This is a genomic window from Pseudomonas rhodesiae (assembly GCF_013285305.1).
In the GTDB taxonomy this organism is placed as follows: domain Bacteria; phylum Pseudomonadota; class Gammaproteobacteria; order Pseudomonadales; family Pseudomonadaceae; genus Aquipseudomonas; species Aquipseudomonas rhodesiae.
The window spans coordinates 747,664-805,334 of record NZ_CP054205.1; the positions used below are offsets into that span (position 1 = coordinate 747,664).

A 57,671-nucleotide genomic window follows, 5' to 3' on the forward strand; every position below is an offset into this window, starting at 1 on the left:
TGATCGACCCGCCGTTCGAAAAGCTCGACGAGATGCAACGCTGCGCGGCATCCCTCAAGGAGGCGGTCGGCCGCATGCGCCAGACCGTGGCGGCGATCTGGTACCCGGTCAAGGACCAGCGCATGTTGCGTCGCTTCTATCAGGACCTGGCCGGCACGGGGGCGCCGAAACTGCTGCGCGTGGAACTGCTGGTGCATCCCTTGGACACGCCCAACACCCTGACCGGCTCGGGCCTGGCGATTGCCAACCCGCCATGGGGCTTGGAGGAAGAACTGCGTGAGCTGTTGCCGTGGCTGTCCAAGCAGCTGGGCCAGACCCAGGGCGGGTGGCAGATGGATTGGCTTATAGCTGAGTAGCTGTGAGTTGCAAGCTTGAAGCTGCAAGCTGCAAGTGAGAGCAGAAAACACCACTTGCAGCTTGCCGCTTCTAGCTTGCAGCTCCGAACGTCAGATCGGGCAAACCACGCCTGTTCCGCCAATGCCGCAATAGCCCTGGGGGTTTTTCGCCAGGTACTGCTGGTGATACGCCTCGGCGAAATACACCGTCGGCGCCTGGTCGATTTCGGTGGTGATCTGGCCCAGGCCGGCCTTGTTCAGTTCGGCCTGATACGCCTCGGCACTGGCCTTTGCAGCCTCCAGCTGTTCCGGTGTGGTCGCGTAGATCACCGAACGGTATTGGCTGCCGATGTCGTTGCCCTGGCGCATGCCCTGGGTGGGGTTGTGCAATTCCCAGAACATCTTCAGCAGGTCTTCGTACTTGACCTTGGCTTGGTCATAGACCACCAGCACCACTTCGCTGTGGCCGGTCAGGCCGGAGCACACTTCTTCGTAGGTCGGGTTGGGCGTGAAGCCGCCGGCATAACCCACCACGGTGCTGACCACGCCGTCGCGCTGCCAGAATTTGCGTTCCGCGCCCCAGAAGCAACCCAGGCCGAAGATCGCAAAGCCTACGTCATCGAGGAATGGGCCCAGCAGCGGGTTGCCATTGACGAAGTGCGTCTCTGGCAGGCTCATCGGGGTGTCACGACCAGGCAATGCTTGTTCTTGAGTAGGCAGCACGTTTTTGTTCACCAGAATTTCCGAGCGCAAGACCATGATCAGTCCTCTCGTCAGGTTGAGTGATGGTAAAAATTCAGACAGTCAGTGTGCCCGAGTGTTACAGCGATGTCAGGCGATTGGGCCGCGCGGGTAGCGTTTAAGCATCGCCGGCAGCTCTGCCCCGGGGATCGGCCGATCGAACAGGTACCCCTGGCCCACATCGCAGCGGTGCCGCCGCAGAAAGGCCAGTTGCTCGGCGGTCTCGATGCCTTCGGCGACCACCTTGAGCTTGAGGTTGTGCGCCATGGCGATCACGGCGGAGGTGATTTCCATGTCGTCCTGGTTGTCCGGGATCTCATGGATAAAGCTGCGATCGATCTTGATGATGTCGATGGGGAATTTTTTCAGGTAACTGAGGGACGAGTAACCAGTGCCGAAGTCGTCCATGGCCAGGGTCAGGCCAAGACTCTTCAACTGGTCCAGTTGCAGGCGCGTGTCTTCGGTGGCTTCCAGCAGCAGGCCTTCGGTCAGTTCCAGCTCCAACAGGTTGGCCGGCAACGCTTCTTCCTTGAGGATCGTGGCGATCGAGGCCACCAGGTCCGGGTCGGAGAACTGCTTGGGCGACAAGTTGATCGCCACCTGCAAATTGCCCAGGCCGGCAGCGCTCAACTGCTTGCTCATGCGGCAGGCCTGACGGGCGATCCATTTGCCGATGGGGATGATCAGGCCGGTCTCTTCGGCCACGCTGATGAACTGGTCCGGACGGATCATGCCCTTTTCCGGATGGTTCCAGCGCAGCAACGCCTCCATGCCCAGCAAGCGACCGCTGCGCAGGCACAGCTTGGGCTGATAGAACACGTCCAGCTCGTTCTGCGTCAGGGCGCGGCGCAGGTTGTTTTCGACGAACAGTTTGTAACTGGCTTCGGCATTGAGGGCCTCGGTGAACACCTGCACCTGATGCTTGCCGTTGGCTTTGGCCTTGTGCAAAGCCAAGCCGGCGTTACGCATAAGGGTCTGCGGGTCGCGGCCATGCAGCGGCGCGCAAGCCAGGCCCACGGAGCCGGTGACACTGATCAACTGGTTGTCGACGAACATCGGTTTGTCGAGGGTCGCCAGTAACTGGCTGGCCACTTGTTGTCCGGTTTCCAGGTCGGTTTCATCCAGCAGCACCGCGAACTCGTTACTGGCAAAGCGTGCCAGGCTGCCACTGCTGCTCAGACTGTTGCGCAGGCGCCGGGCCAGGCTGATCAGCAACTTGTCGCCGGTCTGGTGGCCGAGGCTGTCATTGATGCGCTTGAAGTTGTCGATGTCCACCAGCAGCAGGCAGATCGGGCTGTCGCTGTCGCGGGCGAAACGTTCATCGAGGTTGCGGATGAACGCCGGACGGTTGCCCAGGTTGGTCAGGTTATCGGTGTACGCCAGACGCTCAATGCGCTGCTGGGCCAACTTGGTCTGGGTGATGTCTTCGTAGATACCGATGTAGTGCGTCAGCTCACGGTTGTCGCCATACACCTTGGAGATCGACAACTGCCCCCAGTAGGGCTCCAGGTTCTTGCGACGGCTCTTGAACTCGCCCTGCCAACTGTTGCTCTTGGCCAGACTCGATGGTGCATCGAACAGCAATTCGCTGAGGTTCTCCAGTGCGGGTAACTGCGCCAGGCGGTGGCCGTGGACTTCTTCGGCGCTGTATTGGGTGATCGCGGTGAAGCTGGGGTTGACGTACTCCACTACGCCGTCGCAATTGACCAGCAGGAAGGCGTTGGCGCTTTGCTCCACTGCGCGCTGGAACAGGTGCAGGGCGCTGGTGGCGGTACGGCGGTTATGGTTGTTGATCACTTGTGCAAACTGGTCTGCCAGCTCGCCGGCAAACGCGATTTCGTCGGCCTGCCAGGCGCGGGAACTGCCGCCCTGTTCGAGGCACAGTACGCCGACCACCTGGCCATCGACGCGGATACTGGCGTCGAGCATGGCGTGTATATCTTTGGCGCGCAGGTTTTCGGCCATTTCACGGGTGCGCGGGTCGCGCATGGCGTTGGTGGCATCGATGGCGCGGCTGGTGTGCAAGGCTTCCAGATAATCCGGGAAGCAACTGGCGTCGATAGGGTCGGGCAAATGGTGCTGCTGGTCGGCGCGGTGATAGGCCGAAATCGGCACCAGGCGCTGGCCTTCAAGGTTCCAGATACTGGCGCAGTCGAGCTGATAGATTTCGCAGGCGCTGCGGGTGATCAGCTCGGCGGCTTCCTGCAGCGAATTGTTAGCGGTGTAGCGTTGGCGGGCCAGCAGCAGGATCAGCTCCTGCTGGGCGCGCACCCGTTCCAGGTGCTGCAATTGTTCCTGCTGGGCCCGCTGGTTGAGTTCCAGGGCGATCTGCAGGCGGCTGTTCTGGCTCTCCAGGTCATCCGAGGAGGGCAGCGGCGAAGGCACTTCACTGAACAGACCGTCGACCACCATCAGGTAGCCGCGCAACAAGTGACGATTGTGTTGTTTGTAGGCTTCGCCCATTTCCAGCAGGCTTAGAGGGCCGTCGTTGGTGTGCAGGGTGTAGCGCACCAGATAGTGAGGGCTCAGGGTCAACTGCTGCTGGATGTTGTCGTGCAATTGATAGCGGGCCTGGGGCTCCATCAGGCTGGCGTAGGGGGTGCCGATCAGGGCACACAATTCGACCGCCGGCAGACCGAATTGGCGCTCGCAGTTGGGGTCGAGGTAGAGCAGGGCCCAGCTTGCCTCATTAAGCCGCTCGAAACGCAGCATACCGAGGCGCGAAGGCACCGGTAATTGCGTGACTACCTCGGCCGCCGTACGGGCGACATCGGGTTGGCTTTTCATGGGGGAAACTCACTTGAAATAACGCGCACGGCGCCGGGCTCACGCCCTCTTTTCTGTTGCCTGCGGCAAGGTTGCATCATGCGGCGCGGGCTGACAAGAGAGGATGAAGGCTAAGTGCTATATGGGTGTTATCGGCCGCGTGGGCGATTTCTACAGTCGCGCTGACAGAAGGTGTACAAACCTGTTCTCTCTGTCCAATTTTTGCCGTTGGCCGCGCAAAAAAAGCCCCGCCAAGTGGCGGGGTTGAGGTACGAGCGTGGCGCTCGGAAATCGATGCAAACGGGCCTTCCGAGTAAAAGAAGGCCCGTTGCGGCTTACAGCAGAATGGTGCGGATGTCGTTCAGCAATTGGCTCAGACGCTGCGTGAAACGTGCAGCGGCGGCGCCGTTGATCACACGGTGATCGTAGGACAGCGACAATGGCAGCATCAGCTTCGGCTGGAACGCTTTACCGTCCCAGACCGGCTGGATAGTGGCCTTGGATACACCCAGGATCGCCACTTCCGGCGCGTTGACGATTGGCGTGAAGCCAGTACCGCCAATGTGCCCGAGGCTGGAGATGGTGAAGCAGGCGCCCTGCATATCGTCCGGGGTGAGCTTCTTGTCGCGGGCCTTGGCGGCCAGGGCAGCCGCTTCGGCAGCCAGTTGCAGCAGGCTCTTTTGGTCGACGTTCTTGATGACCGGCACCAGCAGGCCATCAGGCGTGTCGACGGCAAAGCCGATGTGCACGTACTTCTTGCGAATGATCGCCTTGCCGCTTGGTGCCAACGAACTGTTGAAGTCCGGCAGCTCCTTGAGCAAGTGTGCACAGGCTTTGAGCAGCAGCGGCAGTACGGTCAGCTTGACGCCAGCCTTTTCGGCCACGGCTTTCTGCGCAACGCGGAATGCTTCCAGGTCGGTGATGTCGGCCTGGTCGAACTGAGTGACGTGAGGGATGTTCAGCCAGCTGGCGTGCAGACCTGCCGCACCGATTTGCATCAGGCGGGTCATCGGCACTTCTTCGGTTTCGCCGAAGCGGCTGAAGTCCACGGTACGGATCGGCGGGATGCCCGAACCACCGGTCGCGCCGCCGGCAGCTGGCGCTTCCTTGGCCTTTTGCATCATGGCTTTGACGTAAGCCTGCACGTCTTCCTTCAGCACGCGACCGTGAGGGCCGGTGGCCGCGACGGCACTCAGCTCAACGCCGAATTCACGGGCCAGCTGACGCACGGCTGGGCCGGCGTGAACCTTGGCACCACTTGGCGCAGGCGCGGCGGCTGGGGCTGGGGCGGCCTCGGCTTTGGCAGCCGGTGCGGGTGCAGCAGCCGGAGCCGGCGCGGCTTCAGCTTTGGCGGCCGGAGCGGCGGCCGGTGCAGCAGCAGCGGCAGGCGCGGCGCCTTGTACCTTGAGCTTGAGGATGAAGTCACCGGTGCCGACTTCGTCTTCCAACTTGACCGCGATGCTTTCCACCACGCCGGCAGCCGGCGATGGGATCTCCATGGAGGCCTTGTCGGACTCCAGGGTGATCAGCGACTGATCGGCTTCGACGGTGTCGCCGACCTTGACCAGCAGCTCGATGATCTTGGCTTTGCCCGACGAGCCGATGTCCGGAACGTGAATGTCCTGAACGCTGGCGGCAGCCGGTGCAGCGGCCGGGGCCGGTGCTGCTGGGGCCTCGGCGGCAGCGGCAGGCTTTTCGGCCGGCGCGGGTGCGGCAGCGGCAGGGGCCGCCGCAGGCGCCGCATCGGCGGCACCTTCGATTTCCAGCTCCAGCAATTCGTCGCCTTCTTTCAGGCGGTCGCCCAGCTTGACCTTCAGGCTCTTGACCACACCGGCCTTGGGAGCAGGAATTTCCATGCTCGCCTTGTCCGATTCCAGGGTCAGGATGCTCTGGTCGGCTTCGACGGTGTCGCCGACCTTCACAAACAGCTCGATTACTTCACCTTCACCGCTGCCGATGTCAGGTACGCGAATGAGTTCGCTCACAAAAAGTCTCCTCAGCAGTCCAGTGGGTTGCGTTTTTCCGGGTTGATCCCGAACTTGACGATGGCGTCAGCCACCACCTTGGGTTCGATCTCACCGCGGTCAGCCAAGGCTTCCAGGGCTGCCAACACCACGAAGTGACGGTCGACTTCGAAGAAGTGACGCAGCTTCTTACGGCTGTCACTGCGGCCGAAACCGTCGGTGCCCAGGACTTTGAATTCCTTGGAAGGGACCCACTGGCGAATTTGTTCGGCAAACAGCTTCATGTAGTCGGTAGAGGCGATGACCGGGCCCTTGCGGCCGGCCAGGCATTCTTCGACGTAGCTCTTCGCTGGTTTCTGACCCGGATGCAGGCGGTTGCTGCGCTCTACGGCCAGGCCGTCGCGGCGCAGTTCGTTGAAGCTGGTAACGCTCCACACGTCGGCGCCGACGTTGAATTCGTCACGCAGGATCTTCGCCGCTTCACGCACTTCGCGCAGGATGGTGCCGGAGCCCATCAGTTGCACGTGGTGCGCCGCTTCCTTGGTGTCTTCTTCGAGCAGGTACATGCCCTTGATGATGCCGTCCTCGACACCGGCCGGCATGGCTGGCTGCTGGTAGGACTCGTTCATCACGGTGATGTAGTAGAAAACGTCCTGCTGCTCTTCGGTCATCTTCTTCATGCCGTCCTGGATGATCACCGCCAGCTCGTAGCCGTAGGTTGGATCAAAGGTGCGGCAGTTCGGGATGGTGGCAGCCAGGATGTGGCTGTGACCGTCTTCGTGTTGCAGGCCTTCGCCGTTGAGCGTGGTACGGCCGGCGGTGCCGCCGATCAGGAAACCACGGGTACGGCTGTCGCCCGCTGCCCAGGCCAGGTCGCCAATGCGCTGGAAGCCGAACATCGAGTAGAAGATGTAGAACGGCAGCATCGGTTGGTTATGGCTGGAGTACGAAGTACCGGCCGCAATGAAGGAGCTCATGGCGCCCGCTTCGTTGATGCCTTCTTCGAGGATCTGGCCCTTCTTGTCTTCCTTGTAGAACATCACCTGGTCTTTATCGACTGGCTCGTAGAGCTGGCCGACGGAGGAGTAGATGCCCAGTTGACGGAACATGCCTTCCATACCGAAGGTACGGGCTTCGTCCGGGATGATCGGGACGATGCGCGGGCCGATGTCCTTGTCCTTGACCAGCTGCGCAAGAATCCGCACGAAGGCCATGGTAGTGGAGATTTCACGGTCGCCCGAACCGTCAAGGATGGCCTTGAGGGTGCTGAGGTCCGGCGTTGGCACGCTGAAGCTGTTGGCGCGGCGCTGTGGCACGAAACCGCCCAGTGCGGAGCGGCGCTCGCTCAGGTAGCGGGCTTCGGCGCTGTTCGGCTCCGGCTTGAAGAACGGCAGGTTCTCCAGTTCTTCATCCTTGACCGGGATGTCGAAACGGTCGCGGAACAACTTCAGGCTGTCGACATCGACTTTCTTGGTGTTGTGCGCGGTGTTTTTCGCTTCGCCGGCACCGGTGCCATAACCCTTGATGGTCTTGGCCAGGATGACGGTCGGTTGTTCTTTGTGGTTGACCGCTTCGTGGTATGCCGCATAGACCTTGTACGGGTCGTGGCCGCCACGGTTGAGCTTCCAGATCTCGTCGTCGGACAGGTCGGCAACCATCGCCTTGAGTTCAGGCGTGTTGAAGAAGTGTTCACGCACGAACGCGCCGTCTTTGGCTTTGTAGTTCTGGTACTCGCCGTCGATGACTTCGTCCATGCGACGTTGCAGGATGCCGTCGACGTCCTTGGCCAGCAGTGGGTCCCAGAAACGGCCCCAGATGACTTTGGTCACGTTCCACTGCGCACCGCGGAACACGCCTTCGAGTTCCTGGATGATCTTGCCGTTGCCGCGAACCGGGCCGTCGAGGCGCTGCAAGTTGCAGTTGATGACGAAGATCAGGTTGTCCAGTTTTTCGCGGCCGGCCAGGGAGATGGCGCCCAGGGATTCCGGCTCGTCACACTCGCCGTCGCCCAGGAAACACCAGACCTTCTGCTTGCCTTCAGGGATGAAACCGCGGGCTTCCAGATACTTCATGAAGCGCGCCTGGTAGATCGCCTGGATCGGGCCCAGACCCATGGATACGGTCGGGAACTGCCAGAAGTCCGGCATCAGCCAAGGGTGCGGGTAGGACGACAGGCCCTGACCGTCGACTTCCTGGCGGAAGTTGTTCATTTGTTCTTCGCTGATGCGGCCTTCCATGAACGCACGGGCGTAAACGCCTGGGGAGGTGTGGCCCTGGAAGTAGATCAGGTCGCCGCCATGTTCGTCGGTCGGGGCCTGGAAGAAGTAGTTGAAGCCGATGTCATACAGGGTTGCGCTGGAAGCGAAGCTGGAGATGTGACCGCCCAGGTCCGAATCTTTCAAGTTCGTGCGCATTACCATCGCCATGGCGTTCCAACGTACCAGCGAGCGAATGCGGCGTTCCATGAACAGGTCGCCAGGCATGCGTGCTTCGTGGGTAACGGGGATGGTGTTGCGGTATGGCGTGGTGATGGCGTAAGGCAGTTGCGAGCCGCTGCGGGTCGCGAGTTCGCCCATACGGGTCATCAGGTAGTGAGCACGGTCTTCGCCTTCTTTGTCGAGAACCGATTCCAGGGCGTCCAGCCATTCCTGGGTTTCGACGGGATCGAGGTCTTGCATGGCTTGCTCCAGGGCGGAAAGGCTACCAGAATCGGTTGCCTGAAGTTTGCGACTGGCCTTGTGGGCAGACGACATAAATTCTTGGATGGCCGAAGGTTGCTTCGGCGTCCTGTAGTTTTACTACAAATCGTCGGCCATTTCAGCCTTTCGAATGTATATACGAGTAGTAAAACTACACAAGACTGAGCGTATGGCTCGGTCTGGCTGGTGAGCATAATCGTTATTGTTGATCTTTTGCGAACAAGAAAAGGTAGAAGTTTAATGTTGCCTGCCAAAATTAAAGTGTTTTCAGCTATTTCTAACTTTTGTTCGACAGTCCTTCATTCAGCGTGGTGCCTGCACGTCTCGCTACAAGCCTTTTACGCGCCGACCAAGGATAGACCATGAGCCTTCCAACGCTGGCCGAATTGCCGGCCATTCTGCTCCCAGCTGCCCAGCGGGCCGAGCAGTCATTTCGTGACGCAGTGGCCGCGCTGGATGACGATCATGGCCTTTCTGAATGGACGCCGCAACGCTGGGCCGACTTCGCCCGGGTGTGCGCCGCCAGTGATTTCGTTATTGAACAGAGCCTTCGTGACCCTTTGATGTTGCTCGAACTGGCCGCCTGGGGCGAGCTGGACCGTGGTTTCGCACCTGGCGAGCTATGCGGGCAAATTGCTGGCGCGGTGCAACAAGCCGAAACAGAAGATGAGCTGGGCCGTGTGCTGCGTCGCCAGCGTACCCGCCAGCAAGTGCGCATTATCTGGCGTGACCTGACGCGCCAGGCCGATCTGGTGCAAACCTGCCGCGACCTGTCCGATATGGCCGACGCCAGCATCGACCAGGCCTACCAGTGGCTGTACCAGCGCCACTGTGTGCAATTCGGCACGCCCACCGGGCGCCGCAGCGGCGAGGCCCAGCACATGGTGATCCTCGGCATGGGCAAGCTCGGTGCGGTTGAGCTGAACCTCTCGTCGGACATCGACCTGATCTTCGCCTACCCCGAAGGCGGCGAAACCGTGGGGGTGAAGCGTGCGCTGGATAATCAGGAATTTTTCATCCGTCTTGGTCAAAAATTGATCAAGGCGCTCGACCCGATGACGGTCGACGGCTTTGTCTTCCGCGTGGATATGCGCTTGCGCCCATACGGTTCGGCCGGTGCGCTGGTGCTGAGCTTCAATGCGCTGGAACAGTATTACCAGGACCAGGGCCGCGACTGGGAGCGCTACGCCATGATCAAGGCGCGGGTGGTGGCTGGCGATCAGGTGGCGGGCGCGCAATTGCTCGACATGCTGCGGCCGTTCGTCTACCGGCGTTACCTGGATTTTTCCGCCATCGAAGCACTGCGCACGATGAAGCAACTGATCCAGCAGGAAGTGCGGCGCAAAGGCATGGCCGACAACATCAAGCTGGGCTCGGGCGGCATTCGCGAAGTGGAGTTTATCGCCCAGGCGTTCCAGCTGATCCACGGCGGCCGCGACTTGAGCTTGCAGCAGCGCCCATTGCTTAAAGTGCTCGGCACTCTGGAGGGCCAGGGCTACCTGCCGCCGGCGGTGATCGCCGAGTTGCGCAACGGTTATGAGTTCCTGCGTTACACCGAGCATGCGATCCAAGCGATTGCCGATCGCCAGACCCAGATGCTCCCCGACAGTCCGCAGGATCAGGCGCGCATTGCCTTTATGTTGGGTTTTGCCGACTGGGCCGCGTTCCATGAACGCCTGATGTACTGGCGTGGCCGGATTGACTGGCACTTCCGCCAAGTCATCGCCGATCCGGATGAGGATGAAGGCGAAGAAAGCGAGCTGGTGGTAGGCGGTGAGTGGTTGCCGCTGTGGGAAGAGTCCCAGGACGAAGACGCCGCCTGCCGGCAGTTGGCCGAAGGCGGTTTCACCGATGCACCCAAGGCACTCAAAGCCCTGGCCAGCCTGCGCGGCAGCCCGCAACTGCGCGCCATGCAGCGCCTGGGCCGTGAACGGTTGGATGCGTTTATTCCGCGCCTGCTGGCCCAGGCCGTCGAGCATGCCAACCCGGACCTGGTGCTGGAACGCGTGTTGCCGCTGGTCGAAGCCGTCGCGCGGCGTTCGGCATATCTGGTGCTGCTCACCGAAAACCCTGACGCCCTGCGTCGCCTGTTGACCCTGTGCGCCGCCAGCCCCTGGATCGCCGAGCAGATCACGCGTTTCCCGCTGTTGCTGGATGAATTGCTCAATGAAGGGCGCCTGTTCAAGCCGCCGTTGGCGCCGGAACTGGCCGCCGAACTGCGCGAACGCCTTACACGCATTCCCGAAGATGACCTTGAACAGCAGATGGAAGCCCTGCGCCATTTCAAGTTGGCGCATCGCCTGCGTGTGGCCGCCTCGGAAATCGCCGGCAGCCTGCCGTTGATGAAAGTCAGCGATTACCTGACCTGGCTCGCCGAGGCGATCCTCGAACAGGTCCTCGCCCTGGCTTGGCGCCAGACCGTGGCGCGCCACGGCTCGCCGCAACGGCTGGACGGCACCTTGTGCGATCCTGGATTCATCATTGTCGGCTACGGGAAAGTCGGCGGCATCGAGCTGGGGCATGGTTCCGACTTGGACCTGGTGTTTATCCACGACGGCGACCCGCATGCCGAAACCGATGGCGCCAAGCCGATCGACGGTGCGCAGTTCTTTACGCGCCTGGGTCAGCGCATCATTCATTTGCTGACGACCCAGACCAACTCCGGCCAATTATATGAAGTGGACATGCGCCTGCGCCCGTCTGGCGCATCCGGGCTGTTGGTGAGTTCGTTGGGGGCGTTCGACCGCTATCAACAAAATGAAGCCTGGACCTGGGAACATCAGGCGTTGGTCCGCGCCCGCGTGCTGGTCGGTAGCCAGGACGTTGGCCAGGCGTTCGAGCAAGTGCGTGCCAGGGTGCTGGGGCGCGAGCGTGACCTGGCGACGCTGCGCCAGGAGGTCAGCGAGATGCGCGCCAAGATGCGCGACAACCTGGGCACCAAGAGCACTGCGGCCGGCAAGGGCGCCAATGCCTTCGAAGCCTCGGCGTTGTTCGACCTCAAGCAGGACGCCGGAGGTATCGTCGATATTGAATTTATGGTGCAATACGCGGCTTTGGCGTGGTCTGCGCAACATCCATCGTTGCTGCGCTACACCGACAATATCCGCATTCTGGAAGGCCTGGAGCAGGTGGGGTTGATGCCCGCCGCCGATGCCCATCTGCTGCGTGAGGTGTATAAAGCCTACCGTTCCGCCGCGCATCGTCAGGCCTTGCAGAACGAGGCCGGTACGGTGGCCGGGGATCAGTTCGTCGAGGAGCGGCGCCAGGTGATGCGAATCTGGCAGGAACTGGGATTGAGCTGAAGACACTATTAGGGCGGGGAGGCATAAGCCTCCCCGCATCGTTTGTGGAAACTACATGAATATTCTGATCGTTGGGCCCAGTTGGGTCGGTGACATGGTGATGGCACAGACACTGTTCCAGTGCCTGCGCGCTCGCCATCCAGATTGCCAGATCGACGTGCTCGCCCCTGAGTGGAGCCGGCCGATCCTTGAGCGCATGCCCGAAGTGCGCAAGGCTTTGAGCTTTCCGCTCGGCCACGGCGCCCTGGAACTGGCGACCCGTCGTCGCATCGGCAAATCCATGGCCGGCGAGTACGACCAGGCGATCCTGCTGCCCAATTCGCTCAAGTCGGCGCTGGTGCCGTACTTTGCCGGCATCCCCAAGCGCACCGGCTGGCGCGGCGAATTTCGCTATGTGCTGCTCAACGACGTGCGCACGTTGGACAAAACCCGCTATCCGCTGATGATCGAACGCTTTATGGCCCTGGCCTACGCGCCGGGTGCCGAGTTGCCCAAACCCTATCCGCGCCCGAGCCTGCGGATCGACCCGGTCACCCGCGACGCGGCGCTGGCCAAGTTCGGCCTCAGCCTGGATCGCCCGGTGCTGGCGCTGTGCCCCGGCGCCGAGTTCGGCGAGTCCAAGCGCTGGCCTTCGGAGCATTACGCCAAGGTCGCTGAGATGAAGATCCGCGAAGGCTGGCAAGTATGGTTGTTCGGCTCGAAGAACGACCACTCGGTGGGCGAAGACATCCGCCAGCGTCTGATCCCGGGCCTGCGCGAAGAAGCGGTAAATCTGAGCGGCGACACCTCGCTGGCCGAAGCGATCGACCTGCTGTCCTGCGCCGATGCGGTGGTGTCCAACGATTCCGGCCTGATGCACGTGGCCGCGGCGCTGAACCGCCCGTTGGTGGCGGTGTATGGGTCCACCTCGCCGGGCTTCACCCCGCCGTTGGCCGACAAAGTGGAAGTGGTGCGCCTGGGGCTTGATTGCAGCCCGTGTTTCGAACGCACCTGCCGTTTCGGCCACTACAATTGCCTGCGCCAGTTGCTGCCGCAGTCGGTCAGCGAAGCCTTGCAGCGGTTGCAGGGCGACGTGGTTGAGGTTCACTGAGTTGCGGGTACTGGTAGTCAAGACCTCATCCCTGGGCGACGTGATCCACGCCTTGCCGGCACTGACCGACGCGGCGCGGGCGATCCCCGGCATTCAATTCGACTGGGTCGTGGAAGAGGGCTTTGCCGAAATCCCCACCTGGCACCCAGCGGTAGACAAGGTGATCCCGGTGGCGATCCGCCGCTGGCGCAAGAACCTCTGGCAAACCTTCAAGAGCGGTGAATGGCGGCGCTTCAAGCAGCGCATCCAGGCGACCAAGTATGACTTGGTGATTGACGCTCAGGGCCTGTTCAAAAGCGCCTGGCTGACCCGTTACGTACGGGCGCCGGTGGCCGGCTTTGATAAAAACTCCGCCCGTGAGCCCATCGCGGCGCGTTTTTACTCCCGACGTCTGGCCGTGGCTCGTGGGCAGCACGCGGTGGAACGCTTGCGTCAGTTGTTCGCCGTAGCCCTGGGTTATGACTTGCCCAAAGGCTTGGGCGACTACGGCCTGAGCGTCGACAAGTTGCTCGGCCTGCCACCGAAAAAGCCCTTCGTGCTACTGCTGCATGGCACCACTTGGGACACCAAGCACTGGCCGGAAGCCTACTGGCGCGAGCTGGCCGAACGCATGGGGCGCCTGGGCGTGGACGTGAAGCTGCCCTGGGGCAACGCCACGGAAAAAGCCCGCGCCGAACGCCTGGCTCAAGGGCTGGCGAACGCCGAAGTATTGCCCAAGTTGAACCTGGCCGGCGTGGCTCGGGTATTGGCCGGCGCCCGCGCTTGCGTGGCGGTGGATACCGGCCTGGGGCACTTGGCGGCGGCGCTGGATGTGCCGACCATCTCCCTGTTCGGCCCCACCAATCCGGGCCTGACCGGCGCCTACGGCAAGGCGCAGATTCACCTGGCCAGCGATTGGTCCTGCGCGCCGTGCCTGCAAAAACACTGTACCTATCAACCGACGGCCGACGACCTGCGTCGGTTCGACATCGCGCGCGAATCGCCCCTGTGCTTCACGCGCCTGAACCCTGAGCGTGTGGCAAGCCGACTGAGCACGTTGTTACTGGCTGAGGAACTGCACTGATGCAACTGGCTTTTGTTCTGTACAAATACTTCCCCTTCGGCGGCCTGCAGCGTGACTTCATGCGCATCGCCCTGGAGTGCCAGCGGCGCGGCCATCAGATTCGCGTCTACACGCTGATCTGGGAGGGCGATATTCCGCCCGGCTTTGAAGTGCTGGTGGCGCCGGTCAAAGCGTTCTTCAACCATCGGCGCAACGAAAAACTCAGTGCCTGGATGGAGGCCGACCTGGCCAAGCGCCCGGTGGACCGTTTGATCGGGTTCAACAAGATGCCAGGCCTGGACGTGTACTACGCTGCCGACGGTTGTTTTGAAGACAAAGCACAGAACCTGCGCCATTCGCTGTACCGCAGTTTTGGTCGTTACCGCCACTTCGCCGAATACGAACGTGCAGTGTTCGCCAAGGACGCCAAGACCGAAATCCTGATGATTTCCGAAGTGCAGCAGCCGCTGTTCATCAAGCACTACGACACCCCGGTGGAGCGCTTTCACCTGCTGCCGCCGGGCATCGCCCAGGACCGTCGCGCACCGCCGGACGCCGCCGCAATCCGCGCAGGGTTCCGCAAGGAATTCAACCTGGGCGAGGATGACCTGCTGTTGGTGCAGATCGGCTCCGGCTTCAAAACCAAGGGCGTCGACCGCAGCCTCAAGGCGCTGGCCGCGTTGCCCTCGGAGCTGAAAAAACGCACGCGTCTGTTTGTAATCGGCCAGGACGACCCCAAAGTATTCCAATTGCAAAGCGCCACATTGGGGCTGGGCGATAACGTGCAGTTTCTTAAAGGGCGCAGCGATATCCCGCGTTTCCTGCTGGGCGCCGACCTGTTGATCCACCCGGCGTATAACGAAAACACCGGCACCGTGCTGCTTGAGGCGCTGGTGGCCGGGTTGCCGGTACTGGTCTCGGCGGTGTGTGGTTATGCCCATTACATCGCCGAGGCCGACAGCGGTCTGGTGCTGAATGAGCCGTTCGAACAGGCTCAGTTGAACGAGTACCTGGCGCGCATGTTGACCGATTCTGCACAGCGCGCGGCCTGGAGCCGCAACGGGTTGGCTTTCGCTGAGACGGCCGACCTCTACAGCATGCCGCAGCGCGCTGCGGATGTGATTCTGGCGGAGCCAAAGCCATGAAGTTGATGCTTGCCGAACCCTTCAAGAGCCTCTGGGCCGGACGCGATGCGTTCGCCGAAGTAGAGCGGCTGGAAGGCGAGGTGTACCGCGAACTGGAAGCCCGACGCACCTTGCGCACCGAGGTGGACGGCCGTGGCTACTTTGTGAAGATCCACCGGGGCATCGGCTGGGGTGAGATCGTCAAGAACCTGGTCACCGCCAAGCTGCCGGTACTCGGCGCCGGGCAGGAATGGCTGGCGATCCAGCGCCTGCAGGAAATCGGTGTGCCGACCATGACTGCCGTGGCCTACGGCGAGCGCGGCAGCAACCCGGCGGACCAGCATTCGTTCATCATCACCGAAGAGCTGGCGCCCACGGTCAGCCTGGAAGACTTCAGCATTGATTGGGTCAAGCAGCCACCGCAGCCGCGCCTCAAGCGCGCGCTGATCGCCGAAGTGGCGCGCATGACCGGCATGATGCATCGCGGCGGGGTCAACCATCGTGACTGCTACATCTGCCACTTCCTGCTGCACACCGACACGCCGGTCACGCCTGATCGCTTCAAGTTGTCGGTAATCGACCTGCACCGTGCCCAGACCCGGCCGAAAATCAGCCTGCGCTGGCGCAACAAAGACCTGGCCGCGCTGTACTTCTCGGCGCTGGACATCGGCCTGACCCGTCGCGACAAGCTGCGGTTCCTCAAGGGTTACTTCCAGCAGCCACTGCGCCAGATCCTGGCCGAAGAAAGCGCTTTGTTGCAGTGGCTGCAAGGCAAGGCCGACAAGCTCTACGCGCGTAAACAGCGATACGGGGATGCGCTCTGATGGCGGGCTGGAACCTGGAACCGGCCTACGCCGGCCTGGCGGAAGACTTTGGCAGCCTCGACGCGGTGTTCGCCCTGCAAGGAGAGCGGCTGACCCGCGATCCGTTGTCCGAAGTGATCCGAGTGGAGCGCGCGGGGGTCAATTATTACGTCAAGCGCTACGTTGGCGCCGGCAAGGGCTTGCGTCGCTACCTGGGCAAGCCGCGGGTCAAGTCCGAATGGCAGAACCTCAAGCGCTTTGCCAAATGGGGCATTCCCACCGCCGATGTGGTGGCCTGGGGCTTGGAGCGTAAAGGCCTGGCCTATGATCGCGGCGCGATGATCACCCGTGAATTGCCCAAGACCGAAGACCTGTCGGCGCTGGCCGATCGCAACGACCCCCGTCTGCGCGATCCGCGCTGGGTCGATGGGGTCAGCCGCCAGCTCGCCGAATACACCCGCACCATGCACGATCACCGCTTTACTCATAACGATTTGAAGTGGCGCAACCTGCTGATCGACGACCAGCAGACCCTGTATCTGATCGATTGCCCCAACGGCGATTTCTGGCGCGGGTTCTGGCTCAAGTACCGCATTACCAAAGACCTGGCCTGCCTGGACAAGGTGGCCAAGTATCACCTGTCGGCCACCCAGCGCCTGCGCTTCTATCTGCAATACCGTCAGCGCCAGCACCTGAGTGCATCGGACAAACAGCGTATTCGCCATGTGGTGAAGTTTTTTGAGGGGCGCGAATGAGTGATTTTGTGGCGGCTGAAGACCGGGCTTTGTTGGAGCGCAACGGTCTGGCTACGTTCGACGCCTTGTGGGCCAAACAGCTCGACGCAGTGGACGAACCGAATACCAGTCGCGGTGGCTGGAGTAGCGTGTTTCGCCTGGAGCTGGAGGGGCAGGGGTATTACCTCAAGCGTCAGAGCAACTACCTGACCCGCAGCCTTCATCGCCCATGGGGCGAGCCGAGCTTCTCCCGCGAGTTTCGTAATATCAGCCGTTATCGCACGCTGGGTATCCCGGCCTTGCAGGCGGCGTTCTACGGTGAACGCAAGGTGGCCGGCGAGTACCGCGCGATGCTGCTGACCCGTGCCCTCGACGGCTGGAACGACTTGGATTCGCTGCTGGAGGAGTGGCCTTCGCTCAGCGATGCCCAGCACCGCGCCATCCTGCGGGCATGCGGCGAACTGGCGCGCCGGCTGCATGGCGTCGGCCAGGTGCATGGCTGTTTCTACCCCAAGCATATTTTCCTGCAGGCCACCGGCGAAGGTTATGCCGCGCAGTTGATCGACCTGGAGAAAACCCGCCCGTTGTTGTTTGGCTGGCGGGATCGGGTCAAGGACCTGGAGCCGTTGCTGCGCCGTTCCCCGCAATGGTCCGACGCACAGGTGCGCCAGTTGCTGGCGGCCTACCTGGACCAACCTGAAGACAGCGCAGAGGTCGCCACTTGGCTGCAACGCCTGACGACCCGGCGCGGCCACAAGGAGAAGCGCTGATGCGCCTGTCGGAGCTGAAAAACGCCGGCCGCACCCCAAGCCTGCCCCTGACCTTGGACCTGGCGGACGCCGCCGGCCCCGGTCAACTGCAGCTGTTGAGCCTGTTGCGCGTGTTGCCGGGCGAGCGCTATGTCGGCGCGGCCGTCTGGCGCGGGCGCGTAGTGCTGGCCAAGTTGCTGGTAGGCAGTAAGGCGGCGCGGCATTTTCAGCGTGAGCTCAGCGGTGTTCGCCTGTTGGCCGAACAGGGCCTGATCACGCCTTTGCTGCTGGCCGACGGTTTGCAGCAAGGCGAGGGTGGCTGGTTGCTGTTCGAATTTATCGAGGGTGCCGAAAGCCTGGCCGATGCCTGGCAGGCGGTCCAAGGTTTGCCGCCCTTGGCTGATGAGCAAACGGCGGTGCTCGCCGAAGCACTGGGCGCGATTGCGCAAATGCACGCCAAAGGCTTGTGGCAGGAAGACCTGCACCTGGACAACCTGCTGCGCAAGGACGGCAAGCTGTACCTGATCGATGGCGCCGGAATTCGCGTCGAAGAAGCCGGCAAGCCGCTGTCGCGCAACCGGGTGCTGGAAAACCTCGGGGTGTTTTTTGCGCAATTGCCGAAGAATCTTGAGCCGTTTACCGAAGAGTTGCTGGTGTATTACCTGCTGAGCAACAGCGAACATGCCTTGCCCCTGGAAGCCCTGGAAAAACAAGTACGCAAGGTCAGTGCCTGGCGTTTGAAGGACTTTCTGGAAAAGGTCGGCCGCGAATGCACGCTGTTCAGTGTCGTGCGCGGTGCTTTTGCCTTGCGCGCGATCAGGCGCGAGGAAGTGCCCGCAATGCTGCCGGTGCTGGAGCAGGCCGATGTGTTGCTGGACCAGGGCCATTTGTACAAGACCGGCGGTGCGGCCAGTGTGGCCAAAGTCGAGGTGGCCGGTCGGCCGCTGGTGATCAAGCGTTACAACATCAAGGGCTTCGCCCATTGGCTCAAGCGTTTTTGGCGCCCGAGCCGCGCCTGGCATTCCTGGCGCGAAGGCAATCGCTTGGCCTTCCTCGGCATCGCCACGCCCAAGCCGTTGGCGGTATTGGAGAAGCGTTTTCTCTGGCTGCGCAGCCGTGCGTACCTGATCACCGAATACCTGCCGGGCCCAGACATCATCGAGCGTTTCGCGCCCTACGTTGAACACGGCGACGCGCCGGAAAACGAGCTGCAGGCGCTGGATCATTTATTCGCCGAGCTGATCCGCGAGCGCATCAGCCACGGGGATTTCAAGGGCCATAACCTGTTTTGGCACGAAGACCGTTGGGCCCTGATCGATCTCGATGCGATGTGCCAGCACCGCAGTCTCGCCAGCTTCGCCCCGGCCTACGCCAAGGACCGCGCGCGGTTTATGCGCAACTGGCCGCAGGACAGTGCGTTATATCAACTGATCGACCAGCGGTTGCCCAAGCAACCCACCTGATCGCTCTGACCATCAGAATGGAGGCTCGGCGTCGGCAGTCGCGCCGGTTTTTGCTCAACCCGTCGCTGCCCGCCAGGGTGGCAGCGCCAGGGTTAAGCGGGTGAGGCCGCTCATCGAACAGTCGTAAATCAGTGGCGTTTTGGAAGTGAGCGCACAAAGGGGCGCGACTTTAGTGAACCGGGCGATTTCTTTCATTCGGGAATCTTCCTACGCGGCTAATCGACGCGTCCGTACTGGGACTTCATGGCGGGCGGTGCTAGCGTGGCCGTTCCTGAGTAAATGGACCAAAGGAGCGGACATGCGGCATTTATCGAGGGTCATCTGGCTGGTTGGGATACTGGCATTGGTCGGTTGCGGCACGATCAACACCGTGTTTCGCCCGGACGCCGTGACCAGCCAGAATCTCAAGGACTCGCGCAGCCATTGCGAAAACGTGCCGCGCATCTACAGCGGCGTGCTGTACGGGTTTTGTACGCTCAACGGTGAACCCAAGCCTGAAAGAAGCCTGAACGATCCAAGCCTGTCGAACAGTACCGGCAACGCTCTACCGATCATCGCCATCGAATTCCTGGGGTCCGGCGTGCTGGATACCCTGGTCCTGCCTTATACGATCTACCGCCAGAACAAAGACGGCAGCATCGAGATCTACCGCTAGGCCCACTTGCCGCTTGCCGCTAACAGCTTCCCACTGCTTTTAAGCTATAATCCCGCCCTTTAGCTGTTTCCCGCCCGCGCGGGAGGCACACTTTTTTCAGGCGCGACCCGCCTGCATGCAGACTAAAAGAGGCTAGACCCCTGTGGCATTGACGATTCTTGGCCTGTCCGGCGCCCTTAGCCATGATCCTTCCGCAGCCCTGTATATCGACGGCAAGCTGATTGCGGCCGCCGAAGAAGAGCGCTTCGTACGCGACAAACATGCAAAGAACCGCATGCCCTACGAATCGGCGAAGTTCTGCCTGGAACAGGCCGGCATCAAGCCTTCCGACGTTGACGTGGTGGCGATCCCATTCGCCCCGATCAGCCTGTTCGGCGAGGCGCGCTGGCACTACGCCAAGCGTTACTGGTACGCCCCGGACCGCGCCCTCGACGCGATCCTGATGGGCAACCGCCGCTACAAGCGCTACCGCAACAAGATCGTGTGGTGCCTGGAGCAACTGGGCTTCGATCCGAAGAAGATCAAGATCGAGCCGGTTGAGCACCACCTGGCCCACGCCTCCAGTGCCTACCACTGCTCGGGCTTCCAGGAAAAAACCGCGATCCTTGGCATCGACGGCAAGGGTGAGTACGCCACCACGTTCTTCGGCTACGGCGAGAACGGCAAGATCCACAAAATCAAAGAATTCTACGACCCGGATTCCCTCGGCGGCCTGTACGGCGCGATCACCGAGTTTCTCGGTTTCGAGATGCTCGACGGCGAGTTCAAGGTCATGGGCATGGCGCCCTATGGCGATGCCAGCAAATACGATTTCTCGCGTTTGGCTTCCTTTGAAAACGGCGAGCTGGTGATCAACACCGATTACGCCAACGTCATCGGCCTGCGTCGCTACAAAGAGAAGGGCAAGGGCTTCTACTTCTCGCCGAAACTGATCGAGTGGCTGGGCCCCAAGCGCGAAGGCGACATCGCCGACGAGCCGTACATCCACTACGCCGCCAGCATGCAGGCGCTGTTCGAGAAGCTGGCCCTGCAGATGATCGACCATTACCTGGGCGACATCCTCAAGGACACCGGCAAGCTGGCCTTCGCCGGCGGTTGCGCGCTGAACGTCAAACTGAACCAGAAAATCATCGCCCGTGACGACGTGAAAGAGCTGTTCGTGCAGCCTGCGTCCGGCGATGCCGGTACCGCCGTCGGTGCGGCCGCCTATGTATCCCACGCTCGTGGTGTGCCGGTGGAGAAGATGGAACACGTCTACCTCGGCCCGTCCTACAGCAACGAAGATGTGATTGCCGCGTGCGCCAAGCACGAGAGCAAGCCGAACTGGCGCAAGATCGAAAACATGCCGCAGCGCATCGCCAAGATCATGGTCGACGGCAACCCGGTGGCCTGGTTCCAGGGCCGCATGGAGTTTGGCCCGCGTGCGCTGGGCGGTCGTTCGATCATCGGTTGCCCGAGCGCCACCGGCGTGGCCGACCGCATCAACCACCAGATCAAATTCCGCGAGCGTTGGAGGCCTTTCTGCCCGTCGATGCTCGACACCGTGGCCCCGCAAATGATCAAGGTCGATCACCCGGCGCCGTTCATGACCTTCACCTTCGAAGTGGCTGAAGAGTGGAAGACCCGCGTGCCGGAAGTAGTCCATGAAGATGGCACCTCCCGCGCCCAGGTGCTCAAGCGCGAATACAACCCGCGCTACTACGACATGATGAAAGAGCTGGAAGTACTGACCGGCAACGGCGTGTCCCTGAACACCTCGCTCAACCGCCGTGGCGAAGCGATGATCTGCTCGCCGACCGACGCGCTGAACATGTTCTTCGGCTCCGACCTGCAATACCTGATCATGGAAGACATCCTCGTGGTCAAGGACGGTGTGGACCCTTATGACGCGCTCGGCTGATCGCCACGTCCTACAGTTCTGCCATGGCTATGACGGGCCTTTCCTCGATTGTGCGCGACAGTACGCCAGTTTGTTTGCAGGCTCCGGCTATAAGGTGACCACGGTGTTTCTCACCGGGGTCCCCGACCCTGCCGTGGCCGCGGCGTGTGCCAGCGATGAAGTGCTGTTCATGGCGTTCAGTTCCAAGGCTATCCGTGGCCTGAAGCTGTCGGCCATCGCGCAGTTGCGCAAAATTGCCGCGTCGCGCCATTTCAGTTTTTGTATCGCCCACCGATTCAAGCCGATCTATATCGCCTTGCTGGGCAGCCGTTTGCCCGTGATCGGTGTGCATCACGCCTTCGGCGACTACCAGCGCCGCAGCCGCAAGCTGTTCGCCGGGATTTTCCGTAAACGCCTGAGTTTGCTGGGTGTGTCCGATGCGGTGCGCGACGATATGCGGCGTTGCCTGCCCGACTGGCCCAGCGAGCGTATCCAGACCTTGTACAACCGCGTTGATGTCGACGCGTTGCAGGCCAGCCAGGTCTCGGTAGGCGAGGCGCGCGATGCCTTGGGGCTGTCGCCGGATGCGTGGGTGGTCGGCAATGTCGGCCGCCTGCACCCGGACAAGGACCAGGCCACGCTCCTCAAGGGCTTCGCCCTCGCGTTGCCGCACCTGCCGGCCGCAAGCCGTCTGGCGATTCTTGGCAAAGGGCGCCTGGAGCAAAGCCTCAAGCACCTGGCACAGGAGTTGGGTATTGCCGACCAAGTGTTGTTCCTCGGTCAGGTGCCGGATGCGCGTCGATATTTCCGTGCGTTCGATGCCTTTGCCCTGAGTTCCGATCACGAACCCTTCGGCATGGTGCTGCTCGAAGCGATGGCGGCGGGCGTGCCGCTGCTGGCTACGGCGTGCGGCGGGGCGCGGGAAGTGGTCGAAGGCGTGGGCGTCCTGTTTCCCTTCGGCGATGCCGAACATCTCGCTCAGGGGCTGCGGCACTTGGCTGCGATGGATCAGCAACAGCAGCGGCAGTGTGCCCAAATGATGCTGGAGCGCCTGCGCACGCGTTTCTCGGATCGGGCGGTACGCGATACTTTCTGGCAATTGCCGCACGTTATTGAACTGACCGCGGGGGCTTGATGCTCAATCGATTCCAAGGCTGGCGCGAGCGCGGCTGGTCCGTCGTCGACGCCCCTGTCTACAGCGAGGCCTGGGGGCGTTTTGGTGGCAGTGTCGCCACTCATCCGCAAATCGTTGAGCGCCTGGCGGGGCTGGCGGATATCCCGGTGCGTTATCTGGCATGGGAGCAAGGCGGTGAGCTGCAAGCTTGCATCGCGACCTGGGGGCGGGATTTGGCACTGTCCAAAGACGTCCTCAAGCAGCGGGGTAAAAAGGGGCTGTTCGACCTGGGCAACGCTGAATTGATCCTACCGGCCTGCGCCCAGGCACAGGCACCGTTAAGGCACCGGGCGCGCTACCTTTCAGCCCTCAATGAAGGTCGTTTCAGCGGTCTCAAGCTACAGGCCGAACAACTGGCCATGGCACGGCCCCCGGAAGAGCTATCGAAAAAATTCCGCTACAACCAGCGCCGCGAACTGCGTCTGCTGGAGGAAGCTGGTGGCTCGGTACGGCCGGTGAGTGAGTTTTCCAGCACCGAACTTGGCGCGATGTACTGCGATTTATTTTTACGCCGCTGGGGCTTTGTCGCTACGGGCGCCGAGCGCATGGCCGAGGTGATCGAGTTACTGCGCGAGTGGTTGATCGGCTCGGTGATTTTTCTCAACGATGCTCCTGTTGCCATCCAGTTGGTATACCGGGTCGAGTCACCCGAGTGGATCAGTGTGGAATACGTCAACGGTGGCGTCGATCCCGAAACCCGGGCATTCAGCCCAGGCAGCGTGCTCAGTTTCCTCAACACTCAAAGTGCTTGGGAGCAGGCTCGTGAGGTCGGCAAACCCTTGCGTTTTTCCTTTGGGCGTGCGGATCGGGAGTACAAGGATCGCTGGTGCAATCCCGTGCCGGTGTACACCGTATGAGCCAATCCCAGAACCGTAAGCAGGCACTGCTCAAGCGTCATCGCCGTAATAAGCGGCTGGGGCTGGTGGTTGCGTTGTTGCTGTTGGTCGTGGTGGGAGTAACGGTGGCGTGGTGGCTGCCGCTTTTATTAGCGGTCTTGGCGTGGGTTGCCCATGAGGCCTGGTTTGCCGACCATCTCTTCTACTCGCCCAAGGACGACTATCGGTATCAGTTCGCAGCCGATGCCGAGCAGCCCTCCGTCATTCTGGACAAGGGGCGGCTGATGCTCTGCGAGCCGCTGGCGTTGTCGGGGGATGAGACCCTGATCCTGGCGCTGCGCATCAAAAGCAGCCTGGCAGGGCGTTTTATCGACCCCTTCATTGCTCTGTCGACGGATGATCGCCAAACGTTCGAGCGGGGCGTGGACGGCCTGCGTTATCTGAACCTCACGGGTCAGGCGCACGCGTTGCTTGAGGGCGGTCTGGCGCTAAAAGGGCGATGGTGCCGGGTACTGGGTGAGCCTGTGCTTTCGGTATGGCGCCAGCCTGATGTGCGACAGCAGCGAGTAATGGTCATTGCGCCCCATGCCGACGATGCCGAACTTGCCGCGTTTGGTTTGTACAGCCAGGCGACCCAGCCGTGGATCGTCACATTGACCGCTGGCGAGATCGAAGCCGAGCATTATCAGCGAATGGGCCTGACCACACGGGATGCAGCACGGCTCAAGGGCCGCTTGCGTGCCTGGGACAGCGTTGCCGTACCTCGTTGGGCAGGTGTGCCCCAGGAAAACTGCGTGCAGCTTGGGTATTTCTGCCTGCAATTGGCGGCAATGCAGGCCGAGCCTGATCTGGCAGTGGGCTCCCGGGAGGCAGAATTGAGTGATATCCGCCCGTTTCGCCAGTTCAACCCCTTCCCGCTACCGGCTGATGGGGATGGGCGGCCAACCTGGAACAATCTGTTGGCCGACTTACGCGCGGTGTTGTTGAAGGCGCGTCCTGAGGTCATCGTGCTGCCCCATCCGGTGCTCGATCCCCATCCTGACCACGTCTGCGCGCAGGAGGCGGTTTTGCAAGCTTTGCAGGGACTGGAGTGGCAACCCACCACATTGCTGGGCTATGCCAATCACCTGCACGACAACGATCGCTGGCCGATGGGGGACTCTGGAAATGGTGTCGCTTTGCCACCATCCTTTGATCCGGCTTACACTCTGCGGCCCTACTGCTTGTCGCTACCCGCAGAGATTCAACGTGACAAGGCTATGTCGCTGGGGATGATGCATGACCTGCAGCCGAAGATGCCGTTGAAACGGCGCGTGCGACGCGTCATACAGTGTTTGTTGGCCGGTAGGAAGGTGTCTCCCTGGGGGGAAAACGAGTTTTTCCGCAAAGCCGTTCGGCGCCATGAACTCTTCTGGGTCATAAAACCCAAGTAACGTTACGCAACGTGAGGGGCGCAGAGTGCCCCCGTTAATATGACAGTGAGTCCGTTTTGAATAATCCGTGCCCCAGCATTCTCTTTCTTATTCCGTATTTTGGCCGCTGGCCATTCTGGATGCCTTTCTTTCTGGAAAGCTGTCGGCGCAACCCGGATATTGACTGGCTATTATTCAGCGACTGCCCTATTCCGGAAAACGTCCCGGAGAATGTCAGGATCGAAAGCACGACATTTGACGAATACTGCGCGTTGGTATCCCAACGCTTGAGCATCCGCTTCGGGCCTCAGGCGCCTTACAAACTGTGCGACATCAAACCCGCGCTGGGGTACATCCATGCGGATCGCCTCACGGGTTATGATTTTTGGGCATTTGGTGACCTGGACCTTATCTACGGCAACCTGCGTCGCTATTTCACTGCCGAGCGGTTGGCCGGCTATGACCTGTTCTCTACCCATGAACGGCGGGTCGCTGGCCATTTGTGCCTGATTCGCAACACCGCTGAGATGCAGCGTGTTTTTATGCGGATCAAGGATTGGGAGGCGCGCTTTGCTGATGAAGCGCATCATGCGCTGGATGAAGGTGCCTTCAGCCGAATTTTTCTGTGGCGTAAGAATTTCCCGAAGCCGCTGTTTGAGTTGGTGGGAAAGTTCAACCCCTGGCGTCGACGTAGCGATTTCACTGAAGCGTTCAGCACACCGGGTGGCGTGATCAAGTGGCACGACGGCAGTGATCGCTTTCCCCATCAGTGGTTCTGGAAGGACGGTCGCTTGACCAACGACAGGGACGGCGAGCAGGAATTTCCCTATTTCCATTTCGTGTGTTGGAAACGAAATCAGTGGCCGTTGTTGCCAGAGTCGAGCGCGGAGTACATCCAGGCGCTGGCTGCTGAGCCATCCTGGGTCGTTGATGCCACCGGTTTCCATCGAGGAGAGTTATGAGTCGGCGTTTCAAGGTCCTGCAATTACAGCCTGACTACAATGTCAAATCCCATGATTTTGCCGACCTGGCTGAGCAGATCGTCAAGGCATTGCCCGCAGAGCGCTATACAGTCACGGCGGCATTCCTGCGCGGCCGTCCTGGGCCGACGGACCCGGTCAGTCGCGCCGAAACGTCCGTTTATTTCGAGTTTTCCGACAAGTCCCTTAAAGGGATGAGGCTGCGCGCGATGTGGCGGCTCTATCAATTCTGCCGCAAGGAAAAGTTTGATGCCGTCGTGTGCAACCGCTTCAAGCCGGTCAACATGATGTTGCAGTTGAACCGCTGGTTGAAAATTCCTCTGTGTATCGGCATTTCCCACGGCTTTGGTGAATATGATCGTCTGTACCGGCGCAAGCAGGCCTCGCGCTGGATCGACGAACACTGGCGGTTTGTCGGAGTTTCGCCTGCGGTCAAACAGTACCTGCTGGATTGCCAGTGCGGATTTACCGACCAGAACACCTACGCCATTACCAATGCTATCGATATCGAACAGGCCGAAGCCTTGCAGCATCCGCGGGAGCGCGCGCGTCAGTTGTTGGGCATCGACCCTTCGGTGCGCTTGATCGGTGCCTTGGGGCGTCTGGTCCCCGTGAAGGGCCATACCTATTTGTTGCAGGCATTCGCGGCGCTTAAAGATAAATACCCTAATGCGCAGCTCGCCATTATTGGTGCGGGACGTGAGCAGTCCAACCTCGCGGCCCAAATCCAGAGCCTTGGCCTGGCAGGCCGAGTCCATTTGCTGGGATTCAAGGAGAACGCACTGCAATATGTGCGGGCCTTCGATATCTGGGCAATGCCCTCGCTGGCAGAAGGTCTCGGACTGGCCTTGCTGGAAGGCATGAGCGGCCGCTTGCCGGTGATCGCCTCCAGCGTGCCGGCCATGCTTCCGCTGATCGAAGGCGCGGGTGGCCTGGCGGTGGAACCGGCCAATGTGCCCGACCTGACACAGGCGCTGGATACCTACTTGGCGTTGCCCGATGAAGCCCTCGCTCAAAAAGGCGAGCAGGCTTACCAGTACCTCCAAGCGCAACACGATATTGAAGTGTTTCGCCAGCAATACCTGAAGTTGATTGATTCAGGCTTGGCTCAAGTAGACAGGAACAACGTATGAACCAGAGTCAGCCCTTGGTCACTGTGATCATTGCGTCTTACAACCACGCTCCCTATATCGAGCAGAGCATTCTCAGCGTCCTGAATCAGACCTACTCCAATATCGAGTTGCTGGTGATTGATGACGGTTCGACCGACGACAGCGTAGAGCGTATTCGTCGCTTGCAGGAGCGTTACTCGTTCGACTTTCGTGTCCAACAGAATCAAGGTCTTACCAACACGCTCAATGGCGCTGTGGCACGGTCCCAGGGGCCGTTGGTTGTGCCGTTCGGTTCTGATGACATCATGTTGCCGGAGCGCATAGCCACCCAAGTCGCCTATATGGACGGTAAGCCCGAAGTCGGTATCTGTGCCGGCAATATAGAGCTGATCGATTCGAACGGCGAACTGTTCCCAGAGAAACGCCAGCGCCGGGATGTACCCTTCCGGCGGCTTGATTTCGATGACATGTTTCTGGAGCGCAAACCTTATCCGCCAGCGCCCACGCTGATGATTCGGCGCGAGGCGCTGGAAAAGGTCGGCGGGTTCGACCCCGAGATCCGTCTGGAAGATTTGTTGATCGAGCTGAAGATCACCCGCGCCGGGTACTTCATCGATGGCCTGAATGTGCTGATGGCTCGCTACCGCAAACACGCCACTAACTCATACAAGAATCATCGATTCATGATCGACAACATCCTGCGCTCATACGCGCTGTTCAGCGATCATCCTCGCTATGACGAGGTGCGTTACAAGTTTCTCAGCTCGATGTTCCTCAAAACCGCCAACCGCGATCGCACATTGGCGCGTGAGCTGCTCGCGCAGATTCCGTTCCGCGCGTGGAACAAGAAAACCTGGCGTGGTTTGAGCCGGCTGTATCTTTCTCCATTGGAAAAAGACTGACATCGCTGCCCGGCGCCCCAGCTTCGAGGCGCCTCTTGCTAGGGCCTCAAGTCGCGGGGCGAGTGAGCGTCAGCACCTGTTCGCGGATTTTGCCAGTGGCGTGTGCCGATGCAACCGATGCGTAGCCGCTGACCAATGGTTCGAAGTGCGTGTCGAATAGCCAGTTACGGTCCTGCGGATAGCGTTGCATGTGCTTCAAGTTACGCTGTCGCAGGGCGCTGCGAAGCGCTGACGGGTAGATGCGCATGTCGGCCAGGTCTATAAGCCCGAACTCACCGTCCTCCAAGAGCAATACATTGCCCAAATGCAGGGAGCGGAAATAAACGCCGCGCTCATGCAACACGGCCATGAATCGGCCTAGTCGCTCCACCAGCGCTTCTCGAACGCCGCTGTCGAGGCTTTGCAGGGCCTGGCGTACCGTCAAGCCGGTCAGGGGCTGATAGCGCACAGCACTGCTGCCATCGCGCAAGCTATACACATCGAGAATGCGTGGCGCAGCAATGCCCAGTTGCTGCAGATGTTGGCTGTTGGTGGCGAAGCGCTGGGAGTAGGGGTTGAACCCGCCGGAGGTATACCAGCGCCGAGCCCTGAACAGTTTGAGGAAACTGCCGTCCTCCAGGCGCAATACTTTGGGGCCGAGACCGTCCTCTTCTATCACCTGCGCGCCTTTGGATAGCGCTTCGAACGCCTGTGGGGCAGGTGTCTGCACCGCCATACCCAGCAGACTGCGACGGCGCTGTGCAATGCTCAGGCCGGCGATCAGCGCCAGGGGGATCCACAGCAGGAACCAGTGTTCCTTAGGGCGCGACAGGATGCCGCCACCTTCGGTCAAGCCGGCGCCGATGCCGTACGCCAATAGGGCCGATGTCAGCAGGAACAGCGGTTGTGCGCGTTCCTTGAAGCCTATGTACAGCCCCCAGCCCAGCATGAAGATCCATGGGATGAACCCGATGATGCCGACGTAATAGAGCACGCCGAGGGCAAAACTGTGAGGTTCGTACAGCTCGTAAGCGTCCACGACCAGCGACAGATCCGAGTTGAAACTGTGGCCGATCCACGGGTGTTCCGCGATGCGGTGTAGCGTCATGCTCCACAATTCAAGACGGTACGAACTGCCTCGTTCGGTAATCGCCTCGGGATAAAACAGCAAAAGCGCCGCAGCGCCCAGTACCAGCGTGGCGATCATCATTGCCGAACGGCGATTACGTCGCACGAAGGCGATCCAGAAGGCTGCCAATGTCAGGGCAACCAGCGGGGTGCGTGAGCCGGTCGCCAATACCGCGAGCGTCATCACCGCCAGCGCGGGAGCGCTGAACCACAGTACTCGCAACCGCTGGGCGGTTATGCAGATGTACAGCCAGTAGATGCAGAAGAAGCCGAATACGTGGGAGCTGAGCAGCGGGTTATCGAGGGCGCCGCGACCGCCGATCATGCGCATGCTCGGCTCGAAGCCTTTGGCGAACGCAATCAGGTTGGCCAGGCAGACGATCAGCGCAATTACCGCCGCACTGAAGAAGATCGGTTTGAACATGTCGTTGCGGTAATGCAGCAGCAGCCCACAGCCGGCAAACAGCATGAATGTGTGCAGCGGTCGCTTGAACAGGTCGGAATCCACCGTGGGTTGCGGGCTCCAGAGCAGCGTGGTCAACGCCCACGCACAAAACACCAGAAACGCGATCACCAGCGGCTCGCGCAACAGCTCCTTGATTTCCCTGGGGCGCAGGCACAGCAACAGCAAGGTCGGCGCGCTGAAAAGTCCGTAGTAGAACTTGTGCAGCACATTGCGGTTGGTCACGAAGAACAGCGAACTTAAAAGCAGTAATAAACCTATGGGTAGAATCCATAGAACCAGGAAGTCGAAAACGCGATTTGCGCCATAGCTGAGGCGGTTGGAGTGCATACAGAAAGCCATTCCAGAAAGAGAAAGCCGACCATCTTAAAGTAGTGGCTATATAATGTCGCCGATTGAGGCCGGCCGGGTGTTGGGTCATGCCGGGTGCAAGTACAACAGAGAAGCTGTGCTAAAGTCAGCCTCCTTTTTTAAAACGCCGCGTGATATGACCGACTCCAGTCCGAGCGCAAGCCCTTCGAGCTTGAAAATATATTTCCGCCTGCTCAGTTACGTGAGGCCCTACGCGGGCTTGTTCGCGTTGAGTATCGTCGGATTTCTGATTTTCGCGTCGACCCAGCCGATGCTGGGTTACATCCTTAAATATTTTGTCGACGGCCTCTCCAACCCAGAAGCGGTGCTGTTCCCAACAGTGCCATACCTGCGTGACCTGCAATTGCTGCAGGCTGTGCCGCTGTTGATCATTTTGATCGCGGCCTGGCAGGGCCTGGGGTCTTTCCTGGGTAACTACCTGTTGGCCAAGGTCTCTCTGGGGCTGGTTCACGACCTGCGGGTGCAGTTGTTCAACAACCTGTTGACGCTGCCCAACCGCTACTTCGACAACCACAACTCCGGGCACCTGATCTCTCGCATCACCTTTAACGTGACCATGGTCACCGGTGCGGCGACAGACGCGATCAAGGTGGTAATCCGCGAAGGCATGACAGTGATCTTCCTGTTCGCCTCCCTGCTGTTCATGAACTGGCGCCTGACATTGGTGATGATCGCCATCCTGCCGTTGATCGCGGTGATGGTCAGCACGGCCAGCAAGAAATTCCGCAAGCAGAGCAAGAAGATCCAAGTCGCCATGGGCGATGTGACCCATGTGGCTTCGGAGACCATCCAGGGCTATCGCGTCGTGCGCAGCTTCGGCGGCGAAGTCTACGAGGAGAAGCGTTTCCTCAAGGCCAGCCAGAGCAATACCGACAAGCAACTGCGCATGACCCGCACCGGAGCCATCTATACACCGGCGCTGCAACTGGTGATCTACACCGCCATGGCCGTGTTGATGTTCCTGGTGCTGTACCTGCGTGGCGATGCGTCGGCGGGCGATATGGTGGCTTACATCACCTTGGCCGGTCTGTTGCCCAAGCCGATCCGCCAGCTGTCGGAAGTCAGCTCGACCATCCAGAAAGGCGTGGCCGGTGCCGAAAGTATTTTCGAACAGCTCGACGAAACACCGGAAGTCGACCGCGGTACTGTCGAGCGTGACAAGGTCAGCGGCCGCCTGGAAGTGCGTCAGCTGAACTTCACTTACCCAGGCACCGATCGCCATGTGCTCAAGGACATCAGCTTTACCGCCGAGCCTGGGCAGATGATCGCCCTGGTGGGGCGTTCCGGCAGCGGCAAATCGACGCTGGCCAGCCTGATCCCGCGTTTCTATCACCATGAAAGCGGTGAAATCCTGCTCGACGGCGTAGAGATCGAAGATTACAAACTGCTCAACCTGCGCAAGCACATCGCCCAGGTGACCCAGCACGTAACCCTGTTCAGCGACACCGTCACCAACAACATCGCCTACGGCGATCTGGCCGGCGCGCCCCGGGCCGATGTTGAAGCGGCGGCGGCGGACGCCTATGCCAAGGACTTCATCGATCAGTTGCCCAAAGGCTTTGATACCCAGGTGGGTGAAAACGGTGTGCTGCTGTCAGGCGGCCAGCGCCAGCGTCTGGCAATTGCCCGTGCCTTGTTGAAGAACGCGCCGCTGCTGATTCTGGACGAGGCCACATCGGCCCTCGACACCGAATCGGAACGGCATATCCAGGGCGCGCTGGATAAAGTCATGCAGGGCCGCACCACCCTGGTGATCGCCCATCGTCTGTCCACCATCGAGAAGGCCGACTTGATTCTGGTGATGGACGACGGTCGGATCGTCGAGCGTGGCACCCATGCCGAGTTGCTGGCCCAGAACGGCTATTACGCCCGTCTGCATGCCATGGGCCTGGATGCCCCGGTCTCGGCGGATATCACTTAAGCCCGCCTGCGCTACGGCTGACGATGGCGGGGGAGTGCGCTCCCTCGCCATACCATCTTCTGTCACACCCCCCACAAGCCTGCTGTAACCCTGTGCTAATATCGCGCCCCTGTTCATTTTGTATGTGGGTTGCTCCATGAAGTTGTCCATGCCGCGATTCGATCAAGCCCCTGTCTTGGTGGTCGGCGATGTCATGCTCGACCGTTACTGGCATGGTGGTACCTCACGGATTTCCCCTGAGGCACCGGTACCGGTAGTCAAGGTCGAGCAAATCGAAGACCGTCCAGGTGGCGCTGCCAACGTTGCCCTCAATATTGCCGCCCTCGGCGCTCCGGCCTCGCTGGTCGGTGTGACCGGCGACGATGAAGCCGCCGACAGCCTGGCCAACAGCCTGCGCGGTGCCGGCGTGCGTGCGCTGTTCCAGCGCATCGCCCATCAGCCGACCATCGTCAAGCTGCGGGTCATGAGCCGTCACCAGCAGTTGCTGCGAATCGATTTCGAAGAGCCCTTCGCCACCGACGCCCTGGCCCTCAGCGGTCAGGTCGACGAACTGCTCGAAGGCATCAAGGTGCTGGTGCTGTCCGACTACGGCAAAGGCGCGTTGAAGAACCACCAAATGCTGATCCAGGCCGCCAAAGCCAAGGGCATCCCCGTATTGGCCGATCCCAAGGGCAAGGACTTCTCGATTTATCGAGGTGCCAGCCTGATCACGCCGAATCTCAGCGAGTTCGAAGCTATCGTCGGCGGTTGTGCCGATGAGCACGACTTGGTGAGCAAGGGCGCCACGCTGATGGCCGACCTTGATCTGGGCGCCTTGCTGGTCACCCGTGGCGAGCACGGCATGACCCTGCTGCGCCCCGGCCACCCGGCGATGCACCTGCCGGCGCGGGCCCGTGAAGTGTTCGATGTCACCGGCGCCGGCGACACAGTGATTTCCACCCTGGCCGCGTCCATCGCCGCTGGCGAAGAACTGCCCCACGCGGTGGCCCTGGCCAATCTGGCGGCGGGCATCGTGGTCGGCAAGTTGGGCACCGCGGCCATCAGTGCTCCGGAATTGCGTCGCGCGATCCAGCGTTCCGAAGGCTCGGAGCGAGGTGTGCTGAGCATCGAGCAATTGTTGCTGGCGATTGATGACGCCCGTGCCCACAACGAAAGCATTGTGTTCACCAACGGCTGCTTCGACATCCTCCACGCTGGTCATGTGACGTACCTGGAGCAAGCCCGCGCCCAAGGCGATCGTCTGATCGTCGCGGTCAATGACGATGCGTCGGTCAGCCGTCTGAAGGGCCCCGGCCGTCCGATCAATAGCGTCGACCGGCGCATGGCGGTCCTGGCCGGTTTGGGCGCGGTGGACTGGGTGATCAGCTTCCCTGAAGCGACCCCTGAAAATCTGTTGGCCCAGGTCAAACCCGATGTGCTGGTCAAGGGCGGCGACTACTCCGTCGACCAGGTGGTCGGCGCCGATATCGTCAGCGCCTACGGCGGTACGGTCAAAGTGCTGGGCCTGGTGGAGAACAGCTCGACCACGGCAATCGTCGAGAAGATCCGCAACAATGAATAAGGCTGAACCGTTGGTTTTGATCACCGGGGGCGCGGGCTTTATCGGCTCGCACCTGGTCGATGCACTGCTTGCCAAAGGCTATGCCGTGCGGGTGCTGGATAATCTGTCCACCGGCAAACGCAGCAACCTGCCCCTGCACAATCCGCGCGTGGAGCTGCTCGAAGGCGATGTGGCCGACGCCGAACTGGTGGGTCAGGCTGCCCTCGGCGCGACGGCGGTCGTACACCTGGCCGCCGTGGCCTCGGTGCAGGCCTCGGTGGACGACCCGGTCAGCACGCACCAGAGCAATTTCGTCGGCACCTTGAATGTGTGCGAAGCCATGCGCAAGGCCGGGGTCAAACGCGTGGTGTTTGCGTCCAGCGCGGCGGTGTATGGCAACAATGGCGAAGGGGCCTCGATCGACGAAGAGACCACCAAGGCGCCGCTGACGCCCTACGCGTCCGACAAGTTGGCCGGCGAATACTACTTTGATTTCTACCGTCGCCAGCATGGTCTGGAGCCGGTGATGTTCCGTTTCTTCAATATCTTCGGGCCGCGTCAGGACCCGTCCTCGCCGTACTCCGGTGTAATCAGCATCTTCTGCGAACGTGCCCAGCAGGGCCTGCCCATCAGCGTGTTCGGTGATGGCGAGCAGACTCGCGATTTCATGTACGTGGAAGACCTGGTGGACGTATTGGTGCAGGCCATCGAAGCGCCGGATGCGCCGCTGGGTGCGATCAACGTGGGCTGGAACCGCACCACCACCCTCAAGCAGGTCTTGCAGGCATTGGAAGAAGCGGTGGGCTCGTTGCCCGCCGTGACTTACGGGCCGGCGCGTTCGGGAGATATCCGACATTCGCGGGCGAACAACCAGCGGTTGCTGGCCAGCTTCACCCTGCCTGAACCCACGCCGTTGAAGGTCGGTTTGCAGCGCCTGCTTAACGGCTGAATCCTGTGGCCAGTACGCTAATTGCTTGATTAGCGGCTGGCCTTTTTCCTCGGCACAATCTTGCCCAGCATCCGCCGCGCTTTGCCGGTCAGGCGTTTGAGTTTCGATTCTTTCTCCGGCTGCGCCAGCCCCTGCTGGCGCAGCCAATCCTTCCAGCGAATCCGCTCTTCTCGCACCACCCAGCCGTCCTGCTGGGCGAAGCTCTCCGCCAGGAACAGGCCCCGTGTGCTGGCCGGGTGCAGTTGGTCTTTCTTGACTGTGTACAGCTCGGCCAAGGGCTGGCCGTCCTTGAGCGGCATCAGGTACAGGTCAGGGCGTTGTCGGTTAAGGCGCGCCACCAGCTGGTCGCCTTCCAGGCGCTCATCCACATGGAACAGGCTCAGGGACTTGGCTTCCTTGGGCACTTCCAGGCGCAGGTCGTAAATCAATTGCAGCGAGGCGGTGGGCAGGTGCACATAGGCCCGTGGGCGTTCGATCAACTGGGTGGTGGCGCAGCGGACCGGGCGCGCGGCGCCGGACAATGGGCTGAGGCGAAACGGCAGCGCCTCGCGGTAATGCAGGGCGGCGGAGTAGGGCGCCGGCAGCCAGGTATCGTTGAAGCGCCCGCCGAGCCAGCCTTCGGGGGTTTCCAGTAGGCACTCTTCGGCGATTTCCTGGATGGCGGTGTGCAGCGGCAGGTTCAATTCGTGAGCCGGGACGTAGCCGGAAATCAGCTTGAGCACCACGTCGCCCCGGTCCTGGCGGCGCTGGCGCACCAGCACCCAATAATCGCGGTTCTGCCAGTGCAAGGTCAGACGCACCGAGACCCCAAGGTTGGCCAGCTCCACCGCGAAGCGCTCGGCGTCCGGCACATCCACCGGTTTGCGCCGTTGCAGGGTCTGGGCGAAATTGAGCGGCATGCCGACGCTCTGGTAACTCAGGCCTTCGGGGGTGGCTTCAACGTGCAGCGGCAGTGTCTTGAAGTTGCTGGGGTTTTTTCTTATGAGCGTGCGCGGCATGTCGGCTCCTTCTTGCGACGGGGTCGGCCGCGTGGGCGGCATCAGCGTTGACGAATGACCTGGGCAGCGGTCGCCACGTTATGGGCCAGGTGCAGCGGGTTAATGGTCCCGACAATAGCACTGGCGACGCCCGTTTGCGCAAACAACAACGTGAAACTGGCGCGTATTGGATCCATTCCGGGTTCCAGGCAGACATGGCCGCTGGCCAAGGCTTTTTTGACCAGGATGCCCTTGCCGTGGGTCGCTGCATAATCAATGACGGCTTTCTCTGCCTGTTCGTTCAGATTGTAGGTGACCATCGCGCAGTCGCCTTGCTCCAGGGCCTTCAAGCCGCCTTCGACGGTTTTGCCGGAGAAACCGAAACCGCGAATCTTGCCCTCTTGCTTGAGCTGCGCCAGGGTCTGGTACACCTCGCAGTCGTTGAGGATCTGCAAGTCGTTGCCGTCGGAATGCACCAGTACCAGGTCGATAAAATCCGTTTCAAGTCGTTTCAAGCTGCGTTCTATCGACATGCGCGTATGCGCTGCACTGAAATCGTGACGGGAGACACCCGCTTCGAACTCTTCACCCACCTTGCTGACGATCACCCAGTCCTGGCGCTGACCACGCAACATCGGCCCCAGGCGTTCTTCACTCATGCCATAGGCCGGCGCGGTGTCGATCAGGTTGATCCCCAGCTCGCGAGCCTGGCGCAACAGCATGCGCGCCTCGTCATCCCCTGGAATCTGAAAGCCGTTGGGGTATTTCACCCCTTGATCGCGCCCCAGTTTGACGGTGCCCAGGCCCAGCGGCGAAACAAGCAGGCCGGTGTTGCCCAGCGGGCGATGCAGGTCGTGCAGGGTCGGCAGGCTCATGGCAACAGGGTCTCCCAGACGGGTACGCCGAGGGCGGGTTTGGGCAACTCCGGCAGCGGTTGCGTGGGGCCTGGCTGGATGCCATCGCGTTCCAGGCTGTGCAGCACGCGGTCGGCGAAATCTGGCGCCAGGGCCAATTTGGTCGGCCAGCCCACCAGCAGGCGGCCCTGTTCGGCGAGGAAAGCGTTATCGGGACGGCTCAGGCCCGACTGCAGCGGCTCCGCACGGTCGACTCGCAGGGTGGCCCAGCGGGTCTGGTGCATGTCGATCCACGGCAGCAAATGCGCCAGCTCTTTCTGTGCTGTGGCGATTTGTGCTTCCGGTGTGCGCGCCACGCCATCGGCCTCGGCGATGTCGCCGCCCATGTACCACACCCATTCGCCATTGGCGGCCGGGTGCGTGGTGATGGTCAGGCGCGGCTTGGTGCCGCCGCCCAGGCAATGGGCATACAGCGGCTTCAGGCCGGGGCCCTTGGCGAGGATCATATGCAGTGGCCGCGTCTGCATGGCCGGCTGGCTCAAGCCCAGGGCACTGAGCAAGTCGGCAGTGCCGGCGCCCGCGCTCAATACGATGCGTTGGGCGCGAATCTCGCGGCCGTCCACCTTCAGGCCCACCAAGGTGCCACCGTCCTGCAGCGGTTCGATGTGCTGCCCGGCGAGCAGGCTGTCACCGCCCAGTTGTGCCAGGCGCTCGATCACACTGGGCACGTCCACCACCAGTTCGGCCAGGCGATAGACCTTGCCTTTGAAGCGCTTGTCTTGCAGAGCCGGCGGCAAATCGTCGCCTTTGACCTGATCCACACGGCCACGCACAGCCTTGCTGGCGAAGAAGCTGGTGAGATTGCCGGCGAGGGTGCCGGGGGACCACAGGTAGTGCGCCTGGGACAGTACGCGCACCCCGGACAGGTCCAGCTCGCCGCTGCCGGCCAGGGCCTCGCGCCAGCGGCGCGGCATGTCGGCGATGGCTTCGGAGGCGCCGGTGAGGGCGCCGTGCAGGGCGTATTTAGCGCCGCCGTGAATGATCCCCTGGGACTTCACACTTTGTCCGCCGCCGAGGGTGGCGCTTTCCACCAGCACCGTGGAAAACCCCTGGCGGCGCAGGCGCGCGTTGAGCCAGAGGCCGGCAACCCCGGCGCCGACAATCAGAACGTCGGTGGAAATAGGCATGCGCGCGGGACCTCTGCGTTGGAAATGGGCGCCTAGTATAGCGCGCTGCGCTGCCTCATCAGTGCGACACGTTGGCCGCGACTCAATGCCCAGCCGTTTTCGAGAACAGCTGAATCACCACCACCCCCAGCACAATCAGGCCCATGCCCAGCATCGCAGGCAGGTCGAGCTTCTGCCCGTAGATAAACAGCGCCGCAACGCTGACCATCACGATCCCCATCCCGGCCCACACGGCATAGGCCACGCCCACCGGCACCGTGCGCACCACCAGGGTCAGCATCCAGAACGCCACGCCGTAGCCGACAATCACCAACAGCAGTGGGATCGGCGTGCTCCAGCCCTTAATGGCTTTCATGGATACCGTAGCGATCACTTCCGAGCAGATGGCGATGGCCAGGTAGCAGTAGGCGGCATTCATAGGTCAATCCTCGGCGTAGGGCGGGTCAATAGGCCGGCATTTTAGCGGCTGCTTAGATGGGGTAAAGTCATTACCTATCAGTATGAGAGATAGGTTGCTCCATGAGCGTTCAATGGAATCTGGAACAAATGCGCCTATTTGTGAACGTTGCCGAGCAGCGTTCTTTTTCGGCGGTGGCGCGGGGGCAGCGCAAGGCGCAGTCGGCGGTCAGCAGTGGGATTGCAATGCTGGAGGCTGACCTGGGCGTGAGCTTGTTCGAGCGCAGCAGCGGCCGCCAGCCGCGGCTGACCGAAGCCGGCGCTGTGTTGCTCGAAGAGGCCCGGGAAGTGTTGCGCCAGTGCGAACGCCTTAACGGTCGTGCCTTGTCATTGATGCGCGGCGAAGAAGCCTGCCTGCGCCTGGCTCAGGACGAGGCCATGCTGTACCAGCCAGTGCTCGACAGCCTGGACGCCTTGGCCGGGCAATTTCCCAATCTGGAAGTGCAGCTTTCCAGTGCAGCCCAGGGCGATGTCGCACGCAAATTGGTGGAGCGCAAGGCTGACCTGGGCATGCTGTTCTATCACGATCAAATCCCCGAAGCGCTGGAGCGCCGCGTGGTGGGCAGTGTGGAGATGGTCACGGTCTGCGGGCGCCACCACCCGCTGGCGGCGCAGAATCGTGTGGATTGTCAGGGCCTGGCGCAATACCGTCAGTTGCTGATGTCGACCCAGACCAGTGTCTACCCCGGCAGTGAAGCCGCCAGCCCGCAGGTCTGGCGGGCCGACAGCTTCTACGTGCTGGCCGAATGGCTGATCCGTGGCCTGGGTTGGGCCTGGCTGCCCCGGCACGTGGTGCAATACCCCGCGTATCAGAACCTGATGGTCGAACTCGACAGTGAATGGACTCCGCCGGCGCTGGTGGTGGAGCTGGTCTGGCGGCGCGATGAACCCCTGGGGCCCGCCGCGAGATTTCTCGCTGAACGTTTTGCCGAGTGCCTGCGGGCGATTGACTGAAAAAGCCGATAAACTCCGCCGCCATGAATAGAACTCTCTACACCTGCCTGTTTTACCTGGCGCTGCCATTGGTGGCTTTACGTCTGTGGCTGCGCGCACGCAAGGCGCCGGCCTATGCCCAGCGCGTGGGCGAGCGGTTTTCCTACGGTTTGCCGGCGATGCAGCCGGACGGGATCTGGGTGCACGCCGTCTCGGTGGGCGAAAGCATCGCGGCTGCGCCCATGGTGCGCGGGTTGCTGGCGCGTTATCCGGACTTGCCGATCACGCTCACCTGCATGACGCCCACCGGCTCCGAGCGTATCCAGGCCCTGTTCGCCAACGAGCCGCGCATCCAGCACTGCTATTTGCCCTATGACGTGCCGTGCGCGGCCAAGCGTTTTCTGAATCGCGTGCAGCCGAAACTGGCGGTGATCATGGAAACCGAGCTGTGGCCCAACCATATTCACGCCTGCGCCCAGCGCGGCATTCCGGTGGCGCTGGCCAATGCGCGGCTGTCGGCGCGTTCGGCCAAGGGCTATGGGCGCTTCGCCAAGTTGACCGCACCGATGTTGTCCGAGATGAGCCTGCTTGCGGTGCAGACGCAGGCCGAGGCCCAGCGTTTCCTGAGCCTGGGCGCACGCCCCGAGACCGTGGAAGTGACCGGTTCGATCAAGTTCGACCTGACCATCGACCCGCAGTTGCCGGCCCGCGCCGCCGCGCTGCGTGCGCAATGGGGTGCCACTGAGCGGCCGGTGTGGATCGCCGCCAGCACCCACGCCGGCGAAGATGAAGTGGTACTTGCCGCCCATCGTCAACTGCTCGACAGCTACCCCAATGCGCTGTTGATCCTGGTGCCGCGCCATCAGGAACGCTTCGGGCCGATGTTCGATCTATGCCAGCAGCAAGGCTTCGCCACGGTTCGGCGCTCCAGCGGCGAGCCCGTCACGGCGCAGACGTCGGTGCTGCTGGGCGACACCATGGGGGAGTTGCTGTTTCTGTACGCCCTGGCCGACAGTGCTTTCGTCGGCGGTAGCCTGGTGGCGACCGGAGGGCACAACCCATTGGAGCCGGCAGCGTTGGCGCTGCCGGTGATCATGGGGCCGCATGTGTTCAACTTCCTGGAAATCACCGCGATGATGCGCGAAGCCGGTGCGTTGCGCGAAGTGGATGACGCCGAAGGGTTGGCCGAAGCCGTGCGGCAGTTGTTCGAGCTACCCCAGGATGCCCGCAAGATGGCGCAGGCGGGGCTCAAGGTGATGCAGGCCAACCAGGGCGCGCTTGAGCGCTTGCTCAATGGTCTGGGCCGATTGATCGCGATTTAAAGGGCGAAAGGGGATTGCCCTTGATGACGATCTGTCAGGCCAAATAGTGTTGGCTGTCTTGCGCTATCGGGGGCAAGTCGAATCGTTGCACCGCCCCTCCCGCATGATCAAGCCCCTCACACATGATTTAGCAGCGTGATTAATTATTCGGGCGGGCCTTGAGCTGTTCGGCGGCGGCCTTGGCCAGGTCCGGCGGCAGGAAGTCGCGGTCCGGGTTGTAGTCAGCCTTGAGGTAGCGCGCCAGGTCCTGCAGATCCCCAGGGTTCAACGTGCCCGCGGCCTGCTTCAAACGCAGGTTGTCGAGGATGTAGTCGTAGCGGCTGTTGTTGTAGTTGCGTACGGAGGCATAGAGCTGGCGCTGGGCGTCGAGCACGTCGACGATATTGCGCGTACCCACCTGATAGCCGATTTCCGTGGCTTCCACCGCGCTCTGGTTGGAGATGATCGACTGGCGGCGCGCCTGTACCTGTTCCACATCAGTGTTAACCGCGCGGTGCAGGTTGCGTGTGTTTTCCACCACCTGGCGGCGCAAGCCTTCGCGTTGCTGCTCGGTCTGGCCCAGGCGCGAGTACGACTCGCGGACCTGCGAGCTGGTCAGGCCGCCGCTGTAGATCGGGATATTCAGGCGCAGGCCGATGGTGCGTTGTTCCACATCGCCGCGATAGGGCGTGCCGAAGGCATTCGGGTTGCTGAACCCCAGCGCATCGTTATCGCCTTTTTCGTATTGCGCCACCGCGTCCAAGGTTGGCGCGTGACCGGCCTTGCGCTGCTTGAGGACTTCCTCGGCGGCGGTGACAGCATAGTTGCTGGCCAGCAGGTTGAGGTTCTGGCGCCCAGCGGTCTCGACCCAGGCCTTGGCGTCGTTCGGCAGCGGCGGCAACACCGGCAGCGTGTGGACAATGCCCTGGATCGAGTTGTACTGACGGTTGGTCAGGGTGATCAATGCTTCAAACGCATCTTCTACCTGACGCTGCGCCAGAATCCGGTTGGCCCGCGCGGTGTCGTAGCTGGCTTGGGATTGCAGCACGTCGGTCTTGTCCGACAGGCCCACGTCGAAGCGCTCGTTTGACTGATCAAGTTGGCGTTTGAAGGCGTTCTCTTCGGCCTTGGTCGAGGCCAGGTTGTCCTGGGCGCGCAGCACGGCGAAGTAGTTCTCTGCGCTCTGCAGAATCAGGTTCTGTTCGGTGGCCGACAGTTGCAGCGCTGCCTGTTCATTGGTGGCTTCAGCCGCCTGCAACTGGAACCAACGGTCGGCGCGGAACAGCGGCTGGCTGAGGGTCGCGCGCCAGGAGTGGGCATCGCGGTTGGCGGTGGCGGCCGGTGTGTCGATCTGGGTGCGTACATTGTTGATGTCGGCGCCGCCGGAGAGGTTCGGCAGCAAGCCGGCGCGGGCCTGAGGCACCACTTCTTTTTGCGCGCCGTATTGGGCGCGGGCGGCGGCCAGGTCGGCGTTGTTATCCACCGCTTCCTGATAGACGCTGACCAGGTCGGTTCTGGCGGACAAGGGCGCTTCAGCTGCCCAGACCATTCCGTTGGTCGCACAAGACACGGCAATAGCCAGTGAGAGTTTGCGCAGCATGAGGCGATCCCTGAATAAATATTACGGTGATAATTCGACGGCCAAGGCTACGGCGGCTGTTTCAGAGCGTCAAGCCTTGGGCAGTAGCCGAGTGTAGTGGCGCCGACCCGACGCAACAATCCTGCAATCATGCCATTCATCACGCTGAAAGCAGCACCATTGGCAATTTGCCCATTCCATGGTCTAGACTGGCCGCGTTCTTGTCGGGGTGCCTTGTTGGAAGGCTGAGATCGGTAAATACCGGATCCCGTTGAACCTGATCAGGTTAGCGCCTGCGTAGGGAACAAGATTTCTCGTCACCCGGCGAGTCCTCTTGTGCTTCGTCCGGGATGTTGTTCGTTTACCGAGCAGCCCTCGTGCGCCAAGCACAGCACTGGTTCCAGTGCGTCCATCCGTCACAGGTTCGCTCCGACAAACATCCACCGCCTGGATAAGTTGGAGAGCCCGTGATGACTACAAAACTAAAAAATACCGTGCATTTGAGTGAATCGGCCAAGGTCGACTCTGGCTCCGTGCAGCCGTTTACCCGCTCGCAAAAAATCTACGTGCAGGGCACTCGCCCGGATATCCGCGTCCCCATGCGCGAAATCAGCCTGGACGTGACCCCCACCGATTTCGGCGGTGAAATGAACGCCCCTGTCACCGTGTACGACACCTCGGGCCCCTACACCGACCCTAATGTGATCATCGATGTGCGCAAAGGCTTGGCCGATGTGCGTTCGCCGTGGATCGAATCCCGTGGCGACACCGAACGGCTGGCCGGCCTGACCTCGCATTTCGGCCAGCAGCGCCTGAGCGATGCCGAGCTGACCGCCCTGCGTTTTGCCCATGTGAAGAACCCGCGCCGCGCCAAGGCCGGTGCCAACGTCACCCAGATGCACTACGCGCGCAAAGGCATCATCACCGCCGAGATGGAATACGTCGCCATCCGCGAGAACATGAAGCTCGAAGAAGCCCGGGCCAGTGGCTTGCTCGACCAGCAGCACGCCGGCCACAGCTTCGGCGCCAGCGTGCCGAAGATCATCACCCCGGAATTCGTGCGCGAAGAAATTGCCCGTGGCCGCGCAATCATCCCGGCCAACATCAACCACACCGAACTGGAACCGATGATCATCGGCCGTAACTTCCTAGTGAAGATCAACGGCAATATCGGCAACAGCGCCCTGGGGTCGTCCATCGAAGAAGAAGTGGCAAAACTCACCTGGGGCATCCGCTGGGGCTCGGACACGGTGATGGACTTGTCCACCGGCAAACACATCCATGAAACCCGCGAGTGGATCATCCGCAACTCGCCGGTGCCGATCGGTACCGTGCCGATCTACCAGGCCCTGGAAAAAGTCGGCGGCGCCGCCGAAGACCTGACCTGGGAGCTGTTCCGCGACACCCTGATCGAACAGGCCGAGCAGGGCGTCGATTACTTCACCATCCACGCCGGCGTGCTGCTGCGCTACGTGCCGCTGACCGCCAAGCGCGTCACTGGCATTGTGTCCCGTGGCGGTTCGATCATGGCCAAGTGGTGCCTGGCGCACCATAAAGAGAATTTCACCTACACGCATTTCGACGAAATCTGCGAAATCATGAAGGCCTATGACGTCAGCTTCTCCCTGGGCGACGGCCTGCGCCCCGGTTCGATTGCCGACGCCAACGACGCCGCGCAGTTCGGCGAGTTGGAAACCCTCGGCGAACTGACCAAGACCGCCTGGAAGCACGACGTGCAAACCATGATCGAAGGTCCCGGCCATGTGCCGATGCAGTTGATCAAGGAGAACATGGACAAGCAGCTCGAATGCTGCGACGAAGCGCCGTTCTACACCCTCGGCCCGCTGACCACCGACATTGCGCCTGGCTACGACCACATCACCTCCGGCATCGGTGCGGCGATGATCGGCTGGTTCGGTTGCGCCATGCTCTGCTACGTCACGCCCAAGGAGCACCTGGGCCTGCCGAACAAGGATGACGTAAAGACCGGCATTATCACCTACAAGATCGCCGCCCACGCGGCCGATCTGGCCAAGGGGCATCCGGGCGCGCAGATCCGCGATAACGCCTTGAGCAAGGCGCGATTCGAGTTCCGCTGGGAAGACCAGTTCAACCTCGGCCTGGACCCGGACACCGCGCGCTCCTATCACGACGAAACCCTGCCTAAGGACTCGGCCAAAGTCGCGCATTTCTGCTCGATGTGCGGGCCGAAGTTTTGCTCGATGAAAATCACCCAGGAAGTGCGTGAGTACGCGGCCAACCAGCGCATTGACGCGGTGGATGTGGACGTGGCCAAGGGCCTGGCGGAGCAGGCAGAGCGGTTCAGACAGGAAGGCAGCCAGTTGTACAAGAAGGTCTGATCCAGAGACGGCGGTGCCTGTACCGCCGTTATCGGGGGCAAGCCCCCTCCCACACCTGAATGTGGGAGGGGGCTTGCCCCCGATTGCAATCTCCCCAACAAAAAAGTCCCCAAGAGATACCCACCTTGAGCATTCAACCGAGTACCTATTCTCCTGACATCGCGGTGCCTGCTGACAAAAGAGTCTTCGGCGCCCGCGACCTGTTTTCCCTGTGGTTCTCCCTCGGCATCGGCCTGATGGTCCTGCAGACCGGCGCATTACTCGCGCCGGGCCTGGGCTTGTCGGGTGCCTTGCTGGCGATTTTCCTCGGCACTCTGGTCGGCGTGCTGTTGCTGGCCGCTGCCGGTGTGATCGGTAGCGACACCGGCTTGTCCGCCATGGCTGCGCTCAAGCTCAGCCTTGGGGCCAAGGGCGCCAGCCTGCCCGCGCTGCTCAACTTGTTGCAGTTGATCGGCTGGGGCTCGTTCGAAATCATCGTGATGCGTGATGCCGCCAGTCTATTGGGCACGCGGGCGTTCGGCGAGGGCAGCCTGTTGGTCAGCCCGCTATTGTGGACGCTGTTTTTCGGTGGTCTGGCAACCTTGCTGGCAGTCAGCGGGCCGCTGACGTTCGTGCGCCAGATCCTGCGTAAATGGGGCATCTGGCTGCTGTTGGCGGCCTGCCTGTGGCTGACCTGGAACCTGTTCGCCAAGGCCGACCTAGGCGCACTCTGGGCCCAGGCCGGTGACGGTTCGATGCCCTTTGCGGTGGGGTTTGATATCGCCATCGCCATGCCGCTGTCCTGGCTGCCGCTGATCGCCGATTACTCGCGCTTCGGCAAACGCGCCAAAAGCGTATTCGGCGGTACCGCGCTGGGCTTTTTTACCGGTAATTTCTGGCTGATGAGCCTGGGCGTGGCCTACACCCTGGCGTTCGCGCCGAGCGGTGAAGTAAATGCGCTGCTGCTGGCATTGGCTGGGGCTGGACTGGGGGTTCCGCTGCTATTGATCCTGTTGGATGAATCGGAAAACGCCTTTGCCGATATCCACTCGGCGGCGGTGTCCAGCGGGATGTTGCTGCGTTTGAAAGTCGAGCACCTGGCATTGGCTATCGGCGTGATCTGTACTCTGATCGCCTGCCTGGCGCCGCTGGCGCAGTACCAGAATTTCCTGCTGTTGATCGGTTCGGTGTTCGCGCCGCTGTTCGGCGTGGTGCTGGTGGCTCATTTTGCCCTGCGCCGTCGTGGCCAGGGCGTACCGACTGCTCTGCGCTGGCCGGCGCTGTTGGCCTGGTTGGGTGGGGTTGGCACCTATCACCTGCTGGCCAATCTCTACCCGGATATCGGCGCGACCCTGCCGGCGCTGGTGCTGGCAGGGTTGCTGCAGTTCATGCTCGGGCGGGCCTTCAGCGGCGCGCGGGCACCAGTTCGGGCTTAAGGATGCCTTCCAGGCGTGAGTAGGGGATCTGCAACTCGACGTGGCCCAGGGCGTACGGCGCGATGGTCGAGGTCGGGTATTTGAGGATCACGCCGCCGTAGGTCAGCGCCACGTTCGGGGTTTTCTGGAAGGGGTAGGTCTTCACGAACTCCTGCTCCAGGCTCAGACGGGTGCTGATCAACCAGCTATTGTGGGCGACCTGGGCGGCTTTCCAGAATGCGTCTTCCTTGCCCGGCAGCAGCATGTCGGTCAGGGACAGGGCTTTTTGCTGCTGGCGCGAATAGTTGATGAACGCGCGGCCCGGCTCGCCATGGGTGGCGCCTTGGTCCAGATAGCTGGACAGTTCGATGATCACCAAGCCGTCATGCTGCTCGCGTACCTTGGCTTGCAAATACATGCTGTTGCGCGGCGCGGCGGTTTTCAGGAACTGCTCGCGGTACGTTTCCAGGCTTGTGGGCAAGGGCTCGTTCGGGGTGGTGCGGGTCATGTCCAGCAGGCGCTGCTCGATCAAGGCGTCGAGCTTGGGCTCTTTGGCAAAGTGCACGGTGTCGATGTTCACCAGTGGGCAGTCGGCGCTGGCGCAGCCCGGCTTGCTCTGCTCGGTGGCGTCGCGAGTGGCTTCCAGCGGGGTGCGATAGCTCGGTTGGAACAGGCTTTGGCAGGCACCGAGGGTCAATGCGATGCAGGCCACGGAGGCAATCTTTAAGAGCGACATGGATGTCCTTCGTCTAACGATAAGAGCGAAATTTGTGGTGCTTCGACTGCCAGCGAGGCAGTCAGTTCGCCACTAAGCTATTTAGAGTGAGTTTGACGTCCGCCGTCTATCCCGGCAACCGGAAAGGGGCTGCACCAAGGGGCGCGAGCGCGTTAGGATGGCGCGAATCGCCCAGGCATAACGAGGAAGGGATATGACGGACACTGCAAAATCGACGCCGAGTACGATTGAAATCGTTAAGCGCGACAATGCCTACAAGGGCTTCTACCAACTCGATCGCGTGCAACTGCGCCACGAGAAATTCGATGGCGGCATGAGTCGGGTGATCAACCGCGAAGTCTTCGTCCGTCACGACGCCGTGTGTGTATTGCCCTACGATCCGCAGCGCGACGAGGTGGTCTTGATCGAGCAGTTTCGCGTAGGCGCCATGGGCCGCGCGAGCAACCCGTGGCTGGTGGAGATGGTCGCCGGCTTGATCGATAAGGATGAGCAACCGGAGGAGGTTGCCCACCGTGAAGCCGAGGAGGAAGCTGGGCTGACCTTCTCCGCGTTGTGGCCGATCACCAAGTATTTCCCGTCGCCCGGCGGCAGCACCGAATTCGTCCACTTGTACCTGGGCCGTTGCGACAGCACGGGCGCAGGCGGCGTTCACGGCCTGGAAGAAGAAGCAGAAGACATCCGCGTCACCACCTGGGCCTTCGAAGACGCCCTGCAAGCGGTGCGCGACGGCAGAATTTCCAACGCAGCCAGCATTATCGCCCTGCAATGGCTAGCGCTTAACCGCGCGGAAGTGAGGGGGTTATGGCAGTAAAGGCACGGGAACGTTATCGGGTCGACCTGATCGGGCTGCAAGCGGCCTGCGAGGCCAACTATGCGCGGCTGATGCGCTTGCTCCCCGACATGCGCCACGCCCCCGAGGCGCGGCGCATCGGCGTGACCCATGGCGACCAGATGCTCGGCGTACTGGCCCTGGAAGTCATCGTCAATTGCCCGTACACCACCACCCTGCGCGTGCGCCAGGAACACAGCCTGCCATGGTTGCCGGTACCGCAACTGGAAGTGCAGGTGTACCACGATGCACGCATGGCCGAAGTGATCAGCGCCGAACATGCGCGCCGCTTTCGCAGCATCTATCCTTACCCGAATGTGTTCATGCATCAGCCCGATGAAAAAGCCCAGCTCAATGTGTTCCTCGGTGAATGGCTGAGCCATTGCCTGGCACTGGGGCACGAGTTCGAAGTCGTGCGGTAGATGTGAACTGCGTCTGCTTCCTTAGGTTTCCTCTTTGTGTCCTGCCCAGCATAATCGCGCCAACCGTCCATTTCTGTGATTGCCTTGGGAGAGCGCCTTGCCGAGCGTATCCACCGTGAGCCCCGACGCTTCGGCGTTGCTGGTGCAACTGTCCGACAGCCACCTGTTTGCCGAGGGCGACGCCACGTTGCTGGGCATGAATACCCGCGAGAGCCTGCAACGGGTGGTCGAATTAGTGTGCGAGCAACAGCCGTCTATCGACCTGATGTTGGCCACGGGGGATCTGTCCCAGGACGGTACGCTTGAGTCGTATCAGCAGTTTCGCGCTATGACCGCGGCCATCGACGCTCCCGCGCGCTGGATCCCCGGTAATCACGACGAACCGCTCCTCATGGCCCAAGCCGCCGAGCACAGTGATTTGCTGGAACCGGTGGTCGATATCGGCCACTGGCGCATTACCCTGCTGGACTCCGCCGTACCTGGCTCCGTGCCGGGTTATCTGGAGGACCAGCAGCTGCAATTGCTCGCTCAATCCTTGAGCGAGGCGCCGGATCGTCATCACCTGGTGTGCTTCCACCACCATCCGGTGTCGTTCGGCTGCGCATGGATGGAGCCCATCGGCTTGCGCAACCCCGAGGCCCTGTTTGCCGTGCTGGACCGCTTTCCCCAGGTAAAGGCCGTGCTCTGGGGCCACGTGCACCAGGAGATCGACCGCGAGCGCAATGGCGTGCGCCTGCTGGCGTCGCCGTCCACCTGCATCCAGTTCGCGCCGGGCAGCGAGGATTTCAAGGTCAGCGAGCAGGCACCGGGCTATCGCTGGTTGCGTTTGCATGCCGATGGGAGTTTGGAGACCGGGGTGGAGCGGCTCAAAGATTTCGCCTTTACCGTCGATTACGGCAGCAACGGCTATTAAAGACCGCAAGCACTCCTCATAACGGTGGGAGATAGCTTGCGCCCAGTTGGATCATCGGCTGCTCACGCCACCTCGATCCCTGTAAACTGCGCCTTTTTCGCGTAAGCATGGAGAGCCCGGCATGTCGGCTTCGATCCTGTATATCCACGGTTTCAACAGCGCGCCGGCGTCCAACAAGGCCAGCCAGTTGATGGGTGTCATGGACGCTCTGGGCCTGGCCGATCAGTTGCGCGTGCCGGCCCTGCATCACCATCCACGTCAGGCAATTCCTCAATTGGAACAAGCCATTGCCCAGTTGGGGCGGCCGCTGCTGGTCGGCAGCTCCCTCGGCGGCTACTATGCAACCCATCTTGCCGAGCGCCATGGCCTAAAGGCGCTGCTGGTCAACCCGGCGGTCAGCCCCCATCGGATGTTCGACGGTTACCTGGGCACCCAGAAGAACCTCTACACCGATGAAACCTGGGAACTGACCCAGGACCATGTGACGGCGCTGGCCGAGCTGGAAGTGCCGGCTCCCCAGGATGCCGCGCGTTATCAAGTGTGGTTGCAGACCGGCGATGAAACACTGGATTATCGCCTCGCCCAGCAGTATTACCGGGCCTGTGCCTTACGCATCCAGGCCGGTGGCGATCATGGTTACCAGGGGTTTGCCCGGCAACTGCCGGCGCTGCTCAGTTTTGCCGGCATTGGCGCAGATCAGTATCAATCCTTCGATTTCTCGGCACTGTAATTGCCTTGCAAACCGCAGGTTACTTTTTAATCGAACGACTCACGATGAGACCCCATGGCCACTCCCAGCGCTAGCTCTTATAACGCCGACGCCATCGAAGTCCTCTCGGGCCTCGACCCGGTGCGCAAACGCCCCGGCATGTACACCGACACCAGTCGGCCGAACCACCTTGCCCAGGAAGTCATCGACAACAGCGTCGACGAAGCCTTGGCCGGGCACGCCAAGTCGGTGCACGTCATTCTTCATGCAGACCATTCCCTGGAAGTGTCCGACGATGGTCGCGGCATGCCCGTGGACATCCACCCAGAAGAAGGCGTGCCGGGCGTCGAGCTGATCCTTACCAAGCTGCACGCCGGCGGCAAGTTCTCCAACAAGAACTACCAGTTTTCCGGCGGTTTGCACGGTGTGGGTATTTCCGTGGTCAACGCCTTGTCCACCCTGGTGCGGGTCAAGGTCAAGCGCGATGGCAACGAGTACCAGATGACCTTCGCCGATGGCTACAAAGCCACCGACCTGGAAGTGATCGGCACCGTCGGCAAGCGCAACACCGGCACCAGCGTGTACTTCGCGCCGGACCCGAAATACTTCGATTCGCCGAAATTCTCCATCAGCCGCCTCAAGCACGTGCTCAAGGCCAAGGCCGTGTTGTGCCCGGGACTGCTGGTCACCTTTGAAGACAAGGGCACCGGCGAGAAGGTCGAGTGGCATTACGAAGACGGCCTGCGTTCCTATTTGGAAGACTCGGTCAGCGACTTCGAACGCCTGCCCAACGAGCCGTTCTGCGGCAGCCTGGCGGGTAACAAGGAAGCCGTCGACTGGGCTCTGCTGTGGTTGCCCGAAGGCGGCGACAGCGTGCAGGAAAGCTACGTCAACCTGATCCCGACCGCCCAGGGCGGTACTCACGTCAACGGTCTGCGTCAGGGCTTGCTGGATGCTATGCGCGAATTCTGCGAATACCGCAGCCTGCTGCCGCGCGGCGTGAAGCTGGCGCCGGAAGACGTGTGGGAGCGCATCGCGTTCGTGCTCTCGATGAAGATGCAGGAGCCGCAGTTCTCCGGGCAGACCAAGGAACGCCTGTCGTCCCGTGAAGCGGCGGCGTTTGTCTCCGGGGTGGTCAAGGATGCCTTCAGCCTTTGGCTCAACGAGCATCCGGAACTGGGCCTGGCCCTGGCCGAGCTGGCGATCAACAACGCCGGGCGTCGCCTCAAGGCCAGCAAGAAAGTCGAGCGCAAGCGCATCACCCAGGGCCCAGCGCTTCCGGGCAAACTGGCCGATTGCGCCGGGCAGGATCCGATGCGCTCGGAACTGTTCCTGGTCGAAGGTGATTCCGCCGGCGGCTCCGCCAAACAAGCGCGGGACAAGGAATACCAGGCGATCCTGCCGTTGCGTGGCAAGATCCTTAATACCTGGGAAGTCGATGGCAGCGAAGTCCTGGCCAGCCAGGAAGTGCACAACATCGCCGTGGCGATCGGTGTCGACCCCGGCGCGGCGGACATGAGCCAGTTGCGCTACGGCAAGATCTGCATTCTCGCCGACGCCGACTCCGACGGCCTGCACATCGCCACCTTGCTCTGCGCGCTGTTCGTGCAGCACTTCCGCCCGCTGGTGGATGCCGGCCACGTCTACGTCGCCATGCCGCCGTTGTACCGGATCGACTTGGGCAAGGAGATCTTCTACGCCCTGGACGAAGCCGAGCGCGATGGCATCCTCGACCGTCTGGTAGCCGAAAAGAAACGCGGCAAGCCCCAGGTCACCCGATTCAAGGGCCTGGGCGAGATGAACCCGCCGCAACTGCGTGAAACCACCATGGACCCGAACACCCGGCGCCTGGTGCAGTTGACCCTGGACGATTTTGCCGCCACCAGTGAAATGATGGACATGCTACTGGCGAAGAAGCGCGCCGGGGACCGCAAATCCTGGCTGGAATCCAAGGGCAACCTGGCCGAGGTTCTGGGCTGATGCGCACAGGCTTCGCCCTGGCGATCCTGATGTTGAGCGGGCTGGCAGCGACCACCGTCGCCGCCGCGCCCGTGGTGGAACTCAAACTCGTGTCCGAACACCCGGTGGACGGCATGCGCGGCGGCAACCTGTCGGGGCTGGCGCAGTGCGGTAACGAACTGTGGACGGTGTCCGATCGTGATGACGATCAGATCTATCGCCTGGATACCAGTGCGCCCACCTGGCGGGCCGAAGCGGTAAAGATCGAGGTGCCGCCGGTGCCGGACTCCGGCTTGCCCTGGGGGCTGCGCTCGCGTACCAAGGCCGCTTCGTTCATTCGCGGCGGTGACTTGGACTTTGAAGGCATCAGCTGTGATGGCATGGGTAATCAGTACATTGTCAGCGAAGCCCATGCCGCGGTGCTGAAGGTGCCGGTGAGCGGCGCGCCGCAATGGCTGAAAATCGCCCCGAGCATGGTGCGAGAGGCCCGCGCCAGCGGCATGTTGCTGCACTTCAATGCGTTATTTGAAGGATTGGCGATCAACCCGGAAGGCAACCAGCTCTGGCTGGCGGCCGAGCGCGAGCGGCGCGGGCTGATCTCCATCAAGCGTGCGCAAAGCCTCTGGGATTGCGATGGCCCGTGCGTACTGCTGAGCGAGGCCGGCCAGGAAGTGCAGCCGGCCAAGTTCACCGATGCCAAGGCGGTGTCCAAGGATTTTGCCGACCTGGCGCTGTACAACGGCAAATTGTTTACCCTGGAGCGTAATGCGTTCCAGATTTGCCGGCGCGATGCGGTCACGGCCAAGGTCGAGCTGTGCTGGTCGTTCGCCGACGAAACCCTGACCTCCGAACGCCGCTACGCCCAGCCCTATGGCTTGGCCGAGGCGCTGGTCATTGACGAAAGCGGGGCCTGGCTGGGCATCGACAACAATTTCGGCCCCCGGGCCGATGGTGAAAAACGCCCCATGGTCTATCGTTTCGCCGCCCCGGCCGGCGGCTGGAGCGCCCAGCCATGAATCGGCCCCTTTTTGAATCGAATCAGCGCAGCGGCCGTTCCGCTGCGCCTTACCCACTATTGATGAGGCCCGCATGAGTGACATCCTCGCAGACAGCTTAGATGGCGTAGAACGCCGGTCGCTGGCTGACTTCACCGAAAATGCCTACCTCAACTACTCCATGTACGTGATCATGGACCGTGCCTTGCCGCATATCGGCGACGGCCTGAAGCCTGTGCAACGGCGCATCATCTACGCGATGAGTGAGTTGGGCCTGGATGCCGACTCCAAGCACAAGAAGTCGGCGCGTACCGTCGGTGACGTGCTCGGTAAATTCCACCCCCACGGCGACTCGGCTTGCTACGAAGCCATGGTGCTGATGGCGCAGCCGTTCAGCTATCGCTACACACTGGTAGACGGCCAGGGTAACTGGGGTGCGCCGGACGATCCCAAGTCCTTTGCCGCCATGCGTTACACCGAAGCCCGCCTGTCGCGTTACTCCGAAGTGCTGCTCAGCGAGCTGGGCCAGGGCACGGCGGATTGGGGGCCGAACTTCGACGGCACCCTCGACGAACCCTTGGTATTACCGGCACGTTTGCCGAATATCCTGCTCAATGGCACCACCGGTATTGCGGTGGGCATGGCCACTGACGTGCCTCCGCACAACCTGCGCGAAGTGGCCACCGCCTGCGTGCGCCTGCTGGATGAGCCGAAGGCCACCGTGGAGCAGCTCTGCGAGCATATCCAGGGGCCGGACTACCCGACCGAAGCGGAAATCATCACGCCGCGCGCCGATCTGCTGAAAATGTACGAAACCGGCAAGGGCTCGGTGCGTATGCGCGCCGTGTACCACGTCGAGGATGGCGACATTATCGTCACCGCGCTGCCGCACCAGGTGTCCGGCGCCAAGGTGCTGGAGCAGATCGCCGCGCTGATGCAGGCCAAACCGTCGAAACTGCCGCAGGTCGCCGACTTGCGTGACGAGTCCGACCATGAAAACCCGTGCCGCATCGTGATTATCCCGACCAATAGCCGGGTCGATCATGAAGTGCTGATGCAACACTTGTTTGCCAGCACCGATCTGGAGTCCAGCTACCGGGTCAACGTCAACATCATTGGTCTGGACGGCAAGCCGCAGTTGAAGAACCTGCGCAACCTGCTGGTGGAGTGGCTGGAGTTCCGGATACAAACCGTTCGGCGCCGCCTGCAGTTCCGTCTGGACAAGGTCGAGCGCCGTCTGCATCTGTTGGACGGTTTGTTGATCGCTTACCTCAACCTGGATGAAGTGATTCATATCATCCGCACCGCCGAGCATCCGAAGGCCGAACTGATCGCCCGTTTCGAGCTGAGCGAGATTCAGGCGGACTACATCCTCGACACCCGCCTGCGGCAGCTGGCGCGTCTGGAAGAGATGAAGTTGCGTGATGAGCAGGATGCCTTGCTCAAGGAACAAGCCAAACTGCAAGCCCTGCTGGGTAGCGAAGCCAAGCTGAAAAAGCTGGTGCGTAGCGAACTGATCAAAGACGCCGAAACTTACGGCGATGACCGCCGCTCGCCCATCGTCGAGCGCGCCGAAGCGAAAGCTCTGACAGAAACCGAGCTACTGCCCAACGAGAAAATTACCGTCGTTCTGTCGGAAAAGGGTTGGGTTCGCTCCGCCAAAGGGCATGATATTGACGCCACTGGCCTGTCGTACAAGGCCGGTGACGGGTTCAAGACCGCAGCCGCTGGGCGTTCCAACCAGTTTGCGGTGTTTATCGACTCCACCGGGCGCAGTTACTCGGTGCCGGCCCATACCTTGCCGTCGGCGCGGGGGCAGGGCGAGCCGCTGACCGGGCGTCTGACACCGCCACCGGGGGCAAATTTCGAGTGTGTGCTGCTACCGGACGATGACGCGCTGTACGTGATTGCGTCCGATGCGGGATATGGCTTCGTGGTCAAGGGGGAAGACCTGCAAGCCAAGAACAAGGCGGGCAAGGCGCTGTTGAGTCTGCCCAACAACGCCAAAGTGATCCTGCCGCGGCCGGTGCACGACCGTGAGAACAACTGGCTGGCGTCGGTCACTACCGAAGGGCGTCTGCTGGTGTTCAAGATCAGCGACCTGCCGCAATTGGGCAAAGGTAAAGGCAACAAGATTATTGGAATCCCCGGGGAGCGGGTGGCCAGTCGCGAAGAGTACGTGACCGACATCGCCGTGATTCCGGAAGGTGCAACCCTGGTGCTCCAGGCAGGTAAGCGCACCTTGTCGCTGCGCCCTGACGACCTTGAGCACTACAAGGGCGAGCGTGGCCGCCGGGGTAATAAATTGCCTCGTGGCTTCCAGCGGGTGGATGCTTTGTTGGTTGAAACGCCCGTTTAAGGCGTTTTAGAGCCCTCGATCTACGATTTAACCCGTAGATCGACGCTTTGGCGCTGGAGTCATGGCGCATATTCACGGATGATATGGCCTCTTCAGCGCCGGCGTGGCCGAGCGTGTACAGGTTATTTTTTAGTATTACATTGTGGTTCGCCTTGTGGCAGCCACCTGGATGGGATGATGACTGCTCCACGCCTTCCTTTTATTTTTATGCTCGCTGGCCTTTTGGGGCTGGCGGGTTGCAGCACACATCAACCGGTGTCGCTGTACCAGCTGGACAGCGGAAGTCCGGCTCAGCCAGCTCAAACCGCCGGCATGGCGGTGTTGCTGGGGCCGGTAATCGTCGCCGACTACCTGCAACGCGAGACCCTGCTGCAACGTCAGAACGACGGCAGCCTGCAAGGTTCCACCGATGGTCGTTGGGCGGGCAGTTTATCGTCCGACATCAACCAGCTGATGCTGCGCCAGGTGGCCGGTCAGTTGGACAGCCAGCGTGTGGTCCTCGCCCCCGCGCCTGCCGGCTTTACGCCGGACGTGCAGGTGCTGTTGACCATCACCCGATTGGACTCGGGTGCTTCGCAACCGGCAATTCTCGATGCGCAGTGGCGCTTGATCGATCGCCGTGGCCAGGTGCGTGACAACCGTATCGTGCACTTGCAGGAACAGCACACCGGCACCACCGCGTCCCAGGTCCAGGCCCAGGGCGTGCTGTTGCAGCATTTGGCGCAGCAACTGTCGGTGGCGCTCAAGCCATTGGCCAACCAGCCACCGATTGCCGCCGAGGCCCCGCGCAAACAAGCGCCGGCCCAGGCCAAGCCGGTTGCTCCGGAAAAGCCCAAGATGCCGATGGCCACGCCGATTCGTACCGATATGGAAGTGTTCCGGTTTTGATCTGAATGCCACGCAAACAAAAGGCCCGCTGATTCAGCGGGCCTTTTGTTTGCGTGCGATTTACTTGAAGTTTATAGGGATCCAAATGTGGGAGAGGGCTTGCCCCCGATAGCAGTGGGTCAGTCAGCCCAGCTGTCACTGACACATCGCCATCGGGGGCAAGCCCCCTCCCACACTGATTTTGCGGTTTGCTTCAAGGCTTTGTACGGGTCTCATGCATCCGCGCTAACTGACGCTCCAGCATCGACGGATACGGTTCCATCAATCGTTCCACACAGCTTGCGCCTTCGGGGCTGGCAATCGGGCGGATACGGGCGCGCTGGCGAATCAGCGGGTCTTCGCTGATCTTGCGCTCCACCAGCAGCAGGTTGCGGCTGTGTTGGGACAAGGCCAGCGCGTCCTGGGCGATTTCGGTGAGCAGCAGGTCGATCTGGCTCATGCCGAACAGATCGTCGCCCACTGTCAGGCCCAGTTGCAGTTGCAGGGTGATGCCACTGTCCGCCACTTCGATCTGCAGGGCATGGCCCAAGGCGCGCAGCAGCTCGCCGCAGCAGATGGCGTTGGTCAGGTAGTCTTCACCGCTGTCTTCGCTGTGGAACAGCATCAAGGTGCTGCCATCGTTGAGGGTGTGCAGTTCGCTCTGGTACAGCGAAGCGGCCTGGTCGAGGCAGTCGCGGTAGCGCTCCAGCAATTCCGTCAGGCGTGCGCGGGGCAAGCGACGCAGTTGGTCCTGGGCGCCGAGTTGTACGGCCAGTACCGCGCTGTGCTGAGGCTCGGCGTTTTTCGCCGGCACCGCTTTGGGCGCGACGGCCGGGCTGCTGGCCGCGGTATCGCGCAGATCAGCGAACGGGTCTTCGTCGTCCAACTCATCCTCTTCGGCGATAAGTGCCCTGCGTGTCGCCGGCTTGAGGCCCGCCACCGGCGGCTTTTCGTCGAAGCCCGGATCGCGCAGGTCGCGCACCTCGAACTCGGGTTCGTCGTCGTAATCGGTGTCGTCGAATTCGGGTTCCGGTTCAACTTCGCGAACCACCGGCTCCGGGGCGAAGCTGGCGTGGAGTTGGCGGGCAAGGTCGCCGATTTCATCCTGGCGGTCGGTGGCCGGGGTGTGTTCGTCGATATCCCGCAGCCAGATGCGCAGTTGCATCAGCGGTGTCGAGATATGCCGACCCAGGCGCAGGCTCAAGGCCAGGGCCAGGGCCAGCAGAATCGCGCTCAGGATGCCCATGCTTTGCAGGCTGATGGTCATCGGCTGCTGGAATTGCTGCATATCCAGGCTGATGCGCAACTGGCCGGCCTTCACGTCCTGAAAGGTGATATTGCTCTGGTACAAGCCTTCGGCCTCACCCAGCAAGCCGTTCTTCGGGCGCTGGCCGGCTTCGGCCATGATCCGGTTGTCGACGCTGTAGATGGCGGCGTGGGCCACCAGCGGATTCTTGGTGAGGTTATTGAGCAGCACGTTGAGACTGAGGATGTCGTTGGACACCAGCAGCTCGGTCGCCGAGGTAGCGGTCTGGGTGGTCAAGCTTTCGCCCAGGGCGTCGGCTTGCTCGTGCATGGCCTGTTTGAACTGCAAACCCATTACGCAGGCGTAGATCACCAGGGCCAGGGCGACCAGGATCACGTTATGGCTGGCGATGCGTAATGCGATCGGTACACGGCGGTGGCGCAGTGCCCGGAAGATCAGCAGGAAGAAGTTGTCGGTTTTTACTGGCGTGGGCCGGTTCACTTGAGCTCGGCTCTTGGTCCGTGAAGTTGACGCGCAGTATAGCGATAGGCCCATGACCGGCAAAGCGCTGGCTGTGCCCGATGGTCACTGAAAGTGGGTAGAATGCGGTTTTTTTCCAGCCTGGGGGTGCGCCTTGCGCGAAATTGTCCTGATTAACATCACTGGGGAAGACCGCCCGGGTCTTACCGCTGCCATTACCGGTGTGCTGGCCCAGGGTGGTGTGAACATTCTCGACATCGGCCAGGCCGTGATCCACGACACCCTGTCGTTCGGCATCCTGGTGGAAATTCCCAGCAACGAGCAGTCATCGTCCGTGCTCAAGGACATCCTGTTTACCGCGTACAAGCTGGATCAACAGGTACGTTTCACTCCGGTATCCGAAGCGGACTACCAGCATTGGGTGGCCGGCCAGGGCAAGAAACGCCATATCGTCACGTTGTTGACCCGCAAGGTCACCGCTGAACAACTGCAGCGCGTCAGCTCCATCACCGCGCAATACGGCTTGAATATCGACCACATCGACCGTCTGTCGGGGCGCATGCCATTGGACACGCCGGCCGACCAGGGCAAAGGCTGCATCGAGTTTTCCGTGCGTGGCGAGCCGGCTGACCCGCAGGCCCTGCGCGCGGAATTCCTCAGCGTCGCCCAGGAGTTGAATGTCGATATCGCCTTCCAGGAAGATTCGCTGTTCCGCCGCAACCGCCGCCTGGCGGTGTTCGATATGGACTCCACCTTGATCGAAGCCGAAGTCATCGACGAACTGGCCAAGGCTGCCGGTGTGGGCGATCAAGTCAGCGCCATCACTGAGCGTGCCATGGCCGGCGAGCTGGACTTCCGCGCCAGCTTCAAGGAGCGCTTGGCACTGCTCAAAGGCCTGGATGTGAGCGTGCTGGATTCCATTGGCGCTTCCCTGCGCCTGACCGAAGGCGCCGAAACCCTGTTCGCCGAACTCAAGCGCCTGGGTTACAAAACCGCGATCT

The 57,671-nt window shown here is 61.5% G+C and carries 45 protein-coding genes and 1 riboswitch (2 of these 46 only partly in view); of the genes, 33 read left to right on the forward strand and 12 right to left on the reverse strand.

What is annotated here, in order from left to right; all coding sequences use genetic code 11:
- On the forward strand, positions 1-356 hold the 3' portion of the coding sequence (locus HRH33_RS03205) for a 23S rRNA (adenine(2030)-N(6))-methyltransferase RlmJ (RefSeq protein WP_034095549.1). Its footprint begins 481 nt before the window's first position; only the last 356 of its 837 coding nucleotides appear in the window; its start codon lies off the left edge, out of view; it ends in the stop codon at positions 354-356.
- A gap of 90 nt (positions 357-446) precedes the next feature.
- Here the strand turns inward: HRH33_RS03205 and msrA are convergent, their stop codons facing one another.
- From msrA to aceE, 4 genes are all read right to left on the reverse strand, one after another.
- Positions 447-1,094, reverse strand: a complete 648-nt coding sequence (msrA, locus tag HRH33_RS03210; protein WP_034095550.1) for a peptide-methionine (S)-S-oxide reductase MsrA — start codon at positions 1,092-1,094, stop codon at positions 447-449.
- 72 nt (positions 1,095-1,166) lie between these two features.
- Positions 1,167-3,863 (reverse strand): putative bifunctional diguanylate cyclase/phosphodiesterase, encoded by a 2,697-nt coding sequence (locus HRH33_RS03215; RefSeq protein WP_034136612.1) that lies wholly within the window; start codon positions 3,861-3,863, stop codon positions 1,167-1,169.
- A 314-nt stretch (positions 3,864-4,177) separates the two neighbouring features.
- Positions 4,178-5,827, reverse strand: a complete 1,650-nt coding sequence (aceF, locus tag HRH33_RS03220) for a dihydrolipoyllysine-residue acetyltransferase (RefSeq protein WP_167416774.1) — start codon at positions 5,825-5,827, stop codon at positions 4,178-4,180.
- Positions 5,828-5,838: 11 nt separating this feature from the next.
- Positions 5,839-8,484, reverse strand: a complete 2,646-nt coding sequence (gene aceE / locus HRH33_RS03225; protein ID WP_167416775.1) for a pyruvate dehydrogenase (acetyl-transferring), homodimeric type — start codon at positions 8,482-8,484, stop codon at positions 5,839-5,841.
- 383 nt (positions 8,485-8,867) lie between these two features.
- Here aceE and glnE point away from each other — a divergent pair, with 383 nt between their 5' ends.
- The 16 genes from glnE to HRH33_RS03305 all read left to right on the forward strand — a co-directional run bounded on the left by glnE (position 8,868) and on the right by HRH33_RS03305 (position 27,762).
- Positions 8,868-11,807, forward strand: a complete 2,940-nt coding sequence (gene glnE, locus HRH33_RS03230; RefSeq protein ID WP_167416776.1) for a bifunctional [glutamate--ammonia ligase]-adenylyl-L-tyrosine phosphorylase/[glutamate--ammonia-ligase] adenylyltransferase — start codon at positions 8,868-8,870, stop codon at positions 11,805-11,807.
- Between the two features lie 55 nt (positions 11,808-11,862).
- Complete coding sequence (waaF, locus tag HRH33_RS03235) at positions 11,863-12,897, forward strand: lipopolysaccharide heptosyltransferase II (protein ID WP_034095554.1); 1,035 nt, start codon at positions 11,863-11,865, stop codon at positions 12,895-12,897.
- Position 12,898: 1 nt separating this feature from the next.
- Entirely contained in the window at positions 12,899-13,960 is a 1,062-nt protein-coding gene (gene waaC, locus HRH33_RS03240) for a lipopolysaccharide heptosyltransferase I (protein ID WP_034095555.1), read from the forward strand.
- On the forward strand, positions 13,960-15,084 hold the full coding sequence (locus tag HRH33_RS03245; RefSeq protein ID WP_167416777.1) for a glycosyltransferase family 4 protein: 1,125 nt from the start codon (positions 13,960-13,962) through the stop codon (positions 15,082-15,084). Before waaC ends, HRH33_RS03245 begins: the two co-directional genes overlap by 1 nt.
- Positions 15,081-15,887: a lipopolysaccharide core heptose(I) kinase RfaP gene (gene rfaP / locus HRH33_RS03250; protein WP_167416778.1), complete on the forward strand. Its 807-nt coding sequence runs from the start codon at positions 15,081-15,083 to the stop codon at positions 15,885-15,887. Before HRH33_RS03245 ends, rfaP begins: the two co-directional genes overlap by 4 nt.
- Positions 15,887-16,621, forward strand: coding sequence for a lipopolysaccharide kinase InaA family protein (locus HRH33_RS03255; RefSeq protein ID WP_034136618.1), 735 nt, complete (start codon positions 15,887-15,889; stop codon positions 16,619-16,621). The genes rfaP and HRH33_RS03255 overlap by 1 nt, the downstream gene beginning before the upstream one ends.
- Complete coding sequence (locus HRH33_RS03260) at positions 16,618-17,370, forward strand: lipopolysaccharide kinase InaA family protein (protein WP_167416779.1); 753 nt, start codon at positions 16,618-16,620, stop codon at positions 17,368-17,370. The genes HRH33_RS03255 and HRH33_RS03260 overlap by 4 nt, the downstream gene beginning before the upstream one ends.
- Positions 17,370-18,812, forward strand: a complete 1,443-nt coding sequence (locus HRH33_RS03265; protein ID WP_167416780.1) for a lipopolysaccharide kinase InaA family protein — start codon at positions 17,370-17,372, stop codon at positions 18,810-18,812. Before HRH33_RS03260 ends, HRH33_RS03265 begins: the two co-directional genes overlap by 1 nt.
- A gap of 298 nt (positions 18,813-19,110) precedes the next feature.
- Positions 19,111-19,467, forward strand: a complete 357-nt coding sequence (locus HRH33_RS03270; RefSeq protein WP_123479568.1) for a YceK/YidQ family lipoprotein — start codon at positions 19,111-19,113, stop codon at positions 19,465-19,467.
- Between the two features lie 142 nt (positions 19,468-19,609).
- Positions 19,610-21,367 carry a carbamoyltransferase family protein gene (locus HRH33_RS03275; RefSeq protein WP_034136622.1) on the forward strand — a complete coding sequence of 586 codons (1,758 nt, stop codon included), beginning with the start codon at positions 19,610-19,612 and terminating at the stop codon, positions 21,365-21,367.
- A complete protein-coding gene (locus tag HRH33_RS03280; protein WP_167416781.1) occupies positions 21,351-22,481 on the forward strand; it encodes a glycosyltransferase in 1,131 nt (376 codons plus the stop codon). Before HRH33_RS03275 ends, HRH33_RS03280 begins: the two co-directional genes overlap by 17 nt.
- Entirely contained in the window at positions 22,481-23,377 is an 897-nt protein-coding gene (locus HRH33_RS03285; protein ID WP_034136624.1) for an antimicrobial resistance protein Mig-14, read from the forward strand. Before HRH33_RS03280 ends, HRH33_RS03285 begins: the two co-directional genes overlap by 1 nt.
- Entirely contained in the window at positions 23,374-24,789 is a 1,416-nt protein-coding gene (locus HRH33_RS03290) for a PIG-L deacetylase family protein (protein ID WP_167416782.1), read from the forward strand. The genes HRH33_RS03285 and HRH33_RS03290 overlap by 4 nt, the downstream gene beginning before the upstream one ends.
- Before the next feature lie 56 nt (positions 24,790-24,845).
- Positions 24,846-25,730: a DUF6625 family protein gene (locus HRH33_RS03295; protein WP_034136626.1), complete on the forward strand. Its 885-nt coding sequence runs from the start codon at positions 24,846-24,848 to the stop codon at positions 25,728-25,730.
- Entirely contained in the window at positions 25,727-26,881 is a 1,155-nt protein-coding gene (locus HRH33_RS03300; protein ID WP_123479566.1) for a glycosyltransferase family 4 protein, read from the forward strand. The genes HRH33_RS03295 and HRH33_RS03300 overlap by 4 nt, the downstream gene beginning before the upstream one ends.
- Positions 26,878-27,762, forward strand: coding sequence for a glycosyltransferase (locus tag HRH33_RS03305; RefSeq protein WP_034136628.1), 885 nt, complete (start codon positions 26,878-26,880; stop codon positions 27,760-27,762). The genes HRH33_RS03300 and HRH33_RS03305 overlap by 4 nt, the downstream gene beginning before the upstream one ends.
- Positions 27,763-27,808: 46 nt before the next feature.
- Here HRH33_RS03305 and HRH33_RS03310 read toward each other — a convergent pair whose 3' ends face one another.
- Complete coding sequence (locus HRH33_RS03310; protein WP_167416783.1) at positions 27,809-29,662, reverse strand: bifunctional O-antigen ligase/aminoglycoside phosphotransferase family protein; 1,854 nt, start codon at positions 29,660-29,662, stop codon at positions 27,809-27,811.
- A gap of 157 nt (positions 29,663-29,819) precedes the next feature.
- Here HRH33_RS03310 and msbA point away from each other — a divergent pair, with 157 nt between their 5' ends.
- The 3 genes from msbA to HRH33_RS03325 all read left to right on the forward strand — a co-directional run bounded on the left by msbA (position 29,820) and on the right by HRH33_RS03325 (position 34,114).
- Complete coding sequence (msbA, locus tag HRH33_RS03315; protein ID WP_034136630.1) at positions 29,820-31,625, forward strand: lipid A export permease/ATP-binding protein MsbA; 1,806 nt, start codon at positions 29,820-29,822, stop codon at positions 31,623-31,625.
- 136 nt (positions 31,626-31,761) lie between these two features.
- Positions 31,762-33,186, forward strand: coding sequence for a bifunctional D-glycero-beta-D-manno-heptose-7-phosphate kinase/D-glycero-beta-D-manno-heptose 1-phosphate adenylyltransferase HldE (hldE, locus tag HRH33_RS03320; protein ID WP_034095569.1), 1,425 nt, complete (start codon positions 31,762-31,764; stop codon positions 33,184-33,186).
- Complete coding sequence (locus HRH33_RS03325; protein ID WP_167416784.1) at positions 33,179-34,114, forward strand: NAD-dependent epimerase/dehydratase family protein; 936 nt, start codon at positions 33,179-33,181, stop codon at positions 34,112-34,114. The genes hldE and HRH33_RS03325 overlap by 8 nt, the downstream gene beginning before the upstream one ends.
- A 29-nt stretch (positions 34,115-34,143) precedes the next feature.
- On the opposite strand, the gene HRH33_RS03330 is transcribed toward HRH33_RS03325, so the two are convergent.
- The 4 genes from HRH33_RS03330 to HRH33_RS03345 form a co-directional block, all read right to left on the reverse strand.
- Positions 34,144-35,112, reverse strand: a complete 969-nt coding sequence (locus HRH33_RS03330; protein ID WP_167416785.1) for a metal ABC transporter ATPase — start codon at positions 35,110-35,112, stop codon at positions 34,144-34,146.
- Positions 35,113-35,153: 41 nt separating this feature from the next.
- Positions 35,154-35,966 (reverse strand): aldo/keto reductase, encoded by an 813-nt coding sequence (locus tag HRH33_RS03335; RefSeq protein WP_167416786.1) that lies wholly within the window; start codon positions 35,964-35,966, stop codon positions 35,154-35,156.
- The gene (locus tag HRH33_RS03340; RefSeq protein ID WP_040265851.1) at positions 35,963-37,132 is read right to left on the reverse strand and encodes an NAD(P)/FAD-dependent oxidoreductase; all 1,170 of its coding nucleotides are present in this window, start codon (positions 37,130-37,132) and stop codon (positions 35,963-35,965) included. The genes HRH33_RS03335 and HRH33_RS03340 overlap by 4 nt, the downstream gene beginning before the upstream one ends.
- 82 nt (positions 37,133-37,214) lie before the next feature.
- Positions 37,215-37,550, reverse strand: coding sequence for a DMT family transporter (locus HRH33_RS03345; protein ID WP_034095574.1), 336 nt, complete (start codon positions 37,548-37,550; stop codon positions 37,215-37,217).
- A 101-nt stretch (positions 37,551-37,651) separates the two neighbouring features.
- Here HRH33_RS03345 and HRH33_RS03350 point away from each other — a divergent pair, with 101 nt between their 5' ends.
- Positions 37,652-38,542, forward strand: coding sequence for a LysR family transcriptional regulator (locus HRH33_RS03350; protein ID WP_034095575.1), 891 nt, complete (start codon positions 37,652-37,654; stop codon positions 38,540-38,542).
- Between the two features lie 23 nt (positions 38,543-38,565).
- On the forward strand, positions 38,566-39,843 hold the full coding sequence (gene waaA, locus HRH33_RS03355) for a lipid IV(A) 3-deoxy-D-manno-octulosonic acid transferase (RefSeq protein WP_167416787.1): 1,278 nt from the start codon (positions 38,566-38,568) through the stop codon (positions 39,841-39,843).
- A 139-nt stretch (positions 39,844-39,982) separates the two neighbouring features.
- On the opposite strand, the gene HRH33_RS03360 is transcribed toward waaA, so the two are convergent.
- Positions 39,983-41,422: a TolC family outer membrane protein gene (locus tag HRH33_RS03360; protein ID WP_034095577.1), complete on the reverse strand. Its 1,440-nt coding sequence runs from the start codon at positions 41,420-41,422 to the stop codon at positions 39,983-39,985.
- A gap of 194 nt (positions 41,423-41,616) precedes the next feature.
- Positions 41,617-41,722, forward strand: a riboswitch (TPP riboswitch).
- Positions 41,723-41,871: 149 nt separating this feature from the next.
- On the opposite strand from HRH33_RS03360, the gene thiC reads away from it, so the two are divergent.
- Both thiC and cytX read left to right on the forward strand, forming a co-directional pair.
- Positions 41,872-43,761 carry a phosphomethylpyrimidine synthase ThiC gene (gene thiC, locus HRH33_RS03365; protein WP_167416788.1) on the forward strand — a complete coding sequence of 630 codons (1,890 nt, stop codon included), beginning with the start codon at positions 41,872-41,874 and terminating at the stop codon, positions 43,759-43,761.
- A 125-nt stretch (positions 43,762-43,886) separates the two neighbouring features.
- On the forward strand, positions 43,887-45,176 hold the full coding sequence (gene cytX / locus HRH33_RS03370; RefSeq protein WP_167416789.1) for a putative hydroxymethylpyrimidine transporter CytX: 1,290 nt from the start codon (positions 43,887-43,889) through the stop codon (positions 45,174-45,176).
- On the opposite strand, the gene HRH33_RS03375 is transcribed toward cytX, so the two are convergent.
- Positions 45,145-45,891 (reverse strand): RsiV family protein, encoded by a 747-nt coding sequence (locus HRH33_RS03375; protein WP_034095580.1) that lies wholly within the window; start codon positions 45,889-45,891, stop codon positions 45,145-45,147. The genes cytX and HRH33_RS03375 overlap by 32 nt on opposite strands.
- A 193-nt stretch (positions 45,892-46,084) precedes the next feature.
- Here HRH33_RS03375 and HRH33_RS03380 point away from each other — a divergent pair, with 193 nt between their 5' ends.
- The 8 genes from HRH33_RS03380 to HRH33_RS03415 all read left to right on the forward strand — a co-directional run bounded on the left by HRH33_RS03380 (position 46,085) and on the right by HRH33_RS03415 (position 54,965).
- Positions 46,085-46,702: an NUDIX domain-containing protein gene (locus tag HRH33_RS03380; RefSeq protein WP_034136640.1), complete on the forward strand. Its 618-nt coding sequence runs from the start codon at positions 46,085-46,087 to the stop codon at positions 46,700-46,702.
- Positions 46,693-47,142 carry a DUF1249 domain-containing protein gene (locus tag HRH33_RS03385; RefSeq protein ID WP_003171323.1) on the forward strand — a complete coding sequence of 150 codons (450 nt, stop codon included), beginning with the start codon at positions 46,693-46,695 and terminating at the stop codon, positions 47,140-47,142. The genes HRH33_RS03380 and HRH33_RS03385 overlap by 10 nt, the downstream gene beginning before the upstream one ends.
- Before the next feature lie 97 nt (positions 47,143-47,239).
- Entirely contained in the window at positions 47,240-48,055 is an 816-nt protein-coding gene (gene cpdA, locus HRH33_RS03390) for a 3',5'-cyclic-AMP phosphodiesterase (RefSeq protein WP_167416790.1), read from the forward strand.
- 121 nt (positions 48,056-48,176) lie between these two features.
- A complete protein-coding gene (locus HRH33_RS03395; protein WP_040265862.1) occupies positions 48,177-48,785 on the forward strand; it encodes a YqiA/YcfP family alpha/beta fold hydrolase in 609 nt (202 codons plus the stop codon).
- 54 nt (positions 48,786-48,839) lie between these two features.
- Positions 48,840-50,744, forward strand: coding sequence for a DNA topoisomerase IV subunit B (parE, locus tag HRH33_RS03400; RefSeq protein ID WP_034095584.1), 1,905 nt, complete (start codon positions 48,840-48,842; stop codon positions 50,742-50,744).
- Complete coding sequence (locus tag HRH33_RS03405) at positions 50,744-51,739, forward strand: esterase-like activity of phytase family protein (RefSeq protein WP_167416791.1); 996 nt, start codon at positions 50,744-50,746, stop codon at positions 51,737-51,739. Before parE ends, HRH33_RS03405 begins: the two co-directional genes overlap by 1 nt.
- 73 nt (positions 51,740-51,812) lie before the next feature.
- A complete protein-coding gene (parC, locus tag HRH33_RS03410; RefSeq protein ID WP_034095586.1) occupies positions 51,813-54,077 on the forward strand; it encodes a DNA topoisomerase IV subunit A in 2,265 nt (754 codons plus the stop codon).
- A 177-nt stretch (positions 54,078-54,254) separates the two neighbouring features.
- Complete coding sequence (locus tag HRH33_RS03415; RefSeq protein WP_167416792.1) at positions 54,255-54,965, forward strand: PqiC family protein; 711 nt, start codon at positions 54,255-54,257, stop codon at positions 54,963-54,965.
- A gap of 193 nt (positions 54,966-55,158) precedes the next feature.
- On the opposite strand, the gene HRH33_RS03420 is transcribed toward HRH33_RS03415, so the two are convergent.
- Positions 55,159-56,691 (reverse strand): AhpA/YtjB family protein, encoded by a 1,533-nt coding sequence (locus HRH33_RS03420; RefSeq protein ID WP_034111508.1) that lies wholly within the window; start codon positions 56,689-56,691, stop codon positions 55,159-55,161.
- A 133-nt stretch (positions 56,692-56,824) separates the two neighbouring features.
- On the opposite strand from HRH33_RS03420, the gene serB reads away from it, so the two are divergent.
- A protein-coding gene (serB, locus tag HRH33_RS03425) for a phosphoserine phosphatase SerB (RefSeq protein ID WP_034095589.1) crosses the window boundary here: on the forward strand, positions 56,825-57,671 show its 5' portion. 368 nt of this gene lie beyond the right edge of the window; 847 of the gene's 1,215 nt are visible here — the first part of the coding sequence; the start codon lies at positions 56,825-56,827; the stop codon falls past the right edge of the window.

Bases quoted from the DNA above. Each gene is read 5' to 3' on its own strand.
- msrA (WP_034095550.1), bottom strand. From the start codon at position 1,094: ATGGTCTTGCGCTCGGAAATTCTGGTGAACAAAAACGTGCTGCCTACT.
- HRH33_RS03215 (WP_034136612.1), bottom strand. From the start codon at position 3,863: ATGAAAAGCCAACCCGATGTCGCCCGTACGGCGGCCGAGGTAGTCACG.
- aceE (WP_167416775.1), bottom strand. From the start codon at position 8,484: ATGCAAGACCTCGATCCCGTCGAAACCCAGGAATGGCTGGACGCCCTG.
- glnE (WP_167416776.1), top strand. From the start codon at position 8,868: ATGAGCCTTCCAACGCTGGCCGAATTGCCGGCCATTCTGCTCCCAGCT.
- waaF (WP_034095554.1), top strand. From the start codon at position 11,863: ATGAATATTCTGATCGTTGGGCCCAGTTGGGTCGGTGACATGGTGATG.
- HRH33_RS03245 (WP_167416777.1), top strand. From the start codon at position 13,960: ATGCAACTGGCTTTTGTTCTGTACAAATACTTCCCCTTCGGCGGCCTG.
- rfaP (WP_167416778.1), top strand. From the start codon at position 15,081: ATGAAGTTGATGCTTGCCGAACCCTTCAAGAGCCTCTGGGCCGGACGC.
- HRH33_RS03255 (WP_034136618.1), top strand. From the start codon at position 15,887: ATGGCGGGCTGGAACCTGGAACCGGCCTACGCCGGCCTGGCGGAAGAC.
- HRH33_RS03260 (WP_167416779.1), top strand. From the start codon at position 16,618: ATGAGTGATTTTGTGGCGGCTGAAGACCGGGCTTTGTTGGAGCGCAAC.
- HRH33_RS03265 (WP_167416780.1), top strand. From the start codon at position 17,370: ATGCGCCTGTCGGAGCTGAAAAACGCCGGCCGCACCCCAAGCCTGCCC.
- HRH33_RS03270 (WP_123479568.1), top strand. From the start codon at position 19,111: ATGCGGCATTTATCGAGGGTCATCTGGCTGGTTGGGATACTGGCATTG.
- HRH33_RS03280 (WP_167416781.1), top strand. From the start codon at position 21,351: ATGACGCGCTCGGCTGATCGCCACGTCCTACAGTTCTGCCATGGCTAT.
- HRH33_RS03285 (WP_034136624.1), top strand. From the start codon at position 22,481: ATGCTCAATCGATTCCAAGGCTGGCGCGAGCGCGGCTGGTCCGTCGTC.
- HRH33_RS03290 (WP_167416782.1), top strand. From the start codon at position 23,374: ATGAGCCAATCCCAGAACCGTAAGCAGGCACTGCTCAAGCGTCATCGC.
- HRH33_RS03300 (WP_123479566.1), top strand. From the start codon at position 25,727: ATGAGTCGGCGTTTCAAGGTCCTGCAATTACAGCCTGACTACAATGTC.
- HRH33_RS03305 (WP_034136628.1), top strand. From the start codon at position 26,878: ATGAACCAGAGTCAGCCCTTGGTCACTGTGATCATTGCGTCTTACAAC.
- HRH33_RS03310 (WP_167416783.1), bottom strand. From the start codon at position 29,662: ATGCACTCCAACCGCCTCAGCTATGGCGCAAATCGCGTTTTCGACTTC.
- msbA (WP_034136630.1), top strand. From the start codon at position 29,820: ATGACCGACTCCAGTCCGAGCGCAAGCCCTTCGAGCTTGAAAATATAT.
- hldE (WP_034095569.1), top strand. From the start codon at position 31,762: ATGAAGTTGTCCATGCCGCGATTCGATCAAGCCCCTGTCTTGGTGGTC.
- HRH33_RS03325 (WP_167416784.1), top strand. From the start codon at position 33,179: ATGAATAAGGCTGAACCGTTGGTTTTGATCACCGGGGGCGCGGGCTTT.
- HRH33_RS03330 (WP_167416785.1), bottom strand. From the start codon at position 35,112: ATGCCGCGCACGCTCATAAGAAAAAACCCCAGCAACTTCAAGACACTG.
- HRH33_RS03335 (WP_167416786.1), bottom strand. From the start codon at position 35,966: ATGAGCCTGCCGACCCTGCACGACCTGCATCGCCCGCTGGGCAACACC.
- HRH33_RS03340 (WP_040265851.1), bottom strand. From the start codon at position 37,132: ATGCCTATTTCCACCGACGTTCTGATTGTCGGCGCCGGGGTTGCCGGC.
- HRH33_RS03345 (WP_034095574.1), bottom strand. From the start codon at position 37,550: ATGAATGCCGCCTACTGCTACCTGGCCATCGCCATCTGCTCGGAAGTG.
- HRH33_RS03350 (WP_034095575.1), top strand. From the start codon at position 37,652: ATGAGCGTTCAATGGAATCTGGAACAAATGCGCCTATTTGTGAACGTT.
- waaA (WP_167416787.1), top strand. From the start codon at position 38,566: ATGAATAGAACTCTCTACACCTGCCTGTTTTACCTGGCGCTGCCATTG.
- HRH33_RS03360 (WP_034095577.1), bottom strand. From the start codon at position 41,422: ATGCTGCGCAAACTCTCACTGGCTATTGCCGTGTCTTGTGCGACCAAC.
- thiC (WP_167416788.1), top strand. From the start codon at position 41,872: ATGACTACAAAACTAAAAAATACCGTGCATTTGAGTGAATCGGCCAAG.
- HRH33_RS03375 (WP_034095580.1), bottom strand. From the start codon at position 45,891: ATGTCGCTCTTAAAGATTGCCTCCGTGGCCTGCATCGCATTGACCCTC.
- HRH33_RS03380 (WP_034136640.1), top strand. From the start codon at position 46,085: ATGACGGACACTGCAAAATCGACGCCGAGTACGATTGAAATCGTTAAG.
- HRH33_RS03385 (WP_003171323.1), top strand. From the start codon at position 46,693: ATGGCAGTAAAGGCACGGGAACGTTATCGGGTCGACCTGATCGGGCTG.
- HRH33_RS03395 (WP_040265862.1), top strand. From the start codon at position 48,177: ATGTCGGCTTCGATCCTGTATATCCACGGTTTCAACAGCGCGCCGGCG.
- parE (WP_034095584.1), top strand. From the start codon at position 48,840: ATGGCCACTCCCAGCGCTAGCTCTTATAACGCCGACGCCATCGAAGTC.
- HRH33_RS03405 (WP_167416791.1), top strand. From the start codon at position 50,744: ATGCGCACAGGCTTCGCCCTGGCGATCCTGATGTTGAGCGGGCTGGCA.
- parC (WP_034095586.1), top strand. From the start codon at position 51,813: ATGAGTGACATCCTCGCAGACAGCTTAGATGGCGTAGAACGCCGGTCG.
- HRH33_RS03415 (WP_167416792.1), top strand. From the start codon at position 54,255: ATGACTGCTCCACGCCTTCCTTTTATTTTTATGCTCGCTGGCCTTTTG.